The 56387-nt window shown below is 65.9% G+C and carries 52 protein-coding genes (1 of these 52 running past the window's edge); 31 read left to right on the top strand and 21 right to left on the bottom strand.

What is annotated here, in order from left to right:
• From KNW02_RS12615 to KNW02_RS12600, 4 genes are all read left to right on the top strand, one after another.
• Window positions 1-971: the 3' portion of an MFS transporter gene (locus tag KNW02_RS12615; RefSeq protein ID WP_216033631.1), read on the top strand. Its footprint begins 301 nt before the window's first position; 971 of the gene's 1272 nt are visible here — the last part of the coding sequence; its start codon lies beyond the left edge, outside the window; it ends in the stop codon at window positions 969-971.
• A 60-nt stretch (window positions 972-1031) separates the two neighbouring features.
• Window positions 1032-3311 carry an NADP-dependent malic enzyme gene (locus KNW02_RS12610; RefSeq protein ID WP_216033630.1) on the top strand — a complete coding sequence of 760 codons (2280 nt, stop codon included), beginning with the start codon at window positions 1032-1034 and terminating at the stop codon, window positions 3309-3311.
• A 103-nt stretch (window positions 3312-3414) separates the two neighbouring features.
• Entirely contained in the window at window positions 3415-3729 is a 315-nt protein-coding gene (locus tag KNW02_RS12605) for a DUF2218 domain-containing protein (RefSeq protein WP_216033629.1), read from the top strand.
• Window positions 3730-3976: 247 nt separating this feature from the next.
• Window positions 3977-5965, top strand: a complete 1989-nt coding sequence (locus tag KNW02_RS12600) for a TonB-dependent receptor domain-containing protein (RefSeq protein ID WP_252733810.1) — start codon at window positions 3977-3979, stop codon at window positions 5963-5965.
• 470 nt (window positions 5966-6435) lie between these two features.
• Here KNW02_RS12600 and KNW02_RS12595 read toward each other — a convergent pair whose 3' ends face one another.
• Together KNW02_RS12595 and KNW02_RS12590 are read right to left on the bottom strand one after the other, a co-directional pair.
• On the bottom strand, window positions 6436-7062 hold the full coding sequence (locus KNW02_RS12595; protein WP_216033627.1) for a response regulator transcription factor: 627 nt from the start codon (window positions 7060-7062) through the stop codon (window positions 6436-6438).
• A 33-nt stretch (window positions 7063-7095) separates the two neighbouring features.
• Window positions 7096-9441, bottom strand: coding sequence for a sensor histidine kinase (locus tag KNW02_RS12590; RefSeq protein WP_216033626.1), 2346 nt, complete (start codon window positions 9439-9441; stop codon window positions 7096-7098).
• A 231-nt stretch (window positions 9442-9672) separates the two neighbouring features.
• Between KNW02_RS12590 and KNW02_RS12585 the strand changes: the two genes are divergently transcribed.
• From KNW02_RS12585 to KNW02_RS12570, 4 genes are read left to right on the top strand one after another with little or no spacing between them, the layout of a single operon-like run.
• Window positions 9673-10305: a DUF1956 domain-containing protein gene (locus KNW02_RS12585; RefSeq protein WP_216033625.1), complete on the top strand. Its 633-nt coding sequence runs from the start codon at window positions 9673-9675 to the stop codon at window positions 10303-10305.
• On the top strand, window positions 10298-11239 hold the full coding sequence (locus KNW02_RS12580; RefSeq protein ID WP_216033624.1) for an HlyD family secretion protein: 942 nt from the start codon (window positions 10298-10300) through the stop codon (window positions 11237-11239). Before KNW02_RS12585 ends, KNW02_RS12580 begins: the two co-directional genes overlap by 8 nt.
• Window positions 11236-12150, top strand: coding sequence for an ABC transporter ATP-binding protein (locus tag KNW02_RS12575; RefSeq protein ID WP_216033623.1), 915 nt, complete (start codon window positions 11236-11238; stop codon window positions 12148-12150). The genes KNW02_RS12580 and KNW02_RS12575 overlap by 4 nt, the downstream gene beginning before the upstream one ends.
• Window positions 12147-13265, top strand: a complete 1119-nt coding sequence (locus KNW02_RS12570; RefSeq protein WP_216033622.1) for an ABC transporter permease — start codon at window positions 12147-12149, stop codon at window positions 13263-13265. The genes KNW02_RS12575 and KNW02_RS12570 overlap by 4 nt, the downstream gene beginning before the upstream one ends.
• A 50-nt stretch (window positions 13266-13315) precedes the next feature.
• Here the strand turns inward: KNW02_RS12570 and argC are convergent, their stop codons facing one another.
• From argC to KNW02_RS12515, 11 genes are all read right to left on the bottom strand, one after another.
• Window positions 13316-14233 carry an N-acetyl-gamma-glutamyl-phosphate reductase gene (gene argC, locus KNW02_RS12565; protein ID WP_216033621.1) on the bottom strand — a complete coding sequence of 306 codons (918 nt, stop codon included), beginning with the start codon at window positions 14231-14233 and terminating at the stop codon, window positions 13316-13318.
• Window positions 14234-14303: 70 nt separating this feature from the next.
• A complete protein-coding gene (locus tag KNW02_RS12560) occupies window positions 14304-14633 on the bottom strand; it encodes a DUF779 domain-containing protein (protein WP_216033620.1) in 330 nt (109 codons plus the stop codon).
• Between the two features lie 131 nt (window positions 14634-14764).
• On the bottom strand, window positions 14765-15790 hold the full coding sequence (gene adhP / locus KNW02_RS12555) for an alcohol dehydrogenase AdhP (protein WP_216033619.1): 1026 nt from the start codon (window positions 15788-15790) through the stop codon (window positions 14765-14767).
• A 119-nt stretch (window positions 15791-15909) separates the two neighbouring features.
• Window positions 15910-17436 carry an aldehyde dehydrogenase gene (adh, locus tag KNW02_RS12550; protein WP_216033618.1) on the bottom strand — a complete coding sequence of 509 codons (1527 nt, stop codon included), beginning with the start codon at window positions 17434-17436 and terminating at the stop codon, window positions 15910-15912.
• A gap of 136 nt (window positions 17437-17572) precedes the next feature.
• A complete protein-coding gene (locus tag KNW02_RS12545) occupies window positions 17573-18523 on the bottom strand; it encodes a GAF domain-containing protein (protein WP_216033617.1) in 951 nt (316 codons plus the stop codon).
• 86 nt (window positions 18524-18609) lie between these two features.
• Entirely contained in the window at window positions 18610-19773 is a 1164-nt protein-coding gene (locus KNW02_RS12540; RefSeq protein ID WP_216033616.1) for an ABC transporter ATP-binding protein, read from the bottom strand.
• A 15-nt stretch (window positions 19774-19788) separates the two neighbouring features.
• On the bottom strand, window positions 19789-21312 hold the full coding sequence (locus KNW02_RS12535) for an alpha-amylase family glycosyl hydrolase (RefSeq protein ID WP_216033640.1): 1524 nt from the start codon (window positions 21310-21312) through the stop codon (window positions 19789-19791).
• A 13-nt stretch (window positions 21313-21325) separates the two neighbouring features.
• Window positions 21326-22459: a carbohydrate ABC transporter permease gene (locus tag KNW02_RS12530; protein ID WP_216033615.1), complete on the bottom strand. Its 1134-nt coding sequence runs from the start codon at window positions 22457-22459 to the stop codon at window positions 21326-21328.
• A complete protein-coding gene (locus tag KNW02_RS12525) occupies window positions 22459-23454 on the bottom strand; it encodes a carbohydrate ABC transporter permease (RefSeq protein ID WP_216033614.1) in 996 nt (331 codons plus the stop codon). The genes KNW02_RS12530 and KNW02_RS12525 overlap by 1 nt, the downstream gene beginning before the upstream one ends.
• A 78-nt stretch (window positions 23455-23532) precedes the next feature.
• On the bottom strand, window positions 23533-24888 hold the full coding sequence (locus tag KNW02_RS12520) for an ABC transporter substrate-binding protein (protein WP_252733801.1): 1356 nt from the start codon (window positions 24886-24888) through the stop codon (window positions 23533-23535).
• 89 nt (window positions 24889-24977) lie between these two features.
• Window positions 24978-26036: a quinoprotein relay system zinc metallohydrolase 2 gene (locus tag KNW02_RS12515; protein WP_216033613.1), complete on the bottom strand. Its 1059-nt coding sequence runs from the start codon at window positions 26034-26036 to the stop codon at window positions 24978-24980.
• A 139-nt stretch (window positions 26037-26175) separates the two neighbouring features.
• On the opposite strand from KNW02_RS12515, the gene pqqA reads away from it, so the two are divergent.
• The 7 genes from pqqA to KNW02_RS12480 all read left to right on the top strand — a co-directional run bounded on the left by pqqA (window position 26176) and on the right by KNW02_RS12480 (window position 31003).
• Entirely contained in the window at window positions 26176-26268 is a 93-nt protein-coding gene (pqqA, locus tag KNW02_RS12510; protein ID WP_076522366.1) for a pyrroloquinoline quinone precursor peptide PqqA, read from the top strand.
• A gap of 70 nt (window positions 26269-26338) precedes the next feature.
• Entirely contained in the window at window positions 26339-27220 is an 882-nt protein-coding gene (pqqB, locus tag KNW02_RS12505; RefSeq protein WP_216033612.1) for a pyrroloquinoline quinone biosynthesis protein PqqB, read from the top strand.
• Entirely contained in the window at window positions 27217-27969 is a 753-nt protein-coding gene (pqqC, locus tag KNW02_RS12500; protein WP_348524725.1) for a pyrroloquinoline-quinone synthase PqqC, read from the top strand. Before pqqB ends, pqqC begins: the two co-directional genes overlap by 4 nt.
• Window positions 27966-28277, top strand: a complete 312-nt coding sequence (gene pqqD, locus KNW02_RS12495) for a pyrroloquinoline quinone biosynthesis peptide chaperone PqqD (protein WP_216033611.1) — start codon at window positions 27966-27968, stop codon at window positions 28275-28277. The genes pqqC and pqqD overlap by 4 nt, the downstream gene beginning before the upstream one ends.
• On the top strand, window positions 28274-29410 hold the full coding sequence (pqqE, locus tag KNW02_RS12490; protein WP_216033610.1) for a pyrroloquinoline quinone biosynthesis protein PqqE: 1137 nt from the start codon (window positions 28274-28276) through the stop codon (window positions 29408-29410). Before pqqD ends, pqqE begins: the two co-directional genes overlap by 4 nt.
• Window positions 29411-29413: 3 nt before the next feature.
• A complete protein-coding gene (locus KNW02_RS12485) occupies window positions 29414-30187 on the top strand; it encodes a quinoprotein dehydrogenase-associated SoxYZ-like carrier (RefSeq protein ID WP_216033609.1) in 774 nt (257 codons plus the stop codon).
• Window positions 30188-30265: 78 nt separating this feature from the next.
• A complete protein-coding gene (locus KNW02_RS12480; protein ID WP_216033608.1) occupies window positions 30266-31003 on the top strand; it encodes a hypothetical protein in 738 nt (245 codons plus the stop codon).
• Here the strand turns inward: KNW02_RS12480 and KNW02_RS12475 are convergent.
• The 3 genes from KNW02_RS12475 to KNW02_RS12465 all read right to left on the bottom strand — a co-directional run bounded on the left by KNW02_RS12475 (window position 31000) and on the right by KNW02_RS12465 (window position 33338).
• Window positions 31000-31587, bottom strand: coding sequence for an ATP-binding cassette domain-containing protein (locus KNW02_RS12475; protein ID WP_216033607.1), 588 nt, complete (start codon window positions 31585-31587; stop codon window positions 31000-31002). The genes KNW02_RS12480 and KNW02_RS12475 overlap by 4 nt on opposite strands.
• Window positions 31577-32290 carry an ABC transporter permease gene (locus KNW02_RS12470; protein WP_216033637.1) on the bottom strand — a complete coding sequence of 238 codons (714 nt, stop codon included), beginning with the start codon at window positions 32288-32290 and terminating at the stop codon, window positions 31577-31579. Before KNW02_RS12470 ends, KNW02_RS12475 begins: the two co-directional genes overlap by 11 nt.
• Window positions 32291-32351: 61 nt before the next feature.
• A complete protein-coding gene (locus KNW02_RS12465) occupies window positions 32352-33338 on the bottom strand; it encodes an ABC transporter substrate-binding protein (protein ID WP_431356756.1) in 987 nt (328 codons plus the stop codon).
• 178 nt (window positions 33339-33516) lie between these two features.
• Here KNW02_RS12465 and KNW02_RS12460 point away from each other — a divergent pair, with 178 nt between their 5' ends.
• The 5 genes from KNW02_RS12460 (at window position 33517) to KNW02_RS12440 (ending at window position 37753) form a co-directional block, all read left to right on the top strand.
• Entirely contained in the window at window positions 33517-34224 is a 708-nt protein-coding gene (locus tag KNW02_RS12460; RefSeq protein WP_216033606.1) for a response regulator, read from the top strand.
• Window positions 34224-35399 carry an FIST N-terminal domain-containing protein gene (locus KNW02_RS12455; protein WP_216033605.1) on the top strand — a complete coding sequence of 392 codons (1176 nt, stop codon included), beginning with the start codon at window positions 34224-34226 and terminating at the stop codon, window positions 35397-35399. The genes KNW02_RS12460 and KNW02_RS12455 overlap by 1 nt, the downstream gene beginning before the upstream one ends.
• Window positions 35389-36711, top strand: coding sequence for an ATP-binding response regulator (locus KNW02_RS12450; protein ID WP_216033604.1), 1323 nt, complete (start codon window positions 35389-35391; stop codon window positions 36709-36711). Before KNW02_RS12455 ends, KNW02_RS12450 begins: the two co-directional genes overlap by 11 nt.
• 92 nt (window positions 36712-36803) lie before the next feature.
• Entirely contained in the window at window positions 36804-37418 is a 615-nt protein-coding gene (locus tag KNW02_RS12445; RefSeq protein ID WP_216033603.1) for a hypothetical protein, read from the top strand.
• On the top strand, window positions 37415-37753 hold the full coding sequence (locus KNW02_RS12440) for a hypothetical protein (protein WP_216033602.1): 339 nt from the start codon (window positions 37415-37417) through the stop codon (window positions 37751-37753). Before KNW02_RS12445 ends, KNW02_RS12440 begins: the two co-directional genes overlap by 4 nt.
• A gap of 43 nt (window positions 37754-37796) precedes the next feature.
• Here the strand turns inward: KNW02_RS12440 and ubiB are convergent, their stop codons facing one another.
• Both ubiB and ubiE read right to left on the bottom strand, forming a co-directional pair.
• On the bottom strand, window positions 37797-39332 hold the full coding sequence (gene ubiB, locus KNW02_RS12435) for a 2-polyprenylphenol 6-hydroxylase (protein ID WP_216033601.1): 1536 nt from the start codon (window positions 39330-39332) through the stop codon (window positions 37797-37799).
• Window positions 39333-40079: a bifunctional demethylmenaquinone methyltransferase/2-methoxy-6-polyprenyl-1,4-benzoquinol methylase UbiE gene (gene ubiE / locus KNW02_RS12430; protein ID WP_216033600.1), complete on the bottom strand. Its 747-nt coding sequence runs from the start codon at window positions 40077-40079 to the stop codon at window positions 39333-39335.
• A 76-nt stretch (window positions 40080-40155) separates the two neighbouring features.
• On the opposite strand from ubiE, the gene mutM reads away from it, so the two are divergent.
• From mutM to KNW02_RS12395, 7 genes are all read left to right on the top strand, one after another.
• Entirely contained in the window at window positions 40156-41001 is an 846-nt protein-coding gene (gene mutM / locus KNW02_RS12425) for a bifunctional DNA-formamidopyrimidine glycosylase/DNA-(apurinic or apyrimidinic site) lyase (RefSeq protein WP_216033599.1), read from the top strand.
• A gap of 87 nt (window positions 41002-41088) precedes the next feature.
• Window positions 41089-41865 carry an enoyl-CoA hydratase gene (locus tag KNW02_RS12420; protein ID WP_216033598.1) on the top strand — a complete coding sequence of 259 codons (777 nt, stop codon included), beginning with the start codon at window positions 41089-41091 and terminating at the stop codon, window positions 41863-41865.
• Window positions 41866-42018: 153 nt separating this feature from the next.
• Complete coding sequence (gene rpsT / locus KNW02_RS12415; RefSeq protein WP_216033597.1) at window positions 42019-42288, top strand: 30S ribosomal protein S20; 270 nt, start codon at window positions 42019-42021, stop codon at window positions 42286-42288.
• A 550-nt stretch (window positions 42289-42838) separates the two neighbouring features.
• Entirely contained in the window at window positions 42839-44218 is a 1380-nt protein-coding gene (gene dnaA, locus KNW02_RS12410) for a chromosomal replication initiator protein DnaA (RefSeq protein ID WP_216033596.1), read from the top strand.
• Between the two features lie 98 nt (window positions 44219-44316).
• Entirely contained in the window at window positions 44317-45435 is a 1119-nt protein-coding gene (gene dnaN, locus KNW02_RS12405) for a DNA polymerase III subunit beta (protein ID WP_216033595.1), read from the top strand.
• The gene (gene recF, locus KNW02_RS12400; protein ID WP_216033594.1) at window positions 45432-46505 is read left to right on the top strand and encodes a DNA replication/repair protein RecF; all 1074 of its coding nucleotides are present in this window, start codon (window positions 45432-45434) and stop codon (window positions 46503-46505) included. The genes dnaN and recF overlap by 4 nt, the downstream gene beginning before the upstream one ends.
• Window positions 46502-47137 (top strand): LysE family translocator, encoded by a 636-nt coding sequence (locus KNW02_RS12395; RefSeq protein ID WP_216033593.1) that lies wholly within the window; start codon window positions 46502-46504, stop codon window positions 47135-47137. The genes recF and KNW02_RS12395 overlap by 4 nt, the downstream gene beginning before the upstream one ends.
• Here KNW02_RS12395 and KNW02_RS12390 read toward each other — a convergent pair.
• Window positions 47134-48660 carry a phospholipase D-like domain-containing protein gene (locus tag KNW02_RS12390; RefSeq protein WP_216033592.1) on the bottom strand — a complete coding sequence of 509 codons (1527 nt, stop codon included), beginning with the start codon at window positions 48658-48660 and terminating at the stop codon, window positions 47134-47136. The genes KNW02_RS12395 and KNW02_RS12390 overlap by 4 nt on opposite strands.
• A 164-nt stretch (window positions 48661-48824) precedes the next feature.
• Here KNW02_RS12390 and gyrB point away from each other — a divergent pair, with 164 nt between their 5' ends.
• The 3 genes from gyrB to KNW02_RS12375 all read left to right on the top strand — a co-directional run bounded on the left by gyrB (window position 48825) and on the right by KNW02_RS12375 (window position 53420).
• On the top strand, window positions 48825-51263 hold the full coding sequence (gene gyrB, locus KNW02_RS12385) for a DNA topoisomerase (ATP-hydrolyzing) subunit B (protein ID WP_216033591.1): 2439 nt from the start codon (window positions 48825-48827) through the stop codon (window positions 51261-51263).
• A gap of 182 nt (window positions 51264-51445) precedes the next feature.
• Complete coding sequence (locus tag KNW02_RS12380) at window positions 51446-52219, top strand: outer membrane protein (RefSeq protein ID WP_216033590.1); 774 nt, start codon at window positions 51446-51448, stop codon at window positions 52217-52219.
• 490 nt (window positions 52220-52709) lie between these two features.
• Window positions 52710-53420, top strand: a complete 711-nt coding sequence (locus tag KNW02_RS12375) for an outer membrane protein (protein ID WP_216033589.1) — start codon at window positions 52710-52712, stop codon at window positions 53418-53420.
• A gap of 79 nt (window positions 53421-53499) precedes the next feature.
• Here KNW02_RS12375 and KNW02_RS12370 read toward each other — a convergent pair whose 3' ends face one another.
• On the bottom strand, window positions 53500-53976 hold the full coding sequence (locus KNW02_RS12370; RefSeq protein WP_216033588.1) for an Lrp/AsnC family transcriptional regulator: 477 nt from the start codon (window positions 53974-53976) through the stop codon (window positions 53500-53502).
• A gap of 88 nt (window positions 53977-54064) precedes the next feature.
• Between KNW02_RS12370 and KNW02_RS12365 the strand changes: the two genes are divergently transcribed.
• Window positions 54065-55453, top strand: coding sequence for an aminotransferase class V-fold PLP-dependent enzyme (locus tag KNW02_RS12365; RefSeq protein ID WP_216033587.1), 1389 nt, complete (start codon window positions 54065-54067; stop codon window positions 55451-55453).
• Here the strand turns inward: KNW02_RS12365 and KNW02_RS12360 are convergent, their stop codons facing one another.
• The gene (locus KNW02_RS12360; RefSeq protein WP_216033586.1) at window positions 55454-56167 is read right to left on the bottom strand and encodes a helix-turn-helix transcriptional regulator; all 714 of its coding nucleotides are present in this window, start codon (window positions 56165-56167) and stop codon (window positions 55454-55456) included. It abuts the gene before it with no gap.
• Window positions 56168-56387 lie beyond the last annotated feature (220 nt).

The raw sequence follows: 56387 nt of genomic DNA, 5'->3' as shown, positions 1-56387 counted from the left end.
GCGGCACCGACCGGCCCGGCACTTTCGCGCTGGTGGCGCTCTGCGCCATCATCGTCGGCGTGGCCGAGGTGCTGCGCGACAACGCCGCCCAGACGATCCTGCCGGCCCTGATTCCCGAACAGGACCTCGAACGCGCAAATGGCCGGTTGTGGACGGTCGAAATGGTGATGAACAGCTTCGCCGGCACCGCCTTGGCCGGCCTGCTGATCGGGCTTTCGCTGGCGCTGCCCTTCGCCGTCAATGCCGCCGCCATGGCCGGCGCCGTCATGCTGGTCACCCGCCTGCATGGCGATTTCCACCCCGAGACCGCCACGCAGCCCAGACAGACAGCCGGCTGGCGGGCCGAACTGCGCGAAGGCATCGCCTATCTGCTGAAACAGCCGCTGCTGCGCGGGCTGGCAGTGCTGACGGGCTTTTTCAATTTCGCCTTCGAGGCGATGATGGTCACCCTGGTCCTGATCGTGCAGGAACGGCTCCTGCTTGGCCCGCTGGCCCTGTCGGCGATCATGGCCTCGGGTGCGGTGGGTGGCATCGCGGCGGGGCTGGTCAACGATCGCATCGTGAACCGGCTGGGCCGCGGGCGGGTCCTGCAGATCGCGATGATCTCGACCTTCGCGGTCCCGCTGACGGTGCTGCTTGGTGGCTCAGGCCCCGGGGCGCTGGTGTTGATCTGCGCAGGCTTCATGGTCGGCGAATTCTGGGGCATCCTCTGGAATACCGTCTCGGTCAGCCATCGCCAGCGCAGCATCCCGCGCCGGCTGCTGGGCCGGGTGAATTCGGCCTATCGCCTCTTTGCAATCGGCATGGCCCCATTGGGAATGCTGATCGCGGGCCTGCTGACCCGCGGGGCCAGCGACAGGTTCGGCCGCGAGGTCGCGCTGACCGCACCCTTCTGGCTGGCACTGGCGGTCTTTGTCGCCCTCACCCTGACATACTGGAGATTTCTCGCCCGCGCCTTCCTTCGAAGTTGAGCCAAAGGCCGGCGGCGGGTAAGCAGATCCGAGGTGCTCAACAGGGGGGACAGTGGAGCCATGACAGACAACGACAGCCGCAGCACACGCATCACGCCGGAAGAGGCGCTGGCCTATCACATGGAGCCGCGCCCGGGAAAGTTCGACATCGTTGCCTCGACTCCGATGACCACCCAACGCGACCTGTCGCTGGCCTATTCGCCCGGCGTCGCGGTGCCGGTCGAGGCCATCGCCGCCCGGCCCGAGACCGCCTATGACTATACGGTCAAGGGCAACATGGTTGCGGTCGTCTCGAACGGCACCGCGATTCTGGGGCTCGGCAATCTGGGCGCGCTGGCCTCCAAGCCGGTGATGGAGGGCAAGGCGGTGCTGTTCAAGCGCTTCGCCGACGTGAATGCCATCGACATCGAACTGGATACCGAGGATGCCGAGGAAATCATCAACGCCGTCCGCCTGATGGGACCGACCTTCGGCGGGGTGAACCTGGAAGACATCAAGGCGCCGGAATGCTTCATCATCGAGCAACGGCTGAAAGAGATGATGGATATCCCGGTCTTCCACGACGACCAGCACGGCACGGCGGTGATCTGCGCGGCCGGGCTGCTGAACGCGCTGGAACTGTCGGGCAAGAAGATCGAGGATGTGAAGATCGTCCTGAACGGCGCCGGCGCCGCGGGAATCGCCTGCCTTGAGCTACTGAAATCCATGGGCGCGAAACATGACAACTGCATCATGTGCGATACCAAGGGGGTCATCTATCAGGGCCGCGCCGAGGGCATGAACCAGTGGAAATCGGCCCATGCCATCGCCACGGACCTGCGTACGCTGGAAGAGGCGATGACCGGCGCCGATGTGTTCCTCGGCGTTTCGGCCAAGGGCGCGGTGACGCAGGCCATGGTCGAAAGCATGGCCGACAACCCGGTCATCTTCGCCATGGCCAATCCCGATCCCGAGATCACGCCCGAGGAGGCGCAGGCCGTTCGCCCCGACGCCATCGTGGCGACCGGACGTTCGGACTATCCGAATCAGGTCAACAACGTTCTGGGCTTTCCCTATCTGTTCCGGGGCGCGCTCGACATCCATGCCCGCGCCATCAATGACGAGATGAAGATCGCCTGTGCGGAGGCGCTGGCCAAGCTGGCGCGCGAGGACGTTCCCGACGAGGTCGCCGTCGCCTATGGCCGCAAGCTGACCTTCGGGCGCGACTATATCATTCCGACGCCCTTCGATCCGCGGCTGATCCACCTGATCCCGCCCGCGGTCGCAAAGGCGGGGATGGATACCGGCGTCGCGCGTCGTCCGATCATCGACATGGACGCCTATGAACATTCGCTGAAGGCGCGGATGGATCCGACGGCGACGATCCTGCAGTCGATCCATGCCCGCGCCCGGTCGCGCCAGGCGCGCGTGATCTTTGCCGAGGGCGACGAACTGCGCGTGCTGCGCGCCGCCGTCGCCTGGCAGCGGGGCGGCATGGGCCAGTCGCTGGTCGTCGGCCGTGAGAATGAGGTCAAGGAACTGCTGACCGAGGCAGGGCTTGGCGATGCCGCGCGCGAACTGACCATCGTCAATGCGTTCAATACCCGTCACCTGGAAACCTATCGCGACTTCCTCTACAAGCGGCTGCAGCGTCGCGGCATTGATCGCAGCGATGCCGACAAGATCGTTTCGCGCGACCGCCATGTCTTTGCCTCGCTGATGCTGGTGCATGGCCATGGCGACGGGCTGGTGACGGGTGCAACCCGCAAGAACGCGCATGTCCTGGCGCAGATCGGCCAGGTCATCGACGTGCGCCCGCAGGACCATGCGGTCGGGATCACCGCGATCATGCATAACGGCAAGATCGTCCTGGTCGGCGACACATTGGTTCATGAATGGCCCGAGGCCGGCGACCTTGCCGACATCGCCGAGCGCGGCGCCGCGGTCGCGCGCGGGCTGGGGCTGGAGCCGCGCGTCGCCTTCCTGTCCTTCTCGAATTTCGGCTATCCGCTCAGCGAGCGCGCCATCAAGATGGCCGAGGCGCCCAAGGTGCTGGACGCGCGCGGGGTCGATTTCGAATATGAGGGCGAGATGACCGTCGACGTGGCGCTGAACCCGGAATCGGCGGCGCGCTATCCGTTCAGCCGCCTGACCGGGCCGGCCAATGTGCTGGTGGTGCCGGCACGGCATTCGGCCTCGATCTCGGTCAAGCTGCTGCAGGAGATGGCCGGCGCGACGGTGATCGGCCCGATTCTGACCGGCGTGCCGCAGCCGGTCCAGATTTGCTCGACCACCTCGACGGTGAACGATATCCTGAACATGGCGGCGATATCGGCCGGCGGGCTGGGCACCGCCAAGTAGAGCCCGACACCACGGGCGGTCGAGGCTCGGGCCTCGACCGCCCGTGACATTGACATCTGTACGCCGCCGCACCAAACACGAGTAAATTACTCAGGGTAGACGGATGCAGGATTACCTCGAAGCGGTCGGACATTTCCCGACCGCCCATGCCGGCAAATACATGACGCAGCTCTGCAAGCATTTCGGCCATAAGGTGCCCGCCGAAGTCCATGGCAACGAGGGGAAAATTACCTTCGGCATGGGCAGGGCGCATCTGCTGGCCGACGATGGCAGGCTGACCATCACCCTGGCCGGATCAGCCGAGGAAGCGCTGAACCAGATGAAGGCGATCATCGACAGCCACCTGCAGCGCTTTGCCTTCCGCGAAGAGTTCAGCGGAATGGATTGGGGCAATCCCGACGCGTCCCGCGCCGGATAAACCCGCCCACTGCCTCACGATCCGGATCAACGGGCCGCGCACGCCGCGGCGCGCGCATCGGCGCTGCCCAATACAATTCCCGAGTGTTTTACTGAGATAAAAAAGTCGCACTTTCGGGCGTCCTCGGAAAAACCGACAAAAACAGTTGTGATTAGTGGAGATTGAAATTAATCGGGCGGCGTTTCAACGAATCCAAGGTACTATCATGAACTTGCGTCGCCTCCTTCCCCTGTCCGGGGTATCCCTGATGGCCCTTTCCTCGGCACTTCTGGCGCAGGAAGCCCAGATTTCGCAGAATCCCGGCGCAATCGAATTGACGCCGATCACGCTGATCTCGGGCGGACAGGAGAATGTCGAGGCCACCGGCGGCGTGGTCGTGACCGACGAGGATCTCGAGATCCTGCAACCTACCAACATGTCCGAACTGTTCTCGCGCAACTCGGCGGTCAGCGTTTCGGGCGGCGCCGGCCCGGCCCAGCGGATCTATGTGCTGGGATTGGAGCAGTCGAATCTGGCGGTCAGCGTGGACGGCGTGCCGCAGGGCGTCACCAGTTGGCACCATACCGGCTCGAACGTGGTCGATCCCGCCTTCCTGAATTCGGTGACGGTCGAGGCCGGCGCGGCGGCGGCCGACACGGGCTTCGCCGCCGCTGCGGGTGCCATCAGCTATGAAACCATGGGTGCGCGTGACCTGCTGGCCGATGGCCGCAGCCAAGGCGGCCGGGTGAGCCTGTCCTATGGCAGCAACGGGCGCGGCCTTTCGGCCAGCCTCGCCGGCTATGGCGTCTATGAGGGCTTTGACTGGTTCGCCATGATCCACGGCGCCGACGGCGACAATTACGAAAGCGGCGACGGCCTCGAGATGGACGGCACCGCACCGGGGGTTCAGGGCCTGCTGGCCAAGCTGGGCTATGAATTCGAGGGCCATCGTCTGGAACTGGCCTATGAGTACAACGAGGATGACGCCGACCGGGTCATCAAGATGAACATGGACCTTTACGGCGATGGCATCGACCGCGGTGTCTATCCGCTGAAGGTGACGAACAATACGCTGACCCTGAAATACACCAGCACCGCGCCGACGAATGCCTGGGATCCCGAGGCGATGATCTATGTCACCCGCGACGAATACTGGCGGCCCGACTATGATCCCGAGCGCACCAACGGCGACATGGATCTGGAAACCGAGTCGATCGGCGGTGTGCTGAAGAACACCTACACGCTGGGCCAGGGCACCATCTCGGCCGGCCTGGACTGGGCCTATGACGACTACAGCGTCGACAATTACGGCGATACCGACCGGCGCTTCTGGAACATGAACACGATGCAGATCGGCCTGTTCGCCCAGGGCCGCTTTGAATTCGACAATGGCATCGACCTGTCGACCGGCCTGCGCCTCGACAATCAGCGCTTCACCGACTGGACCAGCCAGAGCCGGTCGGACAGCGGCGTCAGCGTGAACGGCACCGCCGCCTATGAATTCGCGGACGGCTACGAGATCTTCGCCGGCGCCTCGCGCACCTGGCTGGGTTACGATCTGGGCGAATACGGCCTGCTGCATGCGCGCACCGCCGATTTCCGCGTCGCCGCAGATTTCGAACCCGCGACAGCAACCAATACCAAACTGGGCCTGAACGCCGATCAGGGCAACTGGACCGGGAACCTGACCTTCTTCGACACCCGGCTGGATGGTCTGGGATCCTACAACACCGACGGCCAGTATGACGAGGATCCGGCCACCTTCGGCTATCTCGAGAACGGCGGCGAATACCGCAGCAAGGGCTTTACCCTGCAGGGCGCCTACACATGGGGCTCGGGGCGTGTCGGCGGCAGCTTCACCAAGGCCGATGTGACCTTGGACGGCGAGGACAAGCTGCCCGATGGCGGAACCGGGATGCCCTTCGGCGAACTGGCCACGCTCTATATCGATCAGGAAATCCCGCAATATAACCTGACGGTCGGCGGCAACCTCGAATGGGCAGGAGATCTGTCGGGCGACTATCTGAGCGAAGCGGGCTTCTATGACCATTCCTCTTACGCGGTAGTCAACGTCTATGGCGAATGGCGCCCGGAAAGCCATGACAACATGGTCGTCCGGCTGGGCATCGATAACCTGTTCGACGAGGACTATTACGAGCGTTCCAGCTATGTCGAACGCGACCGGGGCGGCCGCGATATCGACCCGCTCTATGCCCCCGGTCGGACGGTCACGCTGGGCCTGAACGTCGACTTCTGAATTCGGACGCTGACGGTGGCGGCCTGAAGCCGGCACCGTCACCCACCGACAGCAATCCGGTTGCGCGTTTCCCTCGTCGCGCAACCGGTACCGACAGGACCACTCGCACGCCCCGGAAACCCCGAACACCGGCGATCATCGCGGTATCAGAGTCCGGCGCGGTTACCCGCCTTACGCAGCGTCAAGGGCATAGGCAATTCTACCTGCGCAATCATGCGAATAGCCGAACGGAGCGGTTCGCGGCATAGTCTCACTGTCGCCAGGAAGAGAGTGAGCAGGTGATGATTGCAAGGTCAGAATTTCGGTCGCACGAACCAGTCGGCCATGTGCATGGGTGGCGAGTGACGACCTGACCGAAGACATTTGAGGCAAGCCTTTTCAGTGCTGCCGGAAGTTCACGCGGTCACGCGCAGCTTCCGGCAGCTTTTTTGCGTCAATGCCATGCGATCGCGGTGCCCTGGCCGCGCCGCCTATCGGTTGGCCCGCAAGGCCAGATCGATCAGTTCCACGATCGATCCGACATCCAGCTTTTCCAGGATGCGGGCGCGATGGTGATCGACGGTCCGGGGGCTGATATCCAGATGGCGGCCGATTTCCTTGCTGGAAACCTCGGCCGGATGGGCGAGGATGTGATCCACGATTTCACGTTCGCGCGGGGTCAGCCGCTCGAATCTTTCGCGCGTCTCCCGCAGCGCCCGGCTGTTGGCCTGCATGTCGGCGGCCATCTCCAGCGCCGAGTGGATGCGCTCGATCAGGTCCGACTGGCGGAAGGGTTTCTCCAGGAAATCTATCGCGCCGCCCTTCATCGCCTCGACCGATTCCGGAATGCCGCCATGGCCGGTGATGAAGATGGTCGGCAGCTGCCTGCCCTCGTCGTTGAGATGCTTCTGAAGCTCCAGCCCGGACATCCCCGGCATGCCATAGTCGAGAACCAGGCAGGCCAGACGATGATTGTCATAGGCGGCCAGAAAAGCCTCGGCCGACTCGTAGGTCTCGACCTCGAAGCCGCGAAGCCGCAGCGCGCGCGACAGCGACAGCCGGATCGCCGGATCGTCATCGATGATGAAAACGCTTCGAGTCCCTTCAGGATCCGCCATGGGCATCTTTCCCTTCACACCGTCCGCCGCAGATCAGGCAACATCGCCCGAACGCGCCCCGCCCGCACCGGATGTCATATCGACCGGAAGCGTGAAACGGAAGCGCGCGCCGCGCGTATAGCTGCGGTCGATATCCAGCTTGCCGCCATTGGCCTCGACCAGCGACCGGCAGATCGACAGGCCCAGCCCCATGCCGGTGGCCTTGCTGGTTTCGAACTTGGTGAACAGGCTGATATTCGGGCTGACGCCGGGGCCGGTATCCTCGACCTCGACCCGGACAAGATCACCCTCGCGCCTGCCCCTGATGGTGATCTCGCGGGGCTCGGATCCCTCCGCGGCCATGGCCTCGATGGCATTGCGCAACAGGTTGACCAGCACCTGCGCGATCTGGACCCGGTTGCCGCGCACGGCGGGCAGATCCGGAAGCATGTCCAGAATGGCGACATCGGCCTCGTTCGCCTCGGCCTGCACAAGGCGACGGGCCTGTTCCAGCAGGCCGCCAAGGTCGAAGGAGGCAATCCTGATCTCGTCCTTGCCGATGAAGCCACGCAATGCCCGGATGATCTCGCCGGCGCGCAGCGCCTGCTGCTCGATCTCGCGCAGGATTTCCTGCAGTTCCGGGGCGCTGTTTCCGGCATTCTCCACGACCAGCAGGCCGGAATCTGCGTTCTGCGCAATCGCCGCCAGGGGCTGATTCAACTCGTGCGCCAGCCCATCCGCCATCTGGCCCATCATGTTTCCCCGCGCCAGATGCGACAGGTCGCGGTTCAGTCGGGCGATCTCGTTCTCTCGGGCCTTGGCCTCGGTGATATCGTCCATGGTGACCACCGCATGCAGGGGCCTGCCGTTCTGGTCGCGGATCAGGATCGCGTTGACCGCGAAGCTGACGATTCCGCCGCCCTTGCGCCGGATGCGGGCCTCGAGATTGGCCGAATAGGCATCGTTCGAAGCAAGGGCCTGGGGCGAGAACATGGCCGCGTCCTGCGGTGCCGCAAGATCAGAGTAGCGCATGCCCAGCAACTCGTCGGCGGCATAGCCGGTGATCTCGCACAGCTTGGCGTTGACCTTCAGGAAACGACCGGTATCGGGTGCGATCTGGACCATCGCCCGCGATGACAGATCAAAGGTCTGGCCATATTCGCGTTCGGCCTTCTTGCGGGCCGCGATCTGCTGAACCAGCGAATCATTGGCCTGCGCCAGTTCCTTGTAGGTCCGGGGCAACGGCTCGGACGGGTCGGCCTCGCCCTGCGAAACCAGGGCCGCGCGCACCGCGAAGGCGCGGACCGGGCGATAGATGTAATTGGCCAGGAACAATCCGGTGATCCCGGTGATCAGGGCGACGCCCACCGCGATCCAGATATTCTGGGCGCGGTTACGCTTGATCGTCCCGATGAAATCATCCTGGGGCGCATAGACCACGATCGTCCAGGGCAGATTTTCACTGATTGCCGGCAATACATTGGCCACATAGGCATCGCCCTCATACGCGAACTTCGAAAACACCTCCTTCTCGACCGGAAGGGCGACGCCGCTGCCCAATCCGGAGAATGCCGCGCGTGCGATCGGATCGCCGAATTCGCTGATATTGGTAAAGCGCAGGGTGCCGTCTGCGGCCTCGGTCCGGATCAGCGACAGGTCGGGATGGGCAATGACATCGCCATTGCGGTTGATGATCATCGCCTGACCGTTCTCGCCGATCCTCAGCCGGCCGAGGAATTGCGAGATGTCGCTGATCTCGATATCGACGCCGATCACGCCGCGAATGCCGCCCGTTTCGTCCAGAACAGGCGCCGCCAGCGTGATGCCGGGCTGCTGTGACGAGAAGAAGATATAGGGCTCGGTCCAGGTCGTCTGCAGGGTGTCGCGGGCGCCCTTGTACCAGGGCCGGCTGCGCGGATCGAAGGTATCGGCCGGGTCCTCGCTGCGCTCGACCGCGGTAAAGTCCTCGTTGCGCCAGATGAAATCGACCGATCGCTTTCCGTCCTCGAAGGTGATCAGCTTCGACCGGAAGGCCGCCCGCTCCTCGCTTCGCATGATGTAGAAGAAGCTGCCGTCCTCGCCGCCGTAATAGAGGCCCGAGAACTGCGGCGCGATCCGCAACTGCTGGAACAGGAACTGTTCCAGCTGCCGGGGATCGTCGCTGGCCACGACCCGGTGCTGTGCCAGCCGCGCGGCCAGTTCCGCCGCGCCGCGCGCCGCGTCCAGAAACGTGCTGGAATGCTCGGCCGTGTTGATGCCGACATCGCTGAGAAGGCTCTGCGCATGCTTCAGCAGCGCCCGCTCGGACGTGAGGTAGGACGAGAACACCACCGCCAGAACGGCGACCAACTGAAGGCCGGCCAGACCAACGGCCAGCAAGGCGGCAAGAGAAGTTCGCATGGGGCTCACGAGTGATCGCCGGATGATCCGAAAGTGGCGCAAAACCGACCGGTTCCGCAAGCCGCACAATCACAGGGGCGGCTCGCAAGGCCCGGACCCGCGCGGTTTTGCCGCCCGTCGCCCTGTCGTGCCGTGGCGGTGCCCGGGCTGCGCCTGGGCAAGAGACCCGGTTCTTGTCGACAACAGACATCTGCCGGCGTATAAATCAATCGATTGATACAGGAATCCCAGATGGAGCAGCATCCAACCCGGCTGGCCCTGATCGACGCAGCGATGCGCCAGTTCGGCCGTGACGGCTTCGACGCCGCCTCGACCCGCGCCATCGCCGCCGCGGCAGAAACCAACATTTCCTCGATCGCCTACCATTTCGGCGGCAAGGAAGGGCTGCGCATGGCCTGTGCCGACATGGTGGCGCAGCGGATCGTCCTGATCTCGCGCCCGCTGGCACAGATCCCCGGCGACGCCAGCCCGGCGATGGCCCGCGCAACGCTGCGGCGCCTCATGCGGCGCGTGGTCTGCTTTCTCGTCCTGAACTCCGAGGCGCAGGACACCGTGGCCTTCATGTTGCGCGAATTGGCCCAGCCCGACAGCCCGGTCCTCGACCGTCTCTACAGCCAGTTGGTCGAACCGCGGCACCGCGCGCTCTGCCAGCTCTGGTCGCTGGCGACCGGGCGCCCGGCCGAGGCGGACGCGGTCAAGCTGGCCGTGTTCTCGCTGATCGGTCAGGCCTTCTATTTCCGGCTGGCCGCACCCATCGTGCAACGCCGCATGGGCTGGTCCGACTATACGCCCGGTGCTGCGCGGGCGATCGCCCGGCAGGTTCTGGACAATCTCGAGGCAATGATCGGAGACGGCCATGGCTGATCTGCTTTGCGCCATCGGCTTTCTGGCCGCGCTGCTGCCGCATTGCCAGGGCACGGCCTCGCTGGCCACCGGCTATGTCGAAGGCGAATATGTCCAGATCGCACCCTTGACCACCGCCCGGATCACGCGGCTCGAGGTCAGCCGCGGCGACCGGGTGCAACCGGGCCAGCTTCTGGCCGCGGTCGAGGAGGAGGATGCCCGCATCGCGCTGGCCGCGGCCGAGGCCGCCCGCGACCGGGCCGCAAGCGATCTGGCCAATCTGGAACAGGGCAGCCGCGAGCCGGAACTGGCAGCCATCAAGGCGGCCCTGGCCTCGGCCGAGGCTCAGGCGGGCCGCACCGCGCGCGAGGCCGAACGACAGGAACGATTGCTGACACAGCGCGTCACGTCACAGGCGCAACTGGATGCGGCCCGCGCCGCCGCCGACATGGCCACCGCCGCCGTCGCCGAAGCCGAGGCCCGGCTTGCGACCGCGCAACTGCCGGCCCGACCGCATCAGATCGCGGCGGCGCAGGCGGCGCTTGCCCAGGCCGAAGCGAGTCGCGATGCGGCGGCCTGGCACCTGACACAGCGCCAACTGACGGCCGGGGCGCCGGGCATCGTCACTGATATCCTGCGCCGGCCGGGTGAGGTGGCGGGGCCGGCGGCGCCGGTTCTCGGCTATCTGCCCGATGGTGCCGTCAAGCTGCGACTCTATCTGCCCGAGGCCGAACTGTCCTCGATCGCGGTGGGCGACGAGTTGCCGATCACCTGCGACGGTTGCACACCGTCCACCGCCACCGTCACCTATATTGCCGACCGGGCCGAGTTCACCCCGCCGGTGATCTATTCGCGCGCGGCACGGCAGAAGCTGGTCTATCTGGTCGAGGCCCGCCCCGACGGGGATACGCTGCTGAAACCCGGCCAGATCGTCGATATCGGTCCCCTGCCATGACCGCGATCCCCGAAACCGCGATCAGCATCCACGGGCTGACCAAATCCTTCAGCGGCCGCAAGGTCGTCGATGATGTCTCGCTGCAGGTCGCGGGCGGCGAGATCGCCGGCTTTCTGGGGCCCAACGGATCGGGCAAGACCACCTGCATCCGCATGATCTGCGGGCTGCTGACCCCGGATGCGGGCACGGGCACCGTTCTGGGGCTGGACGTTCTGCGGCATCAGCGCCAGATCCGGCGGCAGGTCGGCTACATGACCCAGCGGTTTTCCTTCTACGAAGACCTCTCGATCGAAGAGAACCTGAACTTCGTCGCCGGTCTCTATCACCTGCCGCGGCAGGTGGTGGCCGACACGCTGGCCGATCTGGGCCTGACCTCGCGCAGACGGCAACTGGCCGGCAGCCTGTCCGGCGGCTGGAAGCAGAGGCTGGCACTGGCGGCCTGCATCATGCACAAGCCCCGGCTTCTGCTGCTGGATGAGCCGACGGCGGGCGTCGACCCCAAGGCAAGACGGCAGTTCTGGGACGAGATCCATCAGCGCGCCGCCGGCGGCATGACCGTGCTTGTCTCGACCCATTACATGGACGAGGCCGAGCGCTGCCACCGCATCCACTATATCGCCTATGGCCGGCTCGTGATCTCGGGCACGGTGGCCGAGGTGATCGCGAATGCCGGCCTGACCACGCTGACCGTCGAGACGGCCGAGCCCGGTCAACTGGCGGCGCGGTTGCGACGGGCGCCGGGCGTCGATCAGGTCGAACCCTTCGGCACCTCGCTGCATGTGACCGGCAGCGACCCCGCCGCACTGCGCGCCGCGCTGGCGGCGCATGACGCAACCGGCACGGCCGCCGAGACCAGCCTCGAAGACGTGTTCATTCGCCTGATGGGCCAGTCGGACGACAATATCCGATGAGCCTTTCGCTGATCCGGCTTGGCGCGCTTCTGCGCAAGGAATTCATCCAGATGCGGCGCGACCGCGTCACTTTCGCGATGATGCTGGCGGTGCCGATCATGCAGCTTCTGCTGTTCGGCTTCGCCATCAACACCGATCCCAAGCAATTGCCTGCCGCCCTTGTCGCACCGGTACAGGATCGGTTCACCCGCGCCATGAGCGTGGCGCTGGAAAACACCGGATACTACCGCTTTGTCGCCCCCGATGCCACCGCCGCCGAGGCGGAACGGCTGCTGTCCCAGGGGCAGGTCGCCTTCGTGGTCACAGTGCCCGGCAATTTCGGCGAGCGATTGCTGCGCGGCGAAAGCCCGCAGATGCTGATCGAAGCCGATGCCACCGACCCGGCCGCTGCCTCGGGCGCGATCTCGACCCTTGGCACCGTCGGCGCCCAGGCGCTGCGGCGCGAACTGGGCCAGCCCGCCAGTTCGGCCCCCGGCCCGGAGATCGTCGTCCACCGCCGCTATAACCCCGAGGGCATCACCCAGTACAATATCGTGCCGGGTCTCTTGGGCATCATCCTGCAGATGACCATGGTGATGATGACCTCGATGGCCCTGACCCGCGAGATCGAGCGCGGCACGATGGAGAACCTGCTGGCCATGCCCGCCACCCCGGCCGAGATCATGCTGGGCAAGATCGCCCCCTTCATCGGCGTCGGCGCGGTGCAGATGCTGGTCATCATCGGCGCCGCCGGGATGATCTTCGACGTGCCCTTCATCGGCTCGCCCTGGCTGCTGTTCTCGGGGGTTCTCGCCTTCGTGCTGGTGCTGGTATTGCTGGGCTACCTGATCTCGACCATGGCGCGGACACAGATGCAGGCGATGCAGCTGTCGATCTTCATCTTCCTGCCTTCGGTCCTGCTGTCCGGCTTCATGTTTCCGTTCCGGGGCATGCCCGGCTGGGCGCAGGTTCTGGGCGAGGTCCTGCCGGTGACGCATCTGCTGCGCCTGGTCCGGGCGGTGATGCTGAAGGGCGCGCAGCCGGGCGATGTCGCCGGCCATTTCCTCGCCCTCGCCATCATGGCCGTGGTGCTGGGCACGCTGGCCCTGTTCCGCTTTCGCAAGACGCTGGACTGAGGTGCGGCTCTGCGCCGATCCGTCAGGTCTTCATGCCGAACCGGGGCGGATCAGAGGCCCTCGTCCTCGTCCAGACCCAGCATGATGTTGAGGTTCTGAACCGCCGCGCCCGAGGCGCCCTTGCCCAGATTGTCCAGCACCGCCACCACCGTCGCGCAGCCGCCCTCGTCATCGCCATGCACGCTGATCTGCATGACGTTGCTGCCGTTCATCGCGGTCGGGACGATCCGCGCGCCGATCTGCTCGGCCGGCACGACCTGCACGAACTGCTGCCCGGCATAGTGATCGGCCAGCGCCTCGAACAGGGCCGCAAGCGAGCGGTCATCGTCCAGATGCAGCGGCAGTTGCACGGCCATGCCCTGCGCGAAATTGCCCACCGAGGGGGCAAAGACCGGCTGCACCAGCAAGCCGGTATGGGCCATGATCTCGGGGATATGCTTGTGACGCTGATTCAGCCCATAGACGAAATGGGCCGGCGCGGCGCCGTCCTCGTATTCCGCGACCAGCGCCTTGCCGCCGCCGGTGTAGCCACTGACGGCGTTGATCGCCAAGGGCTCGTCGGCATCGATCAGCCCGGCGGCGACCAGCGGCGCGAGAATCGCGATCGAGCCGGTGGAATAGCAGCCGGGATTGCTGACCAGCCGCGCCCCGGCGATCTGGTCGCGGATATGGCCGGACAGTTCCGGGAAGCCGTAAACCCAGCGGTCATGCACCCGATGCGCCGTCGAGGCGTCGATCAGCCGCACGTCCAGATCGCGGGCCAGTTCCACCGCCTCGCGCGCGGCGTCATCGGGCAGGCAAAGGATCGCCACATCGGCCTGTTCAAAGGCTGCGCGGCGCGCGCCGGCATCCTTGCGCAGCTCGTGGTCGATCTGGATCAGGGCGATGTCCGGGCGCACTTCCAGCCGCTCGCGGATCTGCAGGCCCGTGGTGCCGGCCTCGCCGTCGATGAAGATGCTATATGCCATGCCCAGACCTCCGATGCGATCAGCGCCGCTTATAGGCGAAGCCCGGTGCCGCCACAATCGCGGCCGGGCCTCAGATCGAGCAGATCTCGGAACGGGTCAGAAAGCGCTTTTCACGGCCGTTATCCAGGCTGAACATGCCGCCGCGTCCGGGCACCACGTCGATGATCAGGTCGGTATGTTTCCAGGTCTCGTACTGGCTGGCCGAGATATAGAAGGGCGCACCGCCGATCTCGCCCAGCTTCACGTCGCGCTCGCTGACCTTGAAATCGCCCTGCGGATAGCACATCGGGCTGGAGCCGTCACAGCAGCCGCCGGACTGGTGAAACAGTACCGGGCCGTGATCCGCGACGATCTCGTCGATGAGTTGCAGGGCTGCGGGGGTGGCTGTGACCGTGCCCATGGCGTCCTCCTCCTTGCGCGTGGCGGGCCGGGCACCGATCCCCGGCGCGCCGGTCCCGCGATTGTGGCCGATCCCGCCGCGAAATTCCAGTTGCTGCGGAAACCGGAAAAGCCGGGCGAGCCTCGCGGAAATCAGATCTCCATGACCATTCGGCCCTCGATCTGGCCCTTGTGCATCCTGGCGAAGATGTCGTTGACTTCCTCGAGCTTCGCCTTGTGGATCGTCGCCTTGACCTTGCCGTCGCCGGCGAAATCCAGCGATTCCTGCAGATCCAGCCGGGTGCCGACGATCGAGCCGCGCACGGTCACGCCGTTCAGCACCATCCCAAAGATATCCAGCGGGAAATCCCCCGGCGGCAGCCCGTTCAGCGACACCGTGCCCCCGCGCGAGACCATGCCCACCGCCTGCTGGAACGCCTTGGGGCTGACCGCGGTGACCAGAACGCCCTGCGCGCCGCCATCGGTTTCCTTGCGGATCTTGGCCACCGGATCCTCGGTCATGGCATTGGCGGTCACCGTCGCGCCCAGCTTGCGCGCCAGCGCCAGCTTTTCCTCGTCGATATCGACGGCGGCGACGTTCAGGCCCATGGCCTTGGCATATTGCACCGCCATATGGCCCAGCCCGCCGATGCCCGAGATCGCCACCCAGTCGCCCGGCTTGGTGTCGGTCACCTTCAGCCCCTTGTAGACGGTGACGCCCGCGCACAGCACCGGAGCGATCTCGGCGAAATCCACATTTGCCGGCAGATGGCCGACATAGTTCGGATCGGCCACGACATATTCCGCGAAACCGCCATTGACCGAATAGCCGGTGTTCTGCTGGCTTTCGCACAGCGTCTCCCAGCCGCCGAGGCAGTGCTTGCAGAAACCGCAGGCGGAATAAAGCCAGGGCACGCCCACGCGGTCGCCTTCCTTTACATGCCTGACGCCCGCGCCGACGGCAGAGACGAAGCCGACGCCCTCGTGGCCCGGAATGAAGGGCGGCTTGGGCTTCACCGGCCAGTCGCCCTCGGCGGCATGCAGGTCGGTATGGCAGACACCTGAAGCCTTGATCCGAACCTGGATCATGCCGGGGCCGGGTTCGGGCACCGGCACCTCGTCGATGGTCAGCGGCTTGCCGAATTCGCGGACAACGGCAGCCTTCATGGTCTTGCTCATCGGGTAATCCTTGCCTTGCGCGGCAATGGCCTGCCGCGGCGGTTGTAGAATTGGAATGTCGCTGCTGACGGGTGGCGGGGCGCGCGTCCGGCGCCCCGCCTGGCTGGCCGGTTCGGGCCTTAGAAGAAGCCCAGCTTCTTCGGGCTATAGCTGACCAGCATGTTCTTGGTCTGCTGATAGTGATCCAGCATCATGCGGTGGTTTTCCCGGCCGATGCCCGACTGCTTGTAGCCGCCGAAGGCCGCATGGGCCGGATAGGCATGGTAGCAGTTGGTCCAGACCCGGCCCGCCTTGATCGCGCGACCGAAGCGGTAGCAGGTATTGGCCTCACGCGACCAGACACCGGCGCCCAGACCATAAAGCGTGTCATTGGCGATCGACAGCGCCTCGTCCTGATCCTTGAAGGTGGTCACCGACACGACCGGGCCGAAGATCTCCTCCTGGAAGACCCGCATCTTGTTGTTGCCCTTCAGGACGGTCGGCTTGATGTAGTAGCCGCTGGACAGTTCGCCGCCCAGATCGGCCGCTTCGCCGCCCGTCAGCACCTCGGCACCTTCCTTGCGGCCGATGTCGAAATAGCTGAGGATCTTTTCCTTCTGCTCGCTCGAGGCCTGCGCGCCGATCATCGTGGCGCTGTCGCGCGGATCGCCCTGCACGATGGCCTGCACGCGCTTCAGCGCACGGTCCATGAAGCGGTCATAGATCGATTCGTGGATCAATGCGCGCGACGGGCAGGTGCAGACCTCACCCTGGTTCAACGCGAACATCACGAAGCCCTCGATCGCCTTGTCGAAGTAGTCGTCATCCTCGCGGGCCACATCCTCGAAGAAGATGTTGGGCGATTTGCCGCCCAGTTCCAGCGTCACCGGGATCAGGTTCTCGGCCGCGTATTGCATGATCAGCCGGCCGGTGGTGGTTTCCCCGGTGAAGGCAATCTTCGAGATGCGCGGGTTCGAGGCCAGCGGCTTGCCGGCCTCGAGACCGAAGCCGTTCACGATGTTCAGCACGCCCGGCGGCAGCAGGTCGCCGATCAGGTCGGCCAGAACCATGATCCCGGCAGGGGTCTGCTCGGCCGGTTTCAGCACCACGCAGTTGCCCGCAGCCAGTGCCGGCGCCAGCTTCCAGGTCGCCATCAGCAGCGGGAAGTTCCACGGGATGATCTGGCCGACCACGCCCAGCGGCTCGTGGAAGTGATAGGCGACGGTGTCGTGGTCGATTTCCGAGATCCCGCCTTCCTGCGCGCGCAGGACACCGGCGAAGTAACGGAAATGATCAACCGCCAGCGGCAGGTCGGCCGCCATCGTCTCGCGGATCGGCTTGCCGTTGTCCCAGGTTTCGGCGGTGGCCAGCAGTTGCAGGTTGGCTTCCATCCGGTCGGCGATCCGGTTCAGGACATTCGCGCGCTCGGCGGCCGAGGTCTGGCCCCATTTGTCCTTGGCGGCATGGGCTGCATCCAGCGCGGCCTCGATGTCATCGGCATTCGAGCGCGCGATCTCGCCAATCTCGCCCCCGGTGATCGGGGTGGTGTTGATGAAATACTTGCCGGATTTCGGCGCGACCCACTGGCCGCCGATGAAGTTGTCGTAACGCTTGGCGAAGGGCAGCACGCCCACGCCCTTGAACTCGTGTGCTTGATCGTTCGGCATTGGTTTCCTCCTCTGAACGGTCCCGAAGTCCTCTGTCTTCGGGCGATGGGGCATAGCTTGACGCGCATATGCCGCAAAGCAATGTCGACTTTGGTGCCGCATGGGGCTGCCTGTCTCAGCCGTGAGACAGTCGAGGCTATTTTCCGGTCAGACCCAGCCGGGTCATGCGGCGATACATCGTCGCCCGGCCGATCCCAAGCGCCCTTGCGGCGGCCGAGACATTCCCCTCGGCCCGCGCCAGCGCCCGCGCGACGGCGGCGCGCTCGGCCTTGTCGAATCCCTTCAACTCGTCGCTGCGGCCCAGCAGATCGGCGGCCGGGCGCGGTCGTATCGCGCCCTCGCGTTCCAGCCCCAGCACGCGACGGGCGGCACGCGTCGCGCCGACCGCCAGGTCGTCCTTGTCCACCGCCAGAAGGGCCGCCGTGTCCACAGGGTCATCCGAGGCCAGCACGATCCGCGCCTCGGGAAAGCTGGCGCGGAAGAAGATCGTCTCGATGGCGCGGGCCGCCTGCGCGACCTGCGCCCCGATCAGCCGGTTGCCGGGTTCGGTCTGGTCGGCCCGGGCCGAGCTGACATCCAGCGCCGCCAGCAGCCGCCCGTCCGGCCCCCAGATCGGCGCATCCATGCAGGACAGGCCGATATTGCGGGTATGAAAATGCTCGGCCCGGTGAATGGTCACCTGCCGGCCCTCGGCCAGACAGGTGCCGATGCCATTGGTGCCCTGCGCCATTTCGGACCAGTCGGCACCCTGCCACAACCCCCAGTCACGGAACTGGGCGGCGTCGGAATCGCTCATGCGCTGGTCCAGCACAACGCCCTCGGCATCGGTCAGCAGGACGTTGCATCCCGACAGGCCGACAATGTGGTGAAGCTGGTCCAGTTGCGGGCCCGCGAGATGCAGGAAGTGTTCCATCGCCTGCCGGCGCGCGGCCAGTTCGGGCTGCGAAAGCCGGCCGGGCCGGCTCCGATCCGCCGGATCGAGCCCGTATCGCATCATCGACCGACGCCATGAGGCGGCCAGTGCCGAGGTCGCGGATTTCGACCGCGACTGCTCGACCACCAGATCCGCGTGGCTGCGTTGAATCATGTGTTCTCCCCCGCAGCAGAGAGTATAGCAGAAGCGCGCGCCGGTGTTTTAAGACTTTAGTCGTGCCCGCGGCGGGTCGGACGGGATCAGGCCTGCGAGAACGCGCCCCCCGCATGATCCGGCGCGGCCGCGGCCCGAGGCGCATAGGGCGGCAGCGCGACACCATCCCGATAGAGAAGCGAGCGGCCTTCATGGAACAGGTGCATCGCGCCGGGATCGGCGGTCAGCCGCACGCTGCGGCCGCTGAGGCCGGGATGGATGCCGGGCAGCTTGGCGATGACCGGAACCTGCTGTCCCTGCGTCCCGAAATACAGCAGCGTCACCTCGCCCAGGGCTTCGGTCAGATCGACCTTTCCCTCGAAGAGGGCCTCGCCCTCGGTTTCGCGCATGTCTTCGGGGCGGATGCCCACATTCACGCGGATCCCCTCGTCGCCGGCGCGGGTCGGAATCGCCACATGCGCCACACCGCCGCCATCCAGCGTCACCGTGGTCAGATCGCCGGTGGCCGAGACCCTGCCCGGCAGCAGGTTCATGGCCGGCGAGCCGATGAACTGCGCCACGAATTCGGTCATCGGCCGCTCATAAAGCTCCAGCGGCGCACCGACCTGGGCGATTCCCCCGCCGGCCAGCACCACGATCCGATCCGCCAACGTCATCGCCTCGGTCTGGTCATGGGTGACATAGATCATCGTGCGATCGGGCATCGAGGCTTTCAGCTGCGCGATCTCGATCCGGGTGGCGACCCGCAGCGCGGCGTCGAGGTTCGACAGCGGCTCATCGAACAGATAGACTTGCGGATCGCGCACGATGGCCCGGCCGATGGCGACCCGCTGACGCTGGCCGCCCGACAGCGCCTTGGGCAGCCGGTCCAGATAGGGGGTCAGCTGCAGCATCTTGCCGGCACGGTCGGTGGCCTCGCGGATCTGCTCTTTCGACTGGCCGGCGATCTTCAGCGCGAAGGCCATGTTGTCGCGCACGGTCATGTGCGGGTAAAGCGCATAGGACTGGAACACCATGGCGATGCCGCGCTGGCTGGGCGGGATGTCGTTCATCCGCTGGCCACCGATATCCAGCGTCCCGCCGGTGATCCGCTCCAGCCCGGCAATCATCCGCAAGAGCGTGGATTTTCCGCAGCCCGACGGGCCGACGAAGACGATGAACTCGCCCGAAGCAATGTCGAGGTCGATGTTCCTCAGCACATCCACATCGCCATAGGACTTCGCGACATTCGTGAGTTTCAGATCGGCCATCCCGGTCTTCCTCCCTTAATCCTCGATGATCTGAACTTGCCAGGGCGCCAGCCCGCCCGCCGCACTGTCGGAAAGATTGGCGCGGATGCTCAGCGATTGCCGGTCGTCGGCGCGACGGAAGGACAGCACCGCCCCCTCGGCCCCGATCCCGGTCATGCTGCCCGAGCGCAGCGTCGGATAGTCGCGGCGCAGCCCGATCGCACGGCGGTAGTGATGCAAGAGCGACTGCGCCTCGGCGTCCTGCGCGGCCACGCTGCGCGGCAGATGCGCCTCGGGCACCGGCAGCCAGGGCTTGCCGGTCGAGAAGCCGCCGTTTTCCGAGCCGTCCCAGACCATCGGCGTGCGGCAGCCGTCGCGACCCTTGAATTCAGGCCAGAACTCGATGCCGTAGGGATCGCGCAGATCCTCGAACTGCAGGTCGGCCTCGGGCAGCCCCAGTTCCTCGCCCTGATAGAGACAGACCGAGCCGCGCATGCAGATCAGCACCGTGGCATAGGCCCTCGCGGCCTCGTCGGACAGGTTCCAGCGGCTGACATGGCGCACCACATCATGGTTCGACATCGCCCAGCAGGGCCAGGAATTCGGCGCCACCGCCTGCATGTCTGCAAAGACCTGCACGATGCGGTCGGCGCTCAGGTCATCGCCGGACAGGAAGTCGAAGACATAGGACATCTGCACCCGGCCCGGCACGCCGGTATATTCCTCCAGCAGTTCCAGCCCACGCTCGCTGTCGCCGATCTCGCCCACCACCACGGCACCGCGCGGCTTCAGCGCGGCGGCAAAGCGCTCGAGAAACGCCAGGTTCTCGGGCTGCGACTTGTCGTATCGGTGGCTCTGGTGGTTGTAGGGATTGACCGCGGGCGCGGTATCGGCCTTGCGCCGTTCGGGCGGCAGGGGCGGGTTGTCGCGCAGCCGCGCGTCGTGGAAATAGAAGTTGATCGTGTCGAGGCGAAACCCGTCCACACCCCTGTCCAGCCAGAAGCCGGCCATGTCCAGCAGCGCGTCCTGAACCTCGCGGTTGTGAAAGTTCAGATCCGGCTGCGAGGTCAGAAAGTTGTGCAGATAATACTGTTCGCGCCGCGCGTCCCACTGCCAGGCCGGGCCGCCGAAGATCGACAGCCAGTTGGTCGGCGGCGTACCGTCCGGCTTCGGATCGGCCCAGACATACCAGTCGGCCCTGGCATTGTCGCGGCTGGCGCGGCTTTCGCGGAACCACTCGTGCTGGTCCGAGGTATGCGACATGACCAGATCGATCAGCACCTTCAGGCCCAGTTCATGGGCACGCCCGATCAGCCGGTCGAAATCCTCCATCGTGCCGAACAACGGGTCGATGCCGCGATAGTCGCTGACATCATAGCCATAATCCTTCATCGGCGAGGTGAAGAAAGGAGAGATCCAGATCGCATCCACCCCCAGCGAGGCCACATGGGGCAGGCGTTGCGTGATCCCGGCCAGATCGCCGATCCCGTCGCCGGTCGTGTCCTGAAAGCTGCGCGGATAGATCTGGTAGATGACCGCGCCTCTCCACCAATCATTCATATTGTCGTTCAAGTCAGCCACCCTTCACGGAACCGGCCAGCAGGCCGCGGACCAGATATTTTTGCATTGCGAAGAAGACGATCAGCGGCACCGCGATCGAGATGAACGCCGATGTCGCGAGGATTTCCCATTCACCACCCTTCGAGCCCATCAGCTCGCGCAGCACCCCGGTCATCACCAGCTGCTCGCGGGTATTGCCCAGGAAGACGGTGGCCACCAGCAGGTCGTTCCAGACCCAGAGGAACTGGAAGATCGCGAAGCTGGCCAGCGCCGGGAAGGACAGCGGCAGGATGATGCGGCGGAAGATCTGGAACTCGGTGGCGCCATCGACACGGGCGCTTTCGATCACTTCGCGCGGCAGGCCGACCATGTAATTCCTGAGCAGATAGATCGCCAACGGCAGCCCGAATCCGGTATGCGCCAGCCAGATGCCGAGATATCCCTTGCCGATCCCCAATTCGTTATGCAGCCGCAGGAGAGGGATCAGCGCCACCTGCAGCGGCACGACCAGCAGCCCGACCACGGCGGCGGTCAGCAGCGCACGGCCGGGAAACTCCATCCAGGCCAGCGCGTAGGCGGCGAAGGCGGCGATCAGGATCGGGATCACCGTGGCCGGGATCGTCACCGTCAGCGTGTTCATGAAGGCGCGGCCCAGCCCCTCGGCCGTCAGCACCCGCTGATAGTTGCCGGTGGTGAACTTTGGCGGCACCGTGGTGGTGGTAAAGATCCGCTCGCCCCGGCGCATCTCGAACGGGGCGTCCGAGACCAGCCGATAGCTGCCATCCTCATTCACGGTCAGCTGCCATCCGTCCTCGATCTCGGTCATCTCGCCGGGGGCGAAGGCCGCGGGTTCGCGGGCACGGATGCCCCAGCCGACAAGGTCCTGTTCGCCCTCAAGCACCGTTCCCTCGATGACATAGCGCCCATCGACCTGCACCGCGTCAGCATCCGTGCCGGTGCGCACGAAGCCGGTCGCCTCGGCGGCCGAGAAGGACTGCCACCAGCCGCTGGCCGCGATCTGGTCACGATCCCGAAAGGAGGACACGAAAAGTCCCAGCGTCGGGATCGTCCATAGCAGCACCAGCAGGAAGGCTGAGATGTTCACCACCCATGTCAGGGAGGATTTCTGTCCGGCCATGCCCTCCATCAGCGACCCTCCTTGCGGGCGTTGCGAATGTTCCAGATCATGATCGGCGTGACGAGGATCATCAGCACCATGGCGATGGCCGAGCCGCGACCGTAATCGGGCGTGCCGCGGAACATCCAGTCATACATCAGATTGGCCAGCACCTGCGTCCCCCATTGCCCGTTGGTCATGACGAAGACGATATCGAAGACCTTCAGCACGACGATGGTGATGGTCGTCCAGACCACGGCGATCGTGCCCATGATCTGCGGAACCTTGATCCTGAAGAACACCTGCAGGGGCGAGGCGCCGTCGAGGATCGCCGCCTCGATCGTCTCTTCGGGGATGCCGCGCAGCGCGGCGGACAGGATGACCATGGCGAACCCGGTCTGGATCCAGACCAGCACGATCATCAGGAAGAAGTTGTTCCACGGGATCAGCGTCAGCCAGATCTGCGGATCACCGCCCAGCCTGGTGACGATCCAGTTCAGCAGCCCGATCTGGGTCTCGCCGGCTTCGCGGTATTCGTAGATGAACCGCCAGATCACGCCGGCCCCGACAAAGCTGATGGCCATCGGCATGAAGATCAGGGATTTGCCGATATTGCCCCATTTCAACCGGTCGGTCAGCTGCGCCGCGATCAGCCCGAACAGGGTCGCCAGCGCCGGCACGACCAGCAGCCACAGCATGTTGTTGAGCATGGATTCGCGGAACTTGCCGTCGCCCAGGGCCCAGATGTAGTTGCCGGGGCCGACGAAGCGGCTGCCATCGGAGTTGTGCAGCGACCGCCACAGGCTGTCGAAGACGGGATAGACGAGATACAGCCCCAAAAACAGGATCGCCGGTCCCAGGAACAGCCACGGCCGGATCATGCTTGCCTTGCGGATATTGTCGCCCGCACGGGGTCCACGCGGCGGATAAACCGCATCGAGGACCATGTTCGATCCCCAGAACCAGGCCACACAGCCAAAGACGCCAATGGCGATCGTGCTGACGGCCAGCCAGAACAGTTCCATCTCTCCTCCCCCTGTCTTGCGGGGCGCGGCGGCGGATCAGCCCTGCCGCCGCGCCGGTTGCCGGTTCAGGTCAAGATCTCAGTTCAGCGTCGCCCAGGTCTGCTGGATCGCATCCGCCACTTCCTGAGCCGACTTGCCGCCGACGAAATCGACCATGCCGGTCCAGAAGGCCCCCGCGCCGATCGCGCCCGGCATCAGATCCGAACCATCGAAACGGAAGGTGGTCGCATTGGTGAGGATCTCGCCCATCTTCGCCAGGGTGGGATCGCCATAGGCCTCGGCATTGACGCCGGTATAGGCGGTCAGGAAGCCGGTCTGCGTCATCCAGATTTCATGCGCGGCCGGAACCTTCAGGAACTCGATGAAGGCCCTTGCGCCCGGGTTGTCAGACAGCACCGCGAACAATGTGCCGCTGCCCATGACCGGCTGGCCCTTGCTGCCATCGGCCGGCGCGGGGAAGTAGAAGAAATCCGCGTCCTCGCCCATCACCACGCCGTCCGGGAAGAACGAGGGGATGAAGCTGGCCTGACGATGCATGTAGCAGGCCGGCGGGCTGTCAAAGAGACCCTTGGGACTGTCGCGGAAGTCGGTGGCGGACACCGCACCCGGGCCTCCGGCGGCGAAATCGGGATTCTTCGCATACCAGCCGAATTCCTCGATCGCGGCAACGATCTTTGGATCGTTGAAGGGCAGGTCGTTGGTGGCCCAGGCGTCGTAATCCTCGGGGCTGTGCAGGCGCAGCACCAGATCCTCGACCCAGTCGGTCGCGGGCCAGCCGGTCGCGCCGCCCGAGCCCAGTCCGATGCACCAGGGCGTTTCGCCATCGGCCGCGATCTGTTCGGTCAGCGCCTTCAGATCCTCATAGGTCTCGGGCACCTCATAGCCCGCGTCCTCGAAATTCTCGGGCACATACCAGACCAGCGATTTCAGATCGGCCTTGTAGGGAAAGGCGAAAAGCTGCGTCTGCCCGTCGGCGCCGGCATAGCTTGACAGCGCCGCCCAGCTTTCGCCGGCGGCATAATTCTCGGCCAGCCAGGCGGCGGTTTCTTCGCCCAGCGGTTTCAGATGGCCCTTCCGCGCCAGATCCGCTGCCAGCCCCGGCTGCGGGAAGATCGCGACATCGGGAGGGGATCCGGCCTCGCTGTCGATGACGATCTGCTGCTCGAAACTGTCCGAGCCGGAATAGTTGACCGTCGCGCCCGTCGCCTCTTCGAAATAGGCGATGACCGAGGTGAACAGTTCCTGGTCGGGGCCAAGCCAGGGACCCAGGACGGTGAATTCCTGTCCCGCCAGATCGCCATGCGCCGCCTTGAAATCCTCGAGACTCTGCCAGTTGATCCGGTCATCGCTGCCCGGCTCGATCACCAGTTCCGCCTGCGCCGAACCCGCCAGCAGGGCCGCAGCGGCGGCGGTCGCCAACATCGCTTGTTTCAAGTCTTCCTCCCTCTTTGCGCCAGAATCACCGTGGAGACTGGCCGTTAACGCTAACAATGCCGTAGTGGCGTTTTTTTGTCAAACGCTTATCATTCCCATTCCAGTTCCTTGTAGGCTGCGGTCGCGTTGCGGGCTGCCGATTCGGGAAAGGCGTTCCAATATTCAGCCATTTTTTCCAGCCTGTTAACGATCTGTGACACGGCACTCGACATGGGGATGCCGTCCCGAATTTGTGCCCGCGTTTCTTCCTCAAGCGCTTTCAAAAACGCCTGTTGCGGCGTGACCGCCTGCGCCCAGTTCGCCGCCACCGGGCCATGTCCGGGCACAACCAGACGCGGCATCGGATCCGGCGGCACATCTCCCCATTGCAGCCATCCCGAAAGCGATCCGTCAAGGATCGGCGTCAGATCGCGAAACAGCAGGTCTCCCGCGAACAGCGTTCCGGTCTCGTGATCGAACACGGTCAGGTCATTGTCGGTATGGGCCACCGGCGCGGCGGCAAGGGTCAGCCGCCGCCGCCCCAGATCGATCTCCAGCCGATCCTCGACCGTCGTCTCGGCCAGAACCGTTTCCGTGCCAAGGACCGTCGCGGGCGGATAGAGACGGGCAATATTGTCGAGATAGGTCTGCGCCCGCAGCTCCAACGCCTGCGGCAGCGCGGCATGGCCCAGGATCTGCGCGCCGGCCTCGCGGAACACCGACGCGCCGAAGACGTGATCGGGATGCATATGCGTCAGGATCAGGTGGCTGACGGGCAGATCGGTCAAGCCCCGGATCGCCGCATAGAACTCCTGTCCCTGAGCGCGCGACACGCCACTGTCGATGACCGCAACCGATCTCTCGCCGATCACCACGGCCAGATTGGCGATCCGGCCATCGCCCGTATCCTCCATCTGCACCGGGCTTCCCTCGTAGACGAAAACCCCCGGTGCGATCTGCTGCAGGGGCAGCGACGGCAGGTCGGAAACCGGCAGGCAGGTTGATGCCCCACCAGTCAGCGTCGGGCGCTCGGCCAGCCAGGCCTGGCTGATTCGCGCCGCCGTGGCTTTGCACGCATCAAGGCTGGCGGCTTCTCCGGCGGGCAGCAGGATCGGCGCGCAGACCGCGGAAGAGACGGCAAGACAGGCGGTCAAGATCAGTTGGAACATTGCCGAGCATTCCCGGTAAAGGACTGATGCGGCCCGTATATTCGGACCTGCGACCTTAGTATTGTTGACCCATCCTGCCCCTCATCTATCATGAAATCCAGCCGCAAACTGGCGGCAACGCTTTTTGGAGGAGAAGCACATGGCATGGACCAAACCGACCCTGAAGGAAATCGCCTGCGGCATGGAAATCAACATGTATGCCCCGGCCGAGGACGAGCCCGTCCTGTTCTGACCCTTCGGGAAACGGACTTTAGACGGCCCTGTCTGATCCCCTCGGACAGGGTCGTTTGGTTTGACACGCAATGCACATCATCATCCTAGGCGCCGCGGCAGGGGGCGGCCTGCCTCAGTGGAATTGCGGCTGCGACAATTGTGACGCCGCCCGCGCGGGCCGGATTCCGTCGCTGACGCAGAGTTCCGTCGCGGTCAGTGCCGATGGCCGGGCGTGGGCGATCCTGAACGCCTCGCCCGATATCCGCGCGCAGCTGGCCGCGACCCGCGCGCTGCATCCGACCGGGCTGCGGCAGATGCCGCTTCATTCGGTGCTGCTGACCAATGGCGATATCGACCATGTCGCCGGGCTGCTGACCCTGCGCGAAAGCCAGCCCTTCGCGCTGTTCGCCACCGGGGCCATCCATGACGCGCTGGCCGCCAACCCGATGCTGGCGGCGCTGCAGGCCGATCTGGTGCCGCGCCAGACGGTGACGCTGGACGAGACCATCGACCTTGCCCCCGGCCTCAGCGCCACCCTGTTCGCCGTGCCGGGCAAGGTGCCGCTCTATCAGGAGGGCGAGGTGGTCGAGACCGGCCTTGTCGGCGAAACCACCGTTGGCGTGGAACTGCGCGCCGGGGGTCGCCGCGCGCTCTATATCCCCGGCTGCGCCGCGATGCCGGGCTGGCTCGGGGACCGCATCGCCGGCGCCGATGCGCTGCTGTTCGACGGCACCCTGTGGGAGGATGACGAGATGATCCGCATAGGCCTTGGCCGGAAGACCGGCCGCCGCATGGGCCACATGCCGGTGACCGAAACCATCGAGGCGCTGGCCGACCTGCCCATCGGCCGCCGCGTCTTCGTCCATATGAACAACTCGAACCCGCTGACCGACCCGGCCAGCCCGCAGGCCGCCGAGGCGGCGGCGCGGGGCTGGCAGATCGGCCGCGACGGCATGGAGATCACGCTGTGAAGGACATCCAGGACCAGGCGCAATCGCGCGAGGATTTCGAGGCCCGCCTGCGCGCCATCGGGGCCGAGCGCTACCACGACCGCCACCCTTTCCACGCGCGCCTGCACGGCGGCGGCTGCACCCCCGACGAGGTACGCGCCTGGGTCATCAATCGCTGGATGTACCAGTCGCGCATCCCGATGAAGGACGCGGCCTTCATGTCCCGGGTCGAGGATCCCGACCTGCGCCGCGCCTGGCGCAAGCGGATCGAGGATCACGATGGCGGGATCGCCGAGGGTGGCGGCATCCGCCGCTGGCTGGCGCTGGCCCGCGCGGTCGGGCTGGATCCCGATTACGTCGCCGGCGGCAAGGGCATCATGCCGGCCACGCGCTTTGCCGTGGATGCCTATGTCCGGTTCGTCCGCGACATGCCGCTGCTGGATGCGGTGGCCGCCAGCCTGACCGAACTGTTCGCGCCCAAAATTCATGCACAGCGGATCGAGGGGCTGCTGGCGCATTACGATTTCGCCGATGACACCAGCCTCGCCTATTTCCGCAAGCGGCTGACCGAGGCGCCCGGGGACGTGAAATTCGGCCTCGACTATGTGCTGACCCATGCCGACACCAGGGAGAAGCAGGATGCCGCGGCGGCGGCTCTGGTCTTCAAGACCGATGTGCTGTGGGCGCAGCTGGATGCGCTGTGGCACGGCTATGTCGAGGGCAACATCCCCCCCGGCGCGTGGCGGCCCGGCGAGGGGATGGCGACATGAACGCGCCCGCACGCCCCGCCCCCCTGATCGCGGCCGGGGACATTCCCTTTCTGCCGCGCGGCGTGCGGCTGGAAGATGACCGGGTGCGCGGCATCCGCGTGCTGCAGGCGCCCGAGCGCGCCATGCAACTGGACGCCATCGGCGACGCCATCCTGTCGGAACTGGACGGCCATCGCAGCATGGCCGCCATCGCCCGCGATCTGGCCGCGCGCTACAACGCCCCCGAACAGCGGATCGCCGGCGACATGCGCGACTTCCTGACCGGGCTGATCGAACGTCGCATGGTGTTCCTCAGGGACCGGCCATGAAGGACCTGCCCGCCGAAGCCCGCGACCTCGACGGCCATCCGGTCACCCCGGGCCTGCCGATGGCGATGCTGGCCGAGGTGACGCATCGCTGCCCGCTGGCCTGCCCCTATTGCTCGAACCCGGTCGAGCTGACCCGCGCCGCGGCCGAGATGCCGCCTGAGGACTGGGCCCGCATCTTCCGCGAGGCGGCGGCGCTTGGGGTGCTGCAGGTCCATGTCTCGGGCGGCGAGCCCGGCGCGCGGCGCGATCTGGCGCAGATCGTGGCCTCGGCGCGCGCGGCGGGGCTTTACGTCAACCTGATCACCTCGGGCATCGGCATCACCCGCGCCCGGCTTGAGGAACTGGACCAGGCCGGGGTCGATCACGTGCAACTGTCGCTGCAGGGCATCCGCCCCGACATGGCCGACCGGATCAGCGGTCACCCCGGATCATGGGGCAAGAAGATGGCCTTTGCCGGCTGGGTGGCCGAAATCGGCTTTCCGCTGACCATCAACGCCGTGGTTCACCGCCAGAACATGGAGCGGCTGCCGGACATGATCGACCTGGCCGAAACCCTGGGCGCAAGGCGGATCGAGGTGGCGACGGTGCAGTTCCACGGCTGGGCCGACCTGAACCGAGCGGCGCTGATGCCCACGCGCGAACAGGCCGGTTTTGCGCGTCGCGTGGTCAACGACGCTCGCATCCGGCTGCGCGGCCGGATGGTGATCGACTATGTGCCCGCCGATCATCACGCCATCCACCCCAAGGCCTGCATGGGCGGCTGGGGCTCGACCGGGCTGAATGTCGCGCCCGACGGGACGGTGCTGCCCTGCCACGCCGCCGCCTCGATCCCGTGGATGCGCTTCGAGAACGCCCGCGAGCGAAGCCTTGGCGATATCTGGCGCCTGTCGAACAGCTTCAACGCCTTCCGCGGCACCGCATGGATGCCCGAGCCGTGCCGCTCTTGTGAGCGGAAAACCGTGGATTTCGGCGGCTGCCGGTGCCAAGCTATGGCATTGGCGGGCGATGCGCGGGCCACCGATCCGGTCTGTTCGCGATCGCCGCTGCATGCGCAGGTGGTGGCACGGGCCGAGGAGGATGCGGCCGCCGTCGAGACCGGGTTCACTTATCGGCGCATGAAGAAGGGAGGATGAGTGATGAAGGCATGGCTTGTCGCCGCCCTTGCGCTGGCCTCGCCCGCCTGGGCGCAGGAGAACCCGCTGCAACCCTCGGAGACGTGGAACGATCTGCGCGAAACGGTGATCGGGCTGACCGCCGAGCCACCGGTCAACGCGGATGTTCTGGATCTGGGCGCACCGATCCGCGCCAATGACGCGGCCATCGTGCCGATCCGGCTGACCCAGGCACCCGATGCACCGGAACTGATCGGCCTGACCCTGGTGATCGATGAGAACCCGGCCCCGGTCGCGGCCGAATACGCCTTCGGGGCCGCGCTCATGCCGCTGGATTTCGAGATCCGCGTGCGCGTCGATGCCTATTCCGGCGTCCGCGCCATCGGGACCCAGGCGGATGGCGGCAGGATCATGGCCGGCCGTTTTGTCAAGGCCTCGGGCGGCTGCTCGGCCCCGGCGGGCAAGGACATGGCCGCGGTCGAGGCAAGCATGGGCGAGATGCGCTGGAAAAGCGCCGAACGGGACGGCCGCACGATCGGCACCCTGATGATCCGGCATCCGATGTTCTCGGGCCTGCAGCGCGATCAGGTGACGCTGCTGAACATTCCGGCGAATTTCATCGACACGCTGGAGGTGCGGCAGGGCGATCAGCTGCTGTTCTCGATGAAGGCGGGCATCTCGGTCAGCGAGGATCCGGTGTTTCGCTTCGCATACAAGCCGAACGGCCAGCCGATCAGCGTCCATGCCGAGGATCTGGACGGCCGTGTCTGGGACAACACCTTCGACGTGGCTGGATAGGTTCGGGCAAACGAAGCGGTTGCGCGGGGCAGACAGGGGCGGCATGTTGGGCCGCCTGACCGACCAGCCGAGGTATCGATGATCCGCGCCCATATGGCGACCTTTCCGCCGCGCGCCGGTATCCTGATGCAGACGGTCGCGACCATCCTGCCGCAGGTGGACCGCCTTTGCATCTGCCTCAACCAGTATGCCCGCATCCCCGACGCATTGCGCGACGATCCCCGGATCGAGGCGATGATCCCCGCCGACGATCTTCTGGACGCGGGAAAATTCGCCTTCACACCCGGTGACGACGACATGGTCTTCACCATCGACGACGACATTCTTTATCCGTCGGACTATGTCGCCCACACCCTGCAGGCCTTCGACGACCTCGATCCGGCCCGGGACGTCGCCGGCTATCTGGGTCATGCCTGGGTGATGAAACCGAAGAAGGGACGACCCGGCTGGCGCAACTACATGATCCAGAAGCGGGTTCCGCAGATCTTCAAGGTCGATGTTCTAGGCACCGGCACCGCCTGCCAGCTTGGCCGCAACCTGCCGCGGCTAAAGGATATCTCGACCGCGGCAGGCTTCGTCGATCTGCGCCATGCAAGGCTGCACGGCCGGGCCGGCCGCAGCCTCTGGGTTCTGCCGCGCGGGGACGACTATCTGCGTCCCAACCTTCCCGACGAACTGGCCGGAACCTCGCTGTTCGAGACGGTCAATCGCCAGCTTCGCCCGGACATGATGCGCGAACAGAAACTGCTGATGCAGGAACGCTCGCCTCACTCGGGCCTGAAACTGGATCTCGTGCGCAAACGCGAGGGCGGTTAGCCCCCAATCACCGCCGGATCCCCGCCCAAGACAAGCGGTGTGGCTGCAAGGCGCGCGGGCTCGCTGTCGTCGTGGGTGACCAGGATCAGCCCGGCCCCGCTGCGCTCCAGAAGCCCGGCCGTCAGCCCGATCATCCGCGCCGCCGTTTCGGGATCGAGGCTGGCAAAGGGTTCGTCCATCAGCAGGATGTCGGGGCCGGCGGCAAAGGCGCGGGCCAGCGCCAGACGGCGCTGCTGGCCCAGCGACAACTGGCGCGGATAATGCGCCTCGCGCCCCGCCAGCCCGACCTGCGCCATCAGGTCGCGCGCCGTGGCGGCATCGCAGCCGGCAGCGATGATGATATTCTCCAGCGCCCGCCGCCATGGCAGCAATGTCGGTTCCTGAAAGACAATGGCCAGCCGGTCGGAGCCCTCGACGCGGCCATCGAAATCGCGATCGAGCCCGGCGATGATCCGCAGCAACGTCGATTTGCCGATGCCCGAGGGTCCCAGCAGGGCCACGCGCTGGCCACGCGCGACCTGCAAGCGGATCGGCCCCAGCACCGCCCGGCCGCCGAAGGATTTGGCGCGCAGGTCAATCTTCATCGCGCCTCCAGCGGTTCGCCCGCGCCTCCCACGGGCGCAAGAGGAACAGATCGATCGACAGCATCACCGCCACGAAGGACAAGGCCCAGGCCAGAACGCCGGTCACGTCAAAGCTGGAAAACAGCAGGTGGATCTTGAACCCCACCCCGTTCGAGCGGCCGAGAAATTCCACCACCAGCACGATCTTCCAGATCAGCGAGATACCGGCCCGCGCGGCGGCGGCGATATGGGGCGCAAGCTGCGGCAGCACGACATGGCGCAGCCGCGCCAGCGACGACATGCGAAAGGCCGTCGCCAGATCGTCCAGATCCGGCCGCAGGGCGCGGGTGCCCTCGCGCAGCATCACCGTCACCACCGGGATCTTGTTCAGGGCGACGGCGGTGATCGCCGCAACCTCGTTCAACCCGATCCAGATATAGGCCAGGACGATGATGACCAGTGCCGGAATGTTCAACGCGATCACCAGCATCGGGTTCAGCCAGTGATCGGCGGTTCGCGACCGGCCCATCCACAGCCCCAGCGCCAGTCCGACCGCCATGGCCAGAACAAAGCTGGCCAGCACCCGAAACAGGGTCATGCCGGCATGGAACCACAACTCTCCGGCTGCGGCGAGTTGCCAGATCCTTGCCGCCACGGCATCGGGTCCCGGCATGGTGCGCGGATTGTCGGATATCCGCGCAATCACGATCCACAGGACCAGCATCGCCCCAAGCGACAAAAGCCCCGGCACCGTGCCGGGGCTTTGCCATGGATATCTTCGCGCCCTACTCACCCGACCAGAACAGCCCCTCGGGCAGCTCGGTCAGGTCGCCCGTCAGATCGTCGCCGCCCAGTTCCGCCATGACCGCGAACATCTTCTGCGCATTGTCCCGATCGACCGGACCAGCGGGCGGAATGCCCGCGCGCCAACCGTCGCGCAACGCCTCGAATTCGGCGTCGTTGGCCGCGTTCATGATCGGCCGGATCGCCTCCCATGCGGCATCGTCAGACGCCAGCAACGCCTTGGCCTGGCGCGAGGCCTGCGCCAGCCCCGCCGCCAGTTCGGGATGATCCGCGACCCATTCGTCACGCAGCACATAGCCCAGAAGCGGCGTCGAAGGGTCGAGGCCCAGATCCGAGGCCGCCTGCGCGACGCTGATCACCTCGCGCATCCCGCCGGCCTTCATCTTGGCCAGGAAGTGCCAGAAATTGATCGCACCCGCGATCTCGCCGGTCTCTGCCGCATTCTGGATCACCGGCGGGGCGCCGAAGACCTGCTGCGTCACATCGGCCAGATCCGCGCCGTTCTCCTGCCGGTTCCAGGCCCGCAGGATCAGCCAGCTCTTGTCCACCGGCCCGCCGGCGATACCGATCTTCTGACCCTCCAGATCGCCAAGGCCCTGAACCGCGCTGTCGGCGGGCACGACGAGACCGCCCACCGCCGTGGAATAGGGCAGGAAGGTGAAGCCGGCGCCGCCCGCCCGCTGCTGGGCGACCCAGAGCCAGTCCGAGACGATGCTGTCCACCTCGCCGCCCTGCATGGCGATCTGGGTGGCCGGGTTGCCGGCCAGCGGCATCATCTCCAGCCGAAAGCCGTTCTCACGGTCGAAACCGTGGTCGAGGATCGTCTGCAGCTCCCAGTTGACGGTGCCGTTCTCCAGCGTGCCGATGGTGATCGTGGCCTCCTGCGCCTGCGCCGGCGACACCGCCAGCAGCGCAACCGTCCAGCAGGCGGCCAGCCGCACCGCCAGCCCCGCGCGGGTCATGCCCATGCCAGTTCCTCCCAAAGATGCGTCAGCGTGGCACGGCGTTTCCCCGCTCACAAGTGCGCGGCCCTCAGACCTTGGTCGCGTATCCGGGCTTGCTTTGCGGGCGCCGACCTCTACAATCGTTACAAGAATATGCGGCTGGTGGGGGCGAGCCGCATCAATGCTTTAGGGAGGAGCCACCATGACCGCCGCAGCCATGCAGGCGCGACCGTCGACTACGCCACGTCCGAACGCCGATCAGGTACGGGAAATCCTGATCGTGGACGATCATCCGCTGATGTGTGACGCACTGGCACTGACGCTGAAGATCAGCTTCGGGCTGAAGAACGTGCGCACCGCGCGCAGCCTCGCCGCCGCGGTCGAGCAGATCAAGGCGCAGGGGGCACCCGATGCCGTGATCCTGGACCTGAACCTGCCCGACGCGCGCGGCTCGGAGGGGATCGTGGCGCTGCGCCGGCAATTGCCCGACGTGCCGATCACGATGATCTCGGCCGATCTGGAAAGCGCGATGATCTCGGCCGCGATGGCTGCGGGTGCGCAGGGCTATATCAGCAAGTCGCTGAGCCGCGAGGCGCTGGTCGACAGCCTGCGCCGCATGTGGGACGGCGAGCATGTCACGCCCGAAGGATACGAGCCCGACAAAGCCGGCGCCGAGGACGAGGCCAAGGCCGAGCTTGCCCGCCGCTTTGCCACGCTGACTCCCCAGCAGATGCGCATTCTGCGCCTGATCTGCCAGGGCAAGGCGAACAAGGAAATCAGCTACGAGCTGTCGATCGCAGAGGCCACGGTCAAGACCCACATCACCGCGATCATGTCCAAGATCAACGCCCGGCGCCGCACCCAGGCGGTGCTGCTGGCGAATTCCGTCCGGCTGTTCGAGGCCGGTTGATGAATACCGGCCCGGCTGCGAAGGAGGGCGCCGTCGGGCCGGTGGCCGTGCAGGCCGACCGCGGCGGAGCCGAAACGCTTCCGACCCTGCTGGCCGGCCTGCGCGCCGTCAATCCCGCCCTGGTCCTGTTGTTCGCCGAGGACGGCGACGAACTGGCCGCGCTTGACGCCGGGCTGCGCGGCGAATTGCCGCGGGACTGCATCATCGCCGGCTGTTCCTCGGCCGGCGAGATCGGACCCTGCGGCTATACCTCGGGCAGCGTGGTGGCGATCGGCTTTCCCGCTGCCAGCTTCCGCGCCCGGGCGCTGGTGCTGGACCATCTCTCAACGCTGCCGGTTTCGGGCTGGATGGCCTCGCTGCGGCAGGCTCAGCAGGATTTCGGGGCCGGACCCGGCCGCTCACTGTTCGGCCTGCTGCTGGTCGACGGCATCGCCGGACAGGAAGACACGCTGGTTGCCACCATCGACGCGGCGCTGCCCTCGGTGCCCACGCTTGGCGGCACGGCAGGCGACGGGCTGGACTTCCGCCAGACCTCGCTGCTGTTCGAGGGCGAAATCATCTCGGGCGCGGCCGTCTTCCTGCTGGTCGAGACCGATCTGGCGGTCAGCGAGGTCAGTTTCGCCCATTTCAGCCCGACCGAGACCCGCGCCGTCGTCACCGCCGCCCTTCCCGAAAAGCGCCGGATCCTGGAGCTGAACGCCGAACCCGCGGCCGAGGAATATGCCCGGATCATCGGCATCCCCCGCGACCGGCTGACCCCGACCGACTTTGCCCAGCATCCGCTGTTGCTGCGGATGGGCAAGCGCCATCATGTCCGCGCGATCAGCGCCATGACCGAGGATGGCGGGCTGTCGCTGATGTCGGCCATCGACACCGGCACGGTGCTGACGCTGGGACGGGCCGATGACCTGACCCGCGGTTTTGCCGAGGCGCTGGAATCCCTGCCGCGCCCGCCCCTGATGGTGCTGGGGTTCGACTGCATCCTGCGCCGCCTGGCGCTGGAGCGCGAGGGGCTGACCCATGCCATGTCGGACCTGTTCCAGCGCTATCGGGTGGCGGGGTTCAACACCTATGGCGAACAGCATGCAGGCATGCATGTGAACCAGACCTTCGTGGGCCTGGCCTTCATGCCGCCTGCCGATGGCACCCTGACGGGACATGCCGATGTTGCGTGACGACGACCCGCCCGCCCGGCAGGTCGAGAAACTGCAACGCATCAACCAGGTCCTGATCGAGCGCATCGACCGGCTTGAGGAATCGCGCGGCTCGGCCTGGTCGATGTTTCAGGCCGCGGTCGCGCTGGAACAGGAGGTCCTGACCCGCACCCGGCAGCTTGAGAAGGCGATGGCCGATCTGTCGCAGCGCAACCGCGAACTGGCGGTGGCGCGGTCGTCGGCGGAAGAGGCCAACCGCTCGAAGACCCGGTTCCTGCGCGCCGCCAGCCACGACCTGCTGCAGCCGCTGTCGGCGGCGCGGCTGTTTCTGGCGGCACTGACCGACACGCCGATGGACGCGCAGCAGCAGGAACTGACCGAACGCCTGTCGGGCGCCTTTGAATCGGTCGAACAGCTCATGCATGCGGTGCTGGACATCTCGCGGCTGGACAGCCAGCGGATCGAGTTCCATCGCCAGCCGGTTCCGCTGGGCGACCTGTTCCGGCGGCTGGCCACGGAATTTGCGCCGCTGGCCGAGGCCAAGGGGCTGCGCCTGTCCTTCGTGCCGACGGATGCGGTGGTCGAAAGCGATCCGGTCTTTCTGCGCCGCATTGCGCAGAACCTGGTGTCGAACGCGATCAAGTATACCAATCGCGGCGGGGTGGTGGTCGGCGTGCGCCGCCGGGACACGACCGGCTGGCTAAGCGTCTACGACACCGGCCTCGGCATTCCGGCGGTCGATCGCAACCGGGTCTTCGACGAGTTCCAGCGGCTCGGCAATGGCAGCGACGCCCCCGGGATGGGGCTGGGCCTGTCCATCGTGCGCCGCGCCTGTGTCAAGCTGGGCCATCCGCTGCGACTCGAGTCCGAGGCGATGCGCGGCACCCTATTCCGGGTCGGGCTGCCGCTGATCGATGCGGGCGACGCGCCCGGCAAGGCCCGGCAGGAGGTCGCGACCGCCACGCTGCGGGGCCGGATGGCACTGGTCATCGAAAACGACCGGGCCATGCGGCGCGGCTACGAGATGATCCTGACCGACCGGCTGGGCATGATGGCGCGGGTCACCGGCGACATCGCCGAGGCGATCAGGGCTTTGCAGGCCAGCACGCCCGATATCATCATCGCCGACTATCACCTCGGGAACGGCGAGACCGGAATCGCCGCCATCAAGGCGCTGCGCGCGGCCGCAGGCCAGCAGCTTCCCGCGGTCATGGTGACCGCCCATCGCGACCCCGAGATCGCCCGCGCCTGCACCGAAATGGGTGTGCTTCTGATGGAAAAACCCGTCAGGCCAACCGAACTGGGCGAGGTTCTGGGCCGCATCCTCGACTGAGCCTGCGACCTAGGGATGATCTGCCGCCCGACGGGGCTTGCCCCCGAGGCGGCGGGGCGCAAATCTGGCAGAAAGGCTTGGGAGGATTGCCGATGAAACGTGCCATTGCCGCCGTGCTGTGGCTGGGCCTGTCGGTGCTGGCGAATCCGGTGCTGGCCGGCGAAGCCGGCGACGCGGTTTTCGCCGATCGCGGCCCCTGGTCACTGGGCGGCAGCGCGCTGGTCTGGTCGCTCAGCGTCGAGGGGCCGGTGGCAGAGGGTTTCCTGCCCATCCGCGACGGGCAGGTGACGCTGACCGAGGCCATCGACCCGTCGGACCAGAAGCCCGTGCTGCAACTGACCCAGAAAACCGATCTGCGCAGCCGCAGGATCGGCCCCTTTCCGGTCTCGGGCGGGGATCCGGTGCTGGTCTTCTTTCTGGAACAGACCGCCCGGGACATGGCCACGCTGACCGGCGGCAGCCCCTTCTATATCCGCAACCGCATCAAGGACGCGGTCTTCCGGGGCGGCCGGATCACGCGTGAGGGCGACAGCATGATCGCCAGCTTCCAGCCCTTCACCGATGACCCGAATGCAGGCCGGATGGGCGGTTTCCGGAACCTGACCCTGACCTTCGTGCTGGGTGACCCCGCATCCCCTATCCGCGAGCTGCGCGCCGAGACTGCGGGCGATGCGCCGGGCTATGCCAACCGCATGGTGCTGCAATGAGGGTCGCGCCGCTCATTATCGCCGCCCTTCTGACCGCGCCCGCGGCGCTGGCCCAGGCGGTCAACGATTTTCCGACCAATGCACGCGCGGAATACGTCTTCACCTGCATGGCGACCAACGGCCAGACCCGCGAGATGCTGGACCGCTGTTCCTGCGCCATCGACCAGATCGCCGGTGTCCTGCCCTATGAGGATTATGTCGAGGCCGAGACGGTGCTGCGCATGCGGCAGGTCACGGGTGAGCGCGCCTCGATGTTCAAGGGCATGGCCGAGATGACCGAGATCGTCGCCCGGCTGCGCCGCGCCGAGGCCGAGGCCGAGATCCTCTGTTTCTGACATTCCACGGCAACCGGCCGCGAGGCCGCGCCCCGCAAGCCGCTCAGCCCAGCCCCAGCCCGATGGCCGCACCCGCCGCCAGCGACAGGGCCGTGATCAGCCAGACCGGCACGGAGGACTTCGTCTCGGCCACGCGCGGCCCCGCATCGTCGGGATGGGCGCGGTCCCACAGGGCCTGCTCGACGATGCGCGGCAGCAACGGACCATAGCGGCCCAGCGTCTGGGCAATGCTGGCCATGTCGCCCGCCAGCGCCTTGGGGCCGACATTCGATTTGATGTAATCCGACACGACCGGCTTCGCGGCATCCCAGATGTTCAATTGCGGATCGACCGAACGCGCAACGCCCTCGACCACGACCATGGTGCGTTGCAGCAGGATCAGTTCGGTCCTCGTGCGCATGCCGAAACGCTCGGTCACCTCGAACAGATAGGCCAGCAGATTGGCCATCGAGATGCGGGTCGCGTCGGCGCCGAAGATCGGCTCGCCCACGGCGCGAAGGGCGCGGGCGAAGGCGGCCTCGTCGCGGTCGCGCGGAACATAGCCCGCCTCGAAATGCACCCGCGCCACGCGGCGATAGTCGCGGCGGATGAAGCCCATCAGGATCTCGGCATAGATGCGGCGCGTATATTCGTCGATCTCGCCCATGATGCCGAAATCATAGGCGACGATATCGCCGTTCGGCGCCACCTTCAGGTTGCCGTGATGCATGTCGGCATGGAAGAAGCCGTCGCGCAGCGCATGCTGCAGGAACAGCTGGATCACCCGGCTGGCGATATGGCTGACATCATGCCCGGCAGCGACCAGCGCCGCGCGGTCGCCCAGAGGCAACCCCTCGACCCAGTTCGAGGTCAGAACCCGGCGCGAGGACAGGCCCCAATGCGGTTCGGCGACCCCGAAGCTGGCATCCTCGCGGGTATTGCCGGCGAATTCCGAGGCGGCCGCGGCTTCCAGCCGCAGGTCCAACTCACCCATGACCACCGATTCAAAATGGCTGACCACATCGCGCGGACGCAGGCGCCGGCTGCCCGGAGACAGGAATTCGATGATGCCGGCGGCGAAGTGGAAAGCGTCTATGTCGCGCCGGAACGCCGCGCCGATGCCCGGCCGCAGGACCTTGACGGCAACCTCGCGCCCGCTGTCGCGGACCCGCGCCCGGTGAACCTGGGCGATCGAGGCGGCGGCGACGGGTTCCGAAAACTCGGAAAACAGGCTTTCGACCGGCTGGCGCAGATCGGTCGCGACCGTGGCTTTCGCCTCATCGGTCGGAAAGGGCGGCAGCCGGTCCTGCAGCATGCGCAGCTGATCGGCCAGCTCGGTACCGACGACATCGGCCCGGGTCGAGAGGATCTGGCCGAACTTGATATAGGCCGGCCCCAATGCGGTGATCGCGCGGGTGATCGGTGGCAGGTTGGGATCGCCCTTGTAGCCCAGCCAGCGGAAAGGCCAACCCAGCACGCGCGCGGCCAGCCGCAGCCGCGGCGGCGCCTCGACCGCATCCAGTGCGACGCCCATGGCGCCCGTGCGCTCGAAGGTCGCGCCCGTGCGGATCAGGCGCCAGATATTGTGCGGGCCACGCATCTACAGCTTCCAGCCCGAATGCAGCGCGGCGATGCCCATGGACAGGTTGCGCCATTGCACCCGTTCGAATCCCGCCGCGCGGATCATCTGGGCAAAGCTGTCCTGATCGGGAAATTTGCGGATCGATTCGACCAGATACTGATAGCTGTCGCGATCGCCGGTCACCGCCTGGCCCATCGCCGGAATGACGTTGAAGCTGTAGCGGTCATAGGCCCATTGCATCGCCGGCACCGGTAGCTGCGAGAATTCCAGCACCATCAGCCGCCCGCCGGGACGCAGCACGCGAAAGGCCTCGGCCAGCGCGTCGGGGATGCGGGTGACGTTGCGGATGCCGAAGCTGATCGTGTAGCGGTCAAAGCTGCTATCGGCAAAGGGCAGCGCCATCGCATCGCCGGTCACCCAGGCCAGACGGTCGGCCTTTTCGCTGGCCTCGGCGCGCTTGCGGCCCTCGATCAGCATCTGCTCGGTCATGTCGCAGACGGTCACGCGCGCGTCCGGCGCCCGGTCGAGAAAGCGGAAGGCGATATCGCCGGTGCCGCCCGCCACATCCAGCAGGTGCTGGCCGTCGCGCGGCGCCAGCCAGTCCATCATGGCGGTTTTCCAGATGCGGTGGATGCCCACGCTCATCAGGTCGTTCATCAGGTCATAGCGCGAGGCGACGCTGGAGAAGACCCCGTGCACCATGCCCGCCTTGGCGTCCTCGTCCACGGTCCGGAAACCGAAATGGGTCTGTGTCTTCTCGCTCATCGCGCTTGCCGTTCGTCCGTTCCGGCGCCAGATAGACCCGGCGCATCGCGCGCACAATGCAGGGAAAGGAAGCGGATTGCCAGAACTGCCCGAGGTCGAAACCGTCCGGCGCGGCCTGTTGCCGCATCTGGAGGGCCAGCGCATCGCCCGCGCCGAGGCCCGCCGCCCCGATCTGCGCTGGCCGCTGCCGCCCGATCTGGTGCAGGTGCTGACCGGGGCGCGCGTCACCGCGCTGCGGCGGCGGTCGAAATATCTGCTGGCCGATCTGGACCGCGGGCCGACGCTGCTGATGCATCTGGGCATGTCGGGGCGGATGCTGGTCGAGGGCGCGGGGATGGCGGGCTTTCACCGCGATCCCGCGATCCTGCCGCGCCACGATCATGTCGTGCTGGTGACCGAGGCCGGCACCACCATCACCTTCAACGACGCCCGCCGCTTCGGCATGGTCGACCTGATCCGCGAGGGCGAGGTCCATCCGCTGCTGGCGCGTCTGGGACCCGAGCCGCTGGAGGATGCCTTCGGCCCCGCTCATCTGGCCACGGCCTTCGCCGGACGGCGCGCGCCGGTGAAACAGGCGCTGCTGGATCAGCGCATCGTCGCGGGCCTCGGCAATATCTATGTCAGCGAGGCGCTGCACCGTGCCGGGATCGACCCGCGCCGCGCGGCCGGGCGGATCGGCGCCGCCCGTCTGGCCGCCCTGACCGGACATATCCGCGAGGTGCTGGGCGATGCCATTGCCGCCGGCGGCTCGTCCCTGCGCGATCACCGGCAGGCCACCGGGGAACTGGGCTACTTCCAGCACAGCTTCAGGGTCTATGACCGCGAGGGCCGGCCCTGCCCGCGACCCGGCTGCGATGGGACGATCCGCCGCATCGTGCAGTCGGGCCGCTCCAGTTTCTTCTGTCCGCATTGCCAGCACTGACACCAAGGCAGCGGCAAATGCTTGGCTTCTCTGGCCTTCTGCTGATAGGAGTCGCCGCAATGCTCACTCGCAACAAGGTCCAGGCCCATGGCTTTCGAAACCCTCATCGTGGAAACCGAGGACGATATCGCGCTGATTCGGCTGAACCGGCCCGAAGCGCTGAACGCACTGAACTCCACCCTTCTGGACGAGCTGTCCAAGGCGCTGACCGAGGCGGACCGCAACGACAAGATCCGCTGCATCGTGCTGACCGGCAGCGAAAAGGCCTTTGCCGCCGGCGCCGACATCAAGGAGATGTCGCAGAAAAGCTTTGTCGAGGTCTATAACGAGGACCTGTTCGGCGCGAAGATCGAGGCGATCCAGCGCGTCCGCAAGCCGATCATCGCCGCCGTCAGCGGCTATGCCCTGGGCGGCGGCTGCGAACTGGCGATGATCTGCGATTTCATCATCGCGGCCGAGAACGCCAAGTTCGGCCAGCCCGAGGTCAATCTCGGCGTCGTCGCCGGGATCGGCGGCACCCAGCGCCTGACCCGCTTTGTCGGCAAGGCCAAGGCCATGGACATGAACCTGACCGGACGCTTCATGGATGCCGCCGAGGCCGAGCGCGCGGGGCTTGTCAGCCGCGTGGTGCCGACGCCGAAGCTGTTGCCCGAGGCCATGGCCGCGGCCCGCAAGATCGCCGAGAAATCGCAGGTCACCGTCAAGGCGGTGAAGGAATCGGTGAACCGCGCCTATGAGACGACCCTGCGCGAAGGCCTGCTGTTCGAGCGCCGGACCTTCCACTCGATGTTTGCCACCGAGGATCAGAAGGAAGGCATGGCCGCCTTCCTGGAAAAGCGCGAGGCGCAGTTCCGCGACCGCTGATAGGGGCTTTTCTTTTGCGCTCGCATCACCTATAGGCTGACGCTTACATGCGCGTGGGCCCGCTTAGGCAAGAATCATGTCCGTTCCCCCGGGAGCGGTGCCTTGGGTCTTTTGCGCGAACGAAACGCTGAAGACCCGAATAGGACCAGACCCATGGCCAATACGCCCCAATCCAAGAAACGCGCGCGCCAGACGCTGCGCCGCACCGAGGTCAACAAGGCCCGCCGCTCGCGCATCCGCACCTATCTGCGCAAAGTCGAAGAGGCGATCGCCTCGGGCAATGCCGATGCCGCCCGCGAAGCCCTGAAAAGCGCCCAGCCCGAACTGATGCGCGGCGTCACCAGGGGTGTTTATCACAAGAATACTGCAGCGCGGAAAATCTCGCGTCTGGCCGCCCGCGTGAAGGCGCTGTCGGCGGCCTGATCCGCACCCCCCCGGGGCGCGAAAATGCTGCATTTTGCCCCGTGAAGGGGCGGTACTTCAGATCGGGTGCAAACCAGTGGTTTGCGCCCGATCATTTTTTCTGCATTCGCAAAATCCGTTAATAAATCGTTAATTTTCAAGGTATTCAGGAAATTTTACTTCCGAGTCAAAGGCATCCGAGATTCGACTTCGCAAAGGCGCTGTCAAGCACATAGTTCGGTTGCGCCATGCTTGGCGCTGTTGCTAGGTTCAGGTTGCGATTCACGTCGCTTTGGGGGACGGGCCGCGCCAAGCCAGTTCGGGTTTCCGAACTCAGCCAAGGCAAGGCCGGGCGACGAAGCAGAGTTTGCTCTCTTCTGCCCTCGGATCCGCGCAGGCCGGCTGCCACCGGCAACTGCAGGATCCGTGTCTTTGATCGGTGCGGGCTGATACCCACTCATGCGGCCTCGCAGCCGCAGGGTGTGCTGTTGTCCGGCCGCCCCCAGACTGCGTGGATCCTGTCTCGCCGGAGAACCGGCGAGGGTCGGGGACAGGAATAGGGCAAGAAAAGATGGAAGAAATCTGGGGGCAGGCATGTGCGGAACTGGAAAAGAGCGTCGGGCCGAATAACTTCAACCATTGGATCAAGCCGCTGCGGCTGACCGGGCTGGAAGACGGCGTGGCGCGTTTTGCCAGTCCGACCCGATTCGTCTCGGACTGGGTCAACCGGCATTTCGCGCAGGCGATCATCGGCGAATTGAACCGGGTCGAACCCTCGGTCGAGCGCCTGCGCTTCGAGGTCGAGCCCAAGACGGCGGCCGCCCGACTCCGCGCCACCAGCGCCGCGCGTCCCGAAGCCCGCGCCCTGCCTGCGGTGCCGGTTGGCGGCAGGCAGACTGCCGCGAAACCCGATCTCTGCGCACCGCTGGATCCGCGCTTCACCTTTGGCAATTTCGTCGTCGGCAAGCCGAACGAACTGGCCCATGCCGCCGCCCGCCGCGTGGCCGAGGGTGGACCTGTGGGGTTCAACCCGCTGTTCCTTTACGGCGGGGTCGGGCTGGGCAAGACCCACCTGATGCATGCCATCGCCCATGACTACCAGAACCACCATCCGCAGGCGCAGGTGCTGTATCTGTCGGCCGAGCAGTTCATGTACCGTTTCGTGCAGGCCCTGCGCGACAGCACGATCATGGATTTCAAGGATCTGTTCCGCAATGTGAACATGCTGATGGTTGATGACGTGCAGTTCATCGCCGGCAAGGACAGCACCCAGGAAGAATTCTTCCACACCTTCAACGCGCTAGTCGATCAGGGCAAGCAGATCGTCATTTCCGCCGACCGTGCCCCGGCCGAGATCAAGGGGCTGGAGGAGCGTATCAAGTCGCGGCTCAGCTGCGGGCTGATCGTCGACCTGCACCCGACCACCTATGAATTGCGGCTGGGCATCCTGCAGTCCAAGACCGAGGCCTTCCGCCAGCAGAACCCTGAGGTCCAGATCGGCGGCGGCGTGCTGGAATTCCTGGCCCACCGGATCACCACCAACGTCCGCGTTCTGGAAGGGGCGCTGCAGCGTCTCTTCGCCCATGCCAGCCTTCTGCGGCGCGAGATCACGCTGGAGGTCGCGCAGGAATGCCTTGCCGATATCCTGCGCACCAACGACCGCCAGGTCAGCATTGACGACATCCAGCGCAAGGTGGCCGAGCATTACAACATCAGGCTGGCCGACATGATGGGCCCCAAGCGCGCCCGTACCGTCGCCCGCCCGCGCCAGATCGCCATGTATCTGTCGAAACAGCTGACCTGCCGCTCGCTGCCCGAGATCGGCCGCCGGTTCGGCGGGCGCGACCATACGACGATCATGCATGGCGTGCGCAAGATCGAGGAACTGGTGGTCGAAGATCACGGCATTGCCGAGGATGTCGCGCTGCTGAAGCGGCTTCTGGAAGCCTGAACCCTGCCCCTCATGAAATCCTTGTGACCGCCCGAAGGGGCGGTTACTAATCAGGTCCACACACGGGCCGGAAGGGCCGAGAGGGACAGGGAAAAGCGATGAAATTCTCGATCGAGCGCGCCGTTCTGGTCAAGGCCGTGTCACAGGCTCAATCGGTCGTCGAACGGCGCAACACCATTCCGATCCTTGCCAATGTGCTGATCGAGGCGACGCCCGAAGGCGTCAGCTTCCGCGCCACCGACCTGGATACCGAGGTCGTCGATCGCGCCTCGGCCCAGGTCGAGCGGCCGGGCGCCACCACCGTCAGCGCCGTGATGCTGAACGAGATCGCCCGTAAGCTGCCCGATGGCGCGCTGGTGGCGATCACTTCGGACGAGGCGGCGGGCCGGCTGAACGTGCAGGCCGGACGGTCCAGTTTCAGCCTCGCCACCCTGCCGCGCGAGGATTTTCCGGTCATGGCCTCGTCCGAATACAGCGCCAATTTCAGCGCGCCCGCCGGCGTGCTGCGGCGGCTGTTCGACAAGTCGAAATTCGCCATCTCGACCGAGGAAACCCGCTATTACCTGAACGGCGTCTACATGCATGTGGCCCAGGCCGAGGATGGCACCACCTTGCGCTGCGTCGCCACCGACGGGCACCGTCTGGCCCGGATCGACGCCCCCCTGCCCGAGGGCGCGGCCGAGATGCCCGGCATCATCGTCCCGCGCAAGACCGTGGCCGAACTGCGCAAGCTGCTGGACGATGACGAGACCGATATCGCCGTCTCGGTCAGCGAAACCAAGGTGCGTTTTGCGACGCCGACGATCACGCTGACCTCGAAGGTGATCGACGGCACCTTCCCAGATTACAGCCGCGTGATCCCGGCGAACAATACCCGCAAGCTCGAGGTTGACGCGGCGGATTTCGCCCGCGCCGTGGACCGCGTGGCGACGGTCAGCAGCGAACGCTCGCGCGCGGTCAAGCTGGCCCTGGACAATGACCGGCTGGTGCTGTCGGTCAACGCGCCCGATGCGGGGGCGGCCGAGGAAGAACTGATCGTGGCCTATGCCGACGATCAGCTCGAGATCGGCTTCAACGCCAAATACCTGCAGGAAATCGCCAGCCAAGTGGACCGCGACAACGCGGTGTTCCTATTCAACGGCTCGGGTGACGCGGCGCTGATCCGCGAGGGCAGCGACCTGAGCGCGGTCTATGTCGTCATGCCGATGCGGGTGTGACGCTTTCCAAACTGTCGCTGGCACAGTTCCGGTCCTGGCCGCGGCTGGACCTGGATCTGGACCGGCGCCCTCTGGCGATCTTCGGCCCGAACGGCTCGGGCAAGACCAATATCCTCGAAGGCGTCTCGATGCTGGCGCCGGGGCGGGGTCTGCGCGGTGTGCCGGTGCCCGATCAGGCGCGGCAGGGCAAGGGCGCGGGCTGGCGCATCCGCGCGCGGATCGGTGATCATCCGGTCGAAACCGCTGCACTGCCCGGACAGCCGCGCGGCGTTCTGATCGACGACAAGCCGGCGCCGCAGACGGCGCTTGGACGGCTGCTTCGGGTGATCTGGCTGGTCCCGGCGATGGACCGGCTGTGGACCGACCCGCCCGAGGCACGGCGCCGCTTTCTGGACCGGGTCACGCTGAGCCTGTTTCCCGATCATGCTGAACAGGCGCTGGCCTATGACAAGGCCATGCGGGAACGGAACCGGCTTCTGAAGGACCAGATTTCGGATCCCGGCTGGTATCGTGCGCTCGAGGCGCAGATGGCCGACACCGGCGCGGCGCTGACCCGCAATCGACTGGCCGCGCTGGCCGCGATCATGGCGGCGCAGGAGGGGGGCGACTTTCCCGCCGCCCGCCTGCGCCTGCTGCCCGGCGAGGGGCAGGCCGACGACGCCGAGGCGGACAGTATCGCCGCGCGGCTGGCGGCGATGCGGTCGCGCGATCTGGCCGCCGGCCGCAGCCTGACCGGCCCGCATCGCGCCGATCTGGGCGCGTTCTGGGGACCGCAGGACATGCCCGCGGCCCTGTCCTCGACCGGTGAGCAGAAGGCGCTGCTGCTGTCGCTGATCCTCGCCAATGCGCGCGCGCTCTCGGACCAAGCCGTCGTGCTGTTGCTGGACGAGGTGGCGGCGCATCTGGATGCCGAGCGGCGCGCGGCCCTCTATGACCGGATCATCGCCCTGCCCGCCCAGACATTGCTGACCGGCACCGGGCCGGAACTGTTCACCGATTTCGGCCGGCGCGCGCGCCGGCTGGCCATAGCCAAGCAGGATGGCGCCTCGCGCGCGGAGGAAAGCGAATGACCCTGACCCCGGAATCGATCTGGCTCTATGCGGGCGCGATGGTCGCGATCTGGCTGACGCCCGGCCCGGTCTGGGTGGCGATCATGGCCCGCGCGCTGGCCTCGGGATTCCGCGGTGTCTGGCCGCTGGCGGTGGGCGTCGCCATCGGCGACATGCTCTGGCCCTTGGTGGCGATCTTCGGGCTGGCGGTGGTGGTCCATCAAAGCGCGCTGCTGATGGAGGTATTGCGCTGGGTCGCGGCGGTGGTTTTTGTCGGCATGGGGCTTGCGTTGCTGGGTCACGCCAAGGACCCGGTCGCGCGCGATTCACGGCTGACCCGGCGCGGGCGTTGGGCCGGCTTCTCGGCCGGGCTTCTGGCGATCACCGGCAACCCGAAGGCGGCGCTGTTCTATGTCGGCGTGCTGCCGGGATTCTTCGATGTCGCCCGGCTGACCTCCCGCGACGTGGGCGTCATCGTGGCGATGTCGGCGCTGATCCCCTTCTGCCTGAACCTCGCCATGGGCGCCGTGGTGGCGGCCGCCCGCGCGAAACTGGCCACACCGCAGGGGCTGCGACGCATGAACCTGGTCTCGGGCGGGCTGCTGATCGCGGTGGGTTGCGTGATCGCATTGGGACAACTGCTGGCGGGTTAAAGCAGCCATTCGATCGGCAGCAGGTTCAGCACATAGACCTTGATGCGGTCCAGAAACCCAAGGCCCGGTTCGCGGTCCAGCGGCCCGTCCGTCCCGCTGCTGCGCCAGACCATGTCGCCGCCCTCCAGAACCGGCTGATAGCTGCGTGTGATCAGCTTGTTCGTCAGCGCCTCGGTGCCCGCCGCGGCAATTTCGGGACTGTCGATCAGAAATCCCATCTCGCAATTCAGCAGAGCCGAGCGCGGGTCGAAATTGAACGAGCCGATGAACACGCGCGCGTCGTCGACGGCGAAGGTCTTGGCATGCAGCGAGCTTTCCGACGAGCCGAACGGCCCCGGCCCCTGTGCAGGCCGGGGGCCGTCCTTGTCGGGGCGCAGCTCATACAGCTTGACCCCGGCCTCCAGCAATTCGCGGCGGTATTTGACATAGCCGGCATGAACCATCGGCACATCCGTCGCCTCCCATGAATTGGTCAGGATGCGAACCTCGCGGCCTTCCTGTGCCAGACGGGAAAAGAAGGCGGCCCCGGCCTTGCCCGGCACGAAATAGGCCGAGATCAGGTCCAGATTGCTGTCGATCATGCCGAGGATCTGCCCCCGTCGCGTGATCATCAGCTGATCGCGCGTGATCTGGCCCATGCCCTTGGCCGGATCATCCGCGACCACCTGAACATCGGTCCAGTCCAGAACAAGCTCGCCCCGGCCAAACTGTTCTGCGGCGACCGGATCCGCGCCGGGTCCGGCCAGGATATCCTCGCGCGCGGCCTGCAACGCCGCCTCGAACCCGCTCAGATCGCCTTCACCCGGGATCACCTGCTCAAGCGCCAGAACCGGCTCGCTGTTCCAGTATTCGTCGAACACCGCCACCGTATCCGCAACCACCTCGCCCGTGCCCAGAACATCCAGATCAAGATAGGCCGGCGCGTCACCCAGTGCGAAATATTCGTCGCCGATATTGCGCCCGCCGACGATGGCCGCGGCCCCGTCAACGATGAAGGCCTTGTTGTGCATCCGGCGGTTCATGCGCAGCGGATAGAGCGCATAGCCCAGCATCTTGGGCTTTCGCACGGTCGAGGGATTGAACAGCCGGACAGAAAAATTCGGCATCGCGTTCAGGGCCGCAAGCGTCTGGTCCAGCCCCGCGATGCCGTTGTCGTCCAGCAACAGCCGCACCCGGACCCCGCGCTCGGCCGCCCGGCGCAAGGCGTCCAGAAGTAGCGTGCCCGAAACATCCTCATGCCAGATGTAGTACATGGCGTCGATCGAGCCCTGGGCGCTGTCGGCCAGAACCAGCCGGCTTCGCAATGCGGCATGGCCCGAGGCCAGCGGCGCGACCCCGCTTTGACCCGGATGGGCCGCCGAAAGCCGGGCAGATTGCGCCCCCAGTGCCATGCTGCCGTCAGGCGCCAGCGCGGCCTCGATGTCGCGCCCCGACACATCGGGAACGGGGAAGATCATCCGCCCTGCGAACCACAGCACCGCCAGTACCGGCAGCAAGGCCAGAACCGCCCTGAACCACTTCATTGCAACCTCATCCGTCGTCGTGACGGCCCAGTCTTTCCCCGAAGACCGGGGGCAGGCAAGAAAAAGCGGAAATCCCCCGAAAGCACCTGAAAAACCGTGGCTTTGCCGTGACTTTACCCCGGCGACGGCCTATATGGTCATCAGAACGACAGGAACCAATTCGCATGACAGACCCCACTCCGCAGCCGGCTGAATACGGCGCCGATTCCATCAAGGTTCTCAAGGGATTGGAGGCTGTACGGAAAAGGCCCGGCATGTATATCGGCGACACCGATGACGGCAGCGGCCTGCACCACATGGTCTATGAGGTGGTCGATAACGGCATCGACGAGGCGCTGGCCGGTCATGCCGACTATGTGAAGGTGAAAATCCACGCCGACAACAGCATCAGTGTGCGCGACAACGGCCGTGGCATCCCGGTGGACATGCACCCGACCGAGGGCGTTTCCGCCGCCGAGGTCATCATGACCCAGCTGCATGCGGGCGGCAAATTCGACCAGAACAGCTATAAGGTTTCGGGCGGGTTGCACGGCGTTGGCGTGTCGGTGGTGAACGCATTGTCCGACTGGCTGGAGCTGCGGATCTGGCGCCGGGGCAAGGAACATTACGCCCGGTTCGAACATGGCGACACGGTCGAGCATCTGCGCGTCGTGGGCGATGCCGCCGCGGGCGAGACCGGGACCGAGGTGCGCTTTCTGGCCTCATCCAAGGCCGAGGACCCGAGGGGCACGTTCAGCAATCTGGACTACAGCTACAAGACGCTGGAAAACCGGCTGCGCGAACTGGCCTTCCTGAACAGCGGCGTGCGCATCCTCCTCGAGGATGCCCGCCATGCCGAATTGCAGCAGACCGAACTGTTCTATGATGGCGGGGTGCGGGAATTCGTGAAATTCCTCGACCGCTCGAAGACGGCCGTCATGCCCGAGCCGATCTTCATCACCGGCGAGAAGAACGGCATCGGCGTCGAGGTGGCGATGTGGTGGAACGACAGCTACCACGAAACCGTGCTGCCCTTTACCAACAACATCCCGCAGCGCGATGGCGGCACCCATCTGGCCGGCTTCCGCGGCGCGCTGACCCGGGTGATCCAGAAATACGCGCAGGACAGCGGCATCGCCAAGCGCGAGAAGGTGGATTTCACCGGCGACGACGCGCGCGAAGGGCTGACCTGCGTGCTGTCGGTCAAGGTTCCGGATCCGAAATTCTCCAGCCAGACCAAGGACAAGCTGGTGTCCTCCGAGGTGCGCCCGGCGGTCGAGGGGCTGGTCGGCGAGAAACTGGCCGAATGGTTCGAGGAAAACCCCGCCGAGGCCAAGCAGATCGTCGGCAAGATCATCGAGGCGGCGCTGGCCCGCGAGGCGGCGCGCAAGGCCCGCGAACTGACCCGGCGCAAGACGGCGATGGACGTGGCCAGCCTGCCCGGCAAGCTGGCCGATTGCCAGGAAAAGGACCCGGCGCTTTCGGAACTGTTCATCGTCGAGGGTGACTCGGCCGGCGGTTCGGCCAAACAGGGCCGGTCACGCCAGAATCAGGCGGTGCTGCCGCTGCGCGGCAAGATCCTGAACGTGGAGCGGGCGCGCTTTGACCGGATGCTGTCCTCGGACCAGATCGGCACGCTGATCACCGCGCTTGGCACCGGAATCGGGCGCGACGAATTCGACCTGAAGAAGCTGCGCTACCACAAGATCGTCATCATGACCGATGCCGATGTGGACGGCGCGCATATCCGCACGCTGCTTCTGACCTTCTTCTTCCGGCAGATGCCGGATCTGATCGCGTCCGGCCATCTCTATATCGCGCAGCCGCCGCTCTATAAGGTCGGGCGCGGCCGCTCCGAGGTCTACCTCAAGAACGAGGCCGCGCTGGAGGATTACCTGGTCCAGCAGGGCATCGAGGGTGCGGCGCTGCGGCTGGGTTCGGGCGAAGAGATCACCGGCAACGATCTGGCCCGCGTGGTCGAGGAGGCGCGGGTGGCACGACGCATCCTGCGGGCCTATCCGACCCATTATCCCCCGCATATCACCGAACAGGCGGCGATTGCCGGCGCTCTGCTGCCGGGGCGGGTCGATGCCGATGCGCAGGCCGTGGCCAGTGCCGTCGCCGCCCGACTGGACATGATCGCCGAGGAATACGAGCGCGGCTGGTCCGGCCGCCCGACGCAGGATGCCGGCATCCGCCTGACCCGCACCCTGCGCGGGGTCGAGGAGATCCGCACCCTGGACGGGCAGATGCTGCGCAGCGGCGAAAGCCGCCGTCTGGGCGAGATGACGCAGGCGCTGCAGGATATCTATGGCCGCCCCGCGCGTCTGGTCCGCAAGGATCGCGACCAGCCGATCTATGGCCCGCTGGGCCTGCTGGCGGCGATCTTCCTTGAAGGCGAGAAGGGGCTGTCGCTGCAGCGTTACAAGGGTCTGGGCGAGATGAACCCGGATCAGCTGTGGGAAACGACGCTGGATCCCGGCGCGCGCACCATGCTGCAGGTCCGGATCGAAGACGTGGCCGAAGCCGAGGATCTGTTCACCAAGCTGATGGGCGATGTGGTCGAGCCGCGCCGCGACTTCATCCAGCAGAACGCGCTGAGCGTCGAGAACCTCGATATCTGAGCCTGCCGTCCCGCTGATGTTGTAGAAGTGTCGCGCTTTTCAACGAATCTGCGCGCTCAGGACACTTGTCTCGATTGTCACATTGCCTGCTGCGATAACTGGCCGGTATTATCCGGCGCAGTTATCGGCGCACGCCATGATTTCGTCCGCGCCGCCATAGATTTCATCGGGGGTCCCGAACCATGAACAGAAAATCCATTCTCTCCATCTCGACCGTCGGCGCCTTTGTCACGGCGGCCGGCTCTGCCCTCGCCGGCGGCTTCGTGGCTCCGGTCGAAACCCCGGCGGTCGTCGCCCCGGTCGCGCCAGTGGTGTCGGACTGGTCGGGCGCCTATGTCGGCGGCTCGATCGGCTATGCCTTTGGCGGCGATGACGAGGTCGGCTTCGACTATTACGAGGATGGTGAGATGATCGGCCGCGACACCAATATCGGCGATCTTGAGATCAGCGGCGTGAATGCTGCCGTGCATGTCGGCTATCGCTGGCAGCGCAACAACTGGGTGTTCGGCCCGGAACTGTGGATCGAAGGCGGCGCCATCGACGATGAGTTCTCGGTAAGCGAGACCGATGATGACGACGACACCTTCTCCGCCACCGTGGAATCCGAACAGAACTATGCCATCGGCCTGCAGATGAAGACCGGTTACATCGTCAGGCCCGGAACCCTCGTTTACGGGACCGCCGGCATCGTGCGCGGCGATTTCGACTACACCGTGACCGGCGCGATCGGCGCTTTTTCGGAAACGATCAGCGAAGGTTACACCGCAACCGGCTATTCGCTGGGCGTTGGCGTTGAGCGCCAGTTGAACGAAAGGCTGTCGATGTTCGCGGAATGGCAGTACCGGAACTTCGGCAAGGAAGACGTGACCTTTGGGGACCTCGCCGTTGATGGCGGCGTGACCCGCGCCACGCCCGAGAACCACAACCTGAAACTGGGTCTGAATTTCCGCTTCTGATCGGCGCTTTCGGGCATGTTTGTCACGGCCGGCAAGCTTGTTGCCGGCCGTTTTTCGTCGTTCTGACGCGACGACACTGTCAACTCAAATTGACCAAAAGCGAGCAGGCCCCTCTGACAGGCCAGCAAATGCTGGCTTTCGGGCGATCCGTCGCCGTGAGCGGTCCCGCATCCGTGACTTGAACCACCCCGACCCCAGGCCTAGCTAATCCCCGTCGAGGCACGGATCACAGCCACGCAACCGGGCAACCGGGGCAAGGCTGCGCTGCACGTCTTCGCGGAGACTGTGCGTCCCACGGGACGTATCGAGACACGAGAAAAGGACATTGAGTCAACAGTCCGAGGCGCGGGATGCCGCGCCCCGGAGGATGCCGGGTGTTGCCATCGCCCGACCATTCGCCGCCGCAGGCGTCGCGGCGGCCGGAACCATCCGGAAGCAATCATCCGGCAAAGCGGCCAGACGGCCGCATGTGAAAGAAAAGGAAGACAACATGGCTATCAGCAAAACCCTCGTTCTGGCTGCGTCCGCAGCGACCCTCGGCATGACCGGCATCGCCATGGCCGGCGGCTACTCCGCGCCGGTCGAACCCGCGCCGGTCATGGCCCCGGTCGCCCTGCCCGAAAGCCCGTCGGATTGGGCCGGCGGCTATGTCGGTGGCTCGATCGGCTATGGCTGGACCTCGGACGAGGATCTGCGCGTCGATGGCGCCGCCGGCTCGACCACGCCCGGTTCGCTGGAGATGGACGGCGCCGTGTACGGCCTGCATACCGGCTATCGCTGGCAGAACCAGAACTGGGTCTATGGCGTCGAAGGCTCGGTGCTGGGCGGCAATCTGGACGACTCGCTGGACAGCAACGGCTATACCGCCGAGCAGGAGATGAAATATGCCGTCAGCCTGAAGGGGCAGCTTGGCTATCTGGTCAACCCGGCCACGCTGGTCTACGGCTCGGTCGGTGTCGCCCACGGCAAGTTCGACGTCGCCTATAACGGCGCGGCGGGCATGGTCGACAGCGACTTCAGCCGCACCGGCTATAGCCTGGGTCTGGGCGTCGAGCGCAAGCTGAACGACAACTGGTCGCTGCGCGGCGATTACGAGTACATGAACTTCGGCGACGAGACCGTGCGCGGCACTGCCGGCAGCTCGGCCACGTTCGAGCCCGAGCTTCACAAGGTCAGCATGGGCGTGAACTACCGCTTCTGATCGTTTGTGATCCCTCTCCTGGCGCCGGCGGACCCTGTTCCGCCGGCGCTTTGGTGTCGAAGGGGCGCCGCGAGGGCGATCAGCGCGGCAGACGCAGCGGGCGGGCCTCGAAGATGGTTTCCATCGAAAAGACGCCGGTGACCCGCTCCAGATCCATGTCGGCGATCAGCGCCTTGTAGCAGCGGTCATAGCCCGCCATCGAGGTGGTCACCAGTTTCGCCATGTAATCCCATTCGCCGCCGATGCGGTGGAATTCGGTGATCTCGGGGATCGATTCGACGCGGGCGCGGAAACGGCGCGCCCAGGCGTCATCATGGTGGCGCGTGCGGATCATCACGAAAACCGTCAGATGCAGCCCGGCGCGATCCGCGTCGATCACCGCCCGGCTGCCCTGCAGGATGCCGGCCTCGGTCAGCTTCTGCAATCGCCGCCAGCAGGCGTTCTGTGACAGGCCGATACGTTCCGCCAGTTGCCGCTGCGACAGGCTGGCATCCTGTTGCAGCGCGGCAAGCAGGCGGTGGTCGGTTTCGTCGATTTCCGGTCTATTCTCGTTCATACGATCGGATATTTGCCGAAATCACCGCAATATTCAAATCAATCATCGCCGGAGATCGTGTCATCCTTTCGGAAACAGAGAGGTGGGCATGAATTTCTTCGACACGTTCCGCGTGCGGCTTGGCGGGATCGAGGCGCTGCATGACGGATTGATCGGCCACGATGCGGTGATCGACGGCCCGTTCGGGCCGCGACGGATGATCTATGCCGATTACGTCGCCTCGGGCCGGGCGCTGCGGCAGGTCGAGACGGCGATCATGGAGGAGGTTCTGCCCTGGTATGCCAACAGCCATACCGAAGCCAGCCATTGCGGCGGCATGATGACCAGGCTGCGCCGGGCGGCGCGGGCCGAGATCCTGCGCTGCACCGGCGGCGGGCCTGAACATGCGGTGATCTTCACCGGCTCGGGCGCCACGGCGGGGCTGAACCGGCTGGTGCATCTTTTCGGGGTCGGGCCGGGCTGGACGGTGCTGATCGGGCCCTATGAGCATCATTCCAACATCCTGCCCTGGCGCGAAAGCGGGGCGCGGGTGATCGAGATCCCCGAGGCAACGGGCGGCGGGCCGGATCCGGACGCGATCCGCACCGCGCTGGCCAAGGGCGGGCCTGCGGTCGGATCCTTCTCGGCGGCGTCGAACGTGACCGGGGCGCTGACCGATGTGGCCGCGGTGACGCGGTTGTTGAAGGATGCCGGCGCGAAGGTGGTCTGGGACTATGCCGGCGGCGCGCCCTATCTGCCGATCGATCTGGGGCTGGGCATGGATGCGGTGGTCGCCTCGCCGCACAAGTTCATCGGCGGACCGGGCGCCTCGGGCGTCACTCTTCTGCGCCGCGATGCCGTCGTGGCGGACCGCCCGACCCTGCCGGGCGGGGGCACCGTCCGTTTCGTCAATGCGACCGGACATGACTATGCCACCGCGGTCGAGGCGCGAGAGGAAGGGGGCACGCCCAATGTCATCGGCGATATCCGCGCCGCCATGGTCTTTGCGCTGAAGGATGCGATCGGCCAGGCGCGGATCGACGCCATCCACGCGCGCTGGTGGCAGAAGGCGCGCCGTCTTTCGGATGTGCCGGGCCTGCTGATGCTGGGCCATCAGGACGCGGCACGCCTGCCGATCCTGTCCTTCCGGGTCCGCGACGGTCATGGCGGCTTCGTGCATCAGCAACTGGCCACGCGGATGCTGTCGGATCTGTATGGCGTTCAGGCGCGGGGCGGCTGCGCCTGCGCCGGACCCTATGTCCACCGGCTGCTGGACATCGACGAGGCCGAATCCGCCCGGCTGCGCGCCGCGATCCTGCGCGGGGACGAGATCGAGAAGCCCGGCTTCGTGCGGCTGAACCTGTGCTGGGCCGCCCCCGAGGCCGAGATCGACGCAATCCTCGATGCAGTGACCGATCTCGCCCGGAACGCGCCGCGTCATCTGGATCGCTATCGCTGCGATCCGGCCACGGCGATCTTCACCCCGGTTGCCGCCTGATCACCCACCGGTGCCGCAGGGATCGGGCGGCGATATCCGGCGCGTGGCGGCATAGTCGCGCACCAGCGCCACCCTACGCGGGCGGAAGCTGTGTCCGGTCTGGTGCAGCGCCCCGATACGGTTGACGTGAAACACCCGGTAGTCCATCCGCAGCCGGCAATGCGCCAGCAGCATCAGCGTCTGTTCCGAATAAGACAGCCCCAGCGGCCAGATCACCCGCCGCGTTGCCGCGCCCTTGAGATCGGTATAGTCGATCTCAAGCGCCATCTCATCCCAGCAGGCCTGCCGGATGGCGGCCAGATCGACGCTGGGCGGCGCCCGGTCGGGACCCGAGGTAAAGCTGCGGGTAATGGCATGCAGCGCCTGCCGGGACTGGCGTTCGGGCAGGGTAGCGATGATCCGTGCCAGCGCGTCATGGGCCGCGCCCGTCAACTCGGCATCGCCGATGCGGCCCAGGGCATCGACGGCCAGCCGCAATGCCTCGATCTCAAGCTGGCTGAAACTCTGCGGCGGCAGGGCCGGGTCCTCGGTCAGCGTATAGCCCAGCCCCGCCGCGCCATCGATCAGCGCCCCGCCCGCGCGCAGGGTGGCGATATCGCGGTAAAGCTGGCGCCTGGACACGCCGGTTTCCTCGGCCAGCCGCGCAGAGGTGACTGGCGCCGGCAGACGGCGCAGCACATCCATCAGCCGCATCAGACGGTCGGTGCGGGCCATGCTGCCCCTTTCTGTCAGCAGTCCTGTGCCAAGTCTTGGCCGCAGCAAGCCAAGGAGACAAGACATGCTGACACTCTTTCACGCACCCGCCAGCGGTCGTGTCGCGAATGTGGTGGAAACTGCCGAGCGGCATGCTCCGGGCATTTGAAATTGGCTCCGTTCAGGCGGCAAGGTCAAGGGACATCGGCTCGAGGGGCTGAGAGAGAGTTTCCCAGCCGTC

This window comes from Paracoccus marinaquae (genome assembly GCF_018860165.1).
Lineage (GTDB): Bacteria > Pseudomonadota > Alphaproteobacteria > Rhodobacterales > Rhodobacteraceae > Paracoccus > Paracoccus marinaquae.
The sequence above is the reverse complement of the archived record's forward strand: the minus strand, read 5'-3'. Positions and strand labels throughout refer to the sequence as shown.

What these genes read in the sequence shown, in the direction of transcription:
- pqqA (WP_076522366.1), top strand. Translation starts at nt 26,176, where the DNA reads ATGGCATGGACCAAACCGACCCTGAAGGAAATCGCCTGCGGCATGGAA.
- KNW02_RS12445 (WP_216033603.1), top strand. Translation starts at nt 36,804, where the DNA reads ATGAAACGTGCCATTGCCGCCGTGCTGTGGCTGGGCCTGTCGGTGCTG.
- KNW02_RS12545 (WP_216033617.1), bottom strand. Translation starts at nt 18,523, where the DNA reads ATGATTCAACGCAGCCACGCGGATCTGGTGGTCGAGCAGTCGCGGTCG.
- rpsT (WP_216033597.1), top strand. Translation starts at nt 42,019, where the DNA reads ATGGCCAATACGCCCCAATCCAAGAAACGCGCGCGCCAGACGCTGCGC.
- KNW02_RS12570 (WP_216033622.1), top strand. Translation starts at nt 12,147, where the DNA reads ATGAGCCTTTCGCTGATCCGGCTTGGCGCGCTTCTGCGCAAGGAATTC.
- KNW02_RS12475 (WP_216033607.1), bottom strand. Translation starts at nt 31,587, where the DNA reads ATGAAGATTGACCTGCGCGCCAAATCCTTCGGCGGCCGGGCGGTGCTG.
- KNW02_RS12580 (WP_216033624.1), top strand. Translation starts at nt 10,298, where the DNA reads ATGGCTGATCTGCTTTGCGCCATCGGCTTTCTGGCCGCGCTGCTGCCG.
- KNW02_RS12465 (WP_431356756.1), bottom strand. Translation starts at nt 33,338, where the DNA reads ATGGGCATGACCCGCGCGGGGCTGGCGGTGCGGCTGGCCGCCTGCTGG.
- KNW02_RS12575 (WP_216033623.1), top strand. Translation starts at nt 11,236, where the DNA reads ATGACCGCGATCCCCGAAACCGCGATCAGCATCCACGGGCTGACCAAA.
- KNW02_RS12380 (WP_216033590.1), top strand. Translation starts at nt 51,446, where the DNA reads ATGAACAGAAAATCCATTCTCTCCATCTCGACCGTCGGCGCCTTTGTC.
- pqqD (WP_216033611.1), top strand. Translation starts at nt 27,966, where the DNA reads ATGAACGCGCCCGCACGCCCCGCCCCCCTGATCGCGGCCGGGGACATT.
- KNW02_RS12470 (WP_216033637.1), bottom strand. Translation starts at nt 32,290, where the DNA reads ATGCTGGTCCTGTGGATCGTGATTGCGCGGATATCCGACAATCCGCGC.
- KNW02_RS12375 (WP_216033589.1), top strand. Translation starts at nt 52,710, where the DNA reads ATGGCTATCAGCAAAACCCTCGTTCTGGCTGCGTCCGCAGCGACCCTC.
- KNW02_RS12360 (WP_216033586.1), bottom strand. Translation starts at nt 56,167, where the DNA reads ATGGCCCGCACCGACCGTCTGATGCGGCTGATGGATGTGCTGCGCCGT.
- KNW02_RS12540 (WP_216033616.1), bottom strand. Translation starts at nt 19,773, where the DNA reads ATGGCCGATCTGAAACTCACGAATGTCGCGAAGTCCTATGGCGATGTG.
- pqqE (WP_216033610.1), top strand. Translation starts at nt 28,274, where the DNA reads ATGAAGGACCTGCCCGCCGAAGCCCGCGACCTCGACGGCCATCCGGTC.
- dnaN (WP_216033595.1), top strand. Translation starts at nt 44,317, where the DNA reads ATGAAATTCTCGATCGAGCGCGCCGTTCTGGTCAAGGCCGTGTCACAG.
- gyrB (WP_216033591.1), top strand. Translation starts at nt 48,825, where the DNA reads ATGACAGACCCCACTCCGCAGCCGGCTGAATACGGCGCCGATTCCATC.
- KNW02_RS12455 (WP_216033605.1), top strand. Translation starts at nt 34,224, where the DNA reads ATGAATACCGGCCCGGCTGCGAAGGAGGGCGCCGTCGGGCCGGTGGCC.
- KNW02_RS12600 (WP_252733810.1), top strand. Translation starts at nt 3,977, where the DNA reads ATGGCCCTTTCCTCGGCACTTCTGGCGCAGGAAGCCCAGATTTCGCAG.
- ubiB (WP_216033601.1), bottom strand. Translation starts at nt 39,332, where the DNA reads ATGCGTGGCCCGCACAATATCTGGCGCCTGATCCGCACGGGCGCGACC.
- KNW02_RS12420 (WP_216033598.1), top strand. Translation starts at nt 41,089, where the DNA reads ATGGCTTTCGAAACCCTCATCGTGGAAACCGAGGACGATATCGCGCTG.
- KNW02_RS12450 (WP_216033604.1), top strand. Translation starts at nt 35,389, where the DNA reads ATGTTGCGTGACGACGACCCGCCCGCCCGGCAGGTCGAGAAACTGCAA.
- KNW02_RS12525 (WP_216033614.1), bottom strand. Translation starts at nt 23,454, where the DNA reads ATGGAACTGTTCTGGCTGGCCGTCAGCACGATCGCCATTGGCGTCTTT.
- KNW02_RS12440 (WP_216033602.1), top strand. Translation starts at nt 37,415, where the DNA reads ATGAGGGTCGCGCCGCTCATTATCGCCGCCCTTCTGACCGCGCCCGCG.
- KNW02_RS12390 (WP_216033592.1), bottom strand. Translation starts at nt 48,660, where the DNA reads ATGAAGTGGTTCAGGGCGGTTCTGGCCTTGCTGCCGGTACTGGCGGTG.
- KNW02_RS12585 (WP_216033625.1), top strand. Translation starts at nt 9,673, where the DNA reads ATGGAGCAGCATCCAACCCGGCTGGCCCTGATCGACGCAGCGATGCGC.
- KNW02_RS12610 (WP_216033630.1), top strand. Translation starts at nt 1,032, where the DNA reads ATGACAGACAACGACAGCCGCAGCACACGCATCACGCCGGAAGAGGCG.
- KNW02_RS12605 (WP_216033629.1), top strand. Translation starts at nt 3,415, where the DNA reads ATGCAGGATTACCTCGAAGCGGTCGGACATTTCCCGACCGCCCATGCC.
- KNW02_RS12560 (WP_216033620.1), bottom strand. Translation starts at nt 14,633, where the DNA reads ATGGGCACGGTCACAGCCACCCCCGCAGCCCTGCAACTCATCGACGAG.
- KNW02_RS12460 (WP_216033606.1), top strand. Translation starts at nt 33,517, where the DNA reads ATGACCGCCGCAGCCATGCAGGCGCGACCGTCGACTACGCCACGTCCG.
- KNW02_RS12370 (WP_216033588.1), bottom strand. Translation starts at nt 53,976, where the DNA reads ATGAACGAGAATAGACCGGAAATCGACGAAACCGACCACCGCCTGCTT.
- adhP (WP_216033619.1), bottom strand. Translation starts at nt 15,790, where the DNA reads ATGAGCAAGACCATGAAGGCTGCCGTTGTCCGCGAATTCGGCAAGCCG.
- KNW02_RS12515 (WP_216033613.1), bottom strand. Translation starts at nt 26,036, where the DNA reads ATGTTCCAACTGATCTTGACCGCCTGTCTTGCCGTCTCTTCCGCGGTC.
- KNW02_RS12595 (WP_216033627.1), bottom strand. Translation starts at nt 7,062, where the DNA reads ATGGCGGATCCTGAAGGGACTCGAAGCGTTTTCATCATCGATGACGAT.
- pqqB (WP_216033612.1), top strand. Translation starts at nt 26,339, where the DNA reads ATGCACATCATCATCCTAGGCGCCGCGGCAGGGGGCGGCCTGCCTCAG.
- KNW02_RS12530 (WP_216033615.1), bottom strand. Translation starts at nt 22,459, where the DNA reads ATGGAGGGCATGGCCGGACAGAAATCCTCCCTGACATGGGTGGTGAAC.
- KNW02_RS12480 (WP_216033608.1), top strand. Translation starts at nt 30,266, where the DNA reads ATGATCCGCGCCCATATGGCGACCTTTCCGCCGCGCGCCGGTATCCTG.
- KNW02_RS12365 (WP_216033587.1), top strand. Translation starts at nt 54,065, where the DNA reads ATGAATTTCTTCGACACGTTCCGCGTGCGGCTTGGCGGGATCGAGGCG.
- KNW02_RS12485 (WP_216033609.1), top strand. Translation starts at nt 29,414, where the DNA reads ATGAAGGCATGGCTTGTCGCCGCCCTTGCGCTGGCCTCGCCCGCCTGG.
- KNW02_RS12535 (WP_216033640.1), bottom strand. Translation starts at nt 21,312, where the DNA reads ATGAATGATTGGTGGAGAGGCGCGGTCATCTACCAGATCTATCCGCGC.
- KNW02_RS12395 (WP_216033593.1), top strand. Translation starts at nt 46,502, where the DNA reads ATGACCCTGACCCCGGAATCGATCTGGCTCTATGCGGGCGCGATGGTC.
- KNW02_RS12590 (WP_216033626.1), bottom strand. Translation starts at nt 9,441, where the DNA reads ATGCGAACTTCTCTTGCCGCCTTGCTGGCCGTTGGTCTGGCCGGCCTT.
- dnaA (WP_216033596.1), top strand. Translation starts at nt 42,839, where the DNA reads ATGGAAGAAATCTGGGGGCAGGCATGTGCGGAACTGGAAAAGAGCGTC.
- ubiE (WP_216033600.1), bottom strand. Translation starts at nt 40,079, where the DNA reads ATGAGCGAGAAGACACAGACCCATTTCGGTTTCCGGACCGTGGACGAG.
- adh (WP_216033618.1), bottom strand. Translation starts at nt 17,436, where the DNA reads ATGCCGAACGATCAAGCACACGAGTTCAAGGGCGTGGGCGTGCTGCCC.
- argC (WP_216033621.1), bottom strand. Translation starts at nt 14,233, where the DNA reads ATGGCATATAGCATCTTCATCGACGGCGAGGCCGGCACCACGGGCCTG.